The sequence below is a fragment of the Nocardioides sambongensis genome, assembly GCF_006494815.1.
GTDB classification, from domain to species: Bacteria; Actinomycetota; Actinomycetes; order Propionibacteriales; family Nocardioidaceae; genus Nocardioides; species Nocardioides sambongensis.
Genome location: NZ_CP041091.1, coordinates 568,857 through 625,201, shown reverse-complemented (window position 1 = coordinate 625,201; position 56,345 = coordinate 568,857). Strand labels below are relative to the sequence as shown.

General features: G+C 71.8%; 55 protein-coding genes and 2 pseudogenes (2 of these 57 cut by a window edge). 18 read left to right on the top strand and 39 right to left on the bottom strand.

Annotation, left to right across the window (positions count from 1 at the left end; translation table 11 throughout):
* The 5 genes from FIV43_RS02870 to FIV43_RS02850 all read right to left on the bottom strand — a co-directional run.
* A protein-coding gene (locus tag FIV43_RS02870; protein ID WP_141012912.1) for an aldose epimerase family protein crosses the window boundary here: on the bottom strand, nucleotides 1–440 show its start. Its footprint begins 604 nt before the window's first position; only the first 440 of its 1,044 coding nucleotides appear in the window; its start codon is at nucleotides 438–440; the stop codon falls past the left edge of the window.
* Nucleotides 441–496: 56 nt separating this feature from the next.
* Nucleotides 497–1,453 carry a tyrosine recombinase XerC gene (locus FIV43_RS02865; RefSeq protein WP_407938867.1) on the bottom strand — a complete coding sequence of 319 codons (957 nt, stop codon included), beginning with the start codon at nucleotides 1,451–1,453 and terminating at the stop codon, nucleotides 497–499.
* 70 nt (nucleotides 1,454–1,523) lie between these two features.
* Nucleotides 1,524–2,873, bottom strand: a complete 1,350-nt coding sequence (locus tag FIV43_RS02860; protein ID WP_141012910.1) for a cryptochrome/photolyase family protein — start codon at nucleotides 2,871–2,873, stop codon at nucleotides 1,524–1,526.
* A 38-nt stretch (nucleotides 2,874–2,911) separates the two neighbouring features.
* Entirely contained in the window at nucleotides 2,912–3,964 is a 1,053-nt protein-coding gene (locus tag FIV43_RS23050; protein WP_269204058.1) for a collagen-like domain-containing protein, read from the bottom strand.
* Nucleotides 3,965–4,054: 90 nt separating this feature from the next.
* Nucleotides 4,055–4,654, bottom strand: a complete 600-nt coding sequence (locus FIV43_RS02850; protein ID WP_141012909.1) for a tetratricopeptide repeat protein — start codon at nucleotides 4,652–4,654, stop codon at nucleotides 4,055–4,057.
* 40 nt (nucleotides 4,655–4,694) lie between these two features.
* Between FIV43_RS02850 and FIV43_RS23665 the strand changes: the two are divergent.
* A pseudogene (locus FIV43_RS23665) lies at nucleotides 4,695–4,967 on the top strand (glycosyltransferase); the annotation flags it as partial.
* A 683-nt stretch (nucleotides 4,968–5,650) separates the two neighbouring features.
* Nucleotides 5,651–5,815 carry a hypothetical protein gene (locus FIV43_RS21875; RefSeq protein ID WP_231123650.1) on the top strand — a complete coding sequence of 55 codons (165 nt, stop codon included), beginning with the start codon at nucleotides 5,651–5,653 and terminating at the stop codon, nucleotides 5,813–5,815.
* Nucleotides 5,816–5,853: 38 nt separating this feature from the next.
* On the opposite strand, the gene FIV43_RS02840 is transcribed toward FIV43_RS21875, so the two are convergent.
* The 9 genes from FIV43_RS02840 to rplS all read right to left on the bottom strand — a co-directional run bounded on the left by FIV43_RS02840 (nucleotide 5,854) and on the right by rplS (nucleotide 14,020).
* Complete coding sequence (locus FIV43_RS02840) at nucleotides 5,854–6,981, bottom strand: DNA-processing protein DprA (protein ID WP_231123919.1); 1,128 nt, start codon at nucleotides 6,979–6,981, stop codon at nucleotides 5,854–5,856.
* Between the two features lie 16 nt (nucleotides 6,982–6,997).
* A complete protein-coding gene (locus tag FIV43_RS02835) occupies nucleotides 6,998–8,629 on the bottom strand; it encodes a YifB family Mg chelatase-like AAA ATPase (protein WP_141012907.1) in 1,632 nt (543 codons plus the stop codon).
* Nucleotides 8,629–8,994 carry a YraN family protein gene (locus tag FIV43_RS02830; protein ID WP_141012906.1) on the bottom strand — a complete coding sequence of 122 codons (366 nt, stop codon included), beginning with the start codon at nucleotides 8,992–8,994 and terminating at the stop codon, nucleotides 8,629–8,631. The genes FIV43_RS02835 and FIV43_RS02830 overlap by 1 nt, the downstream gene beginning before the upstream one ends.
* Before the next feature lie 118 nt (nucleotides 8,995–9,112).
* Nucleotides 9,113–11,047 carry a pilus assembly protein TadG-related protein gene (locus FIV43_RS02825; RefSeq protein ID WP_141012905.1) on the bottom strand — a complete coding sequence of 645 codons (1,935 nt, stop codon included), beginning with the start codon at nucleotides 11,045–11,047 and terminating at the stop codon, nucleotides 9,113–9,115.
* Nucleotides 11,048–11,512 (bottom strand): TadE/TadG family type IV pilus assembly protein, encoded by a 465-nt coding sequence (locus FIV43_RS02820; protein ID WP_141012904.1) that lies wholly within the window; start codon nucleotides 11,510–11,512, stop codon nucleotides 11,048–11,050.
* 113 nt (nucleotides 11,513–11,625) lie between these two features.
* Nucleotides 11,626–11,934 carry a DUF2469 domain-containing protein gene (locus tag FIV43_RS02815; RefSeq protein WP_141012903.1) on the bottom strand — a complete coding sequence of 103 codons (309 nt, stop codon included), beginning with the start codon at nucleotides 11,932–11,934 and terminating at the stop codon, nucleotides 11,626–11,628.
* Entirely contained in the window at nucleotides 11,924–12,643 is a 720-nt protein-coding gene (locus FIV43_RS02810; protein ID WP_141012902.1) for a ribonuclease HII, read from the bottom strand. Before FIV43_RS02810 ends, FIV43_RS02815 begins: the two co-directional genes overlap by 11 nt.
* Nucleotides 12,644–12,664: 21 nt before the next feature.
* Nucleotides 12,665–13,528, bottom strand: coding sequence for a signal peptidase I (gene lepB / locus FIV43_RS02805; protein WP_231123649.1), 864 nt, complete (start codon nucleotides 13,526–13,528; stop codon nucleotides 12,665–12,667).
* Nucleotides 13,529–13,648: 120 nt separating this feature from the next.
* Nucleotides 13,649–14,020, bottom strand: a complete 372-nt coding sequence (gene rplS / locus FIV43_RS02800) for a 50S ribosomal protein L19 (protein ID WP_141012901.1) — start codon at nucleotides 14,018–14,020, stop codon at nucleotides 13,649–13,651.
* Between the two features lie 183 nt (nucleotides 14,021–14,203).
* On the opposite strand from rplS, the gene FIV43_RS02795 reads away from it, so the two are divergent.
* Complete coding sequence (locus FIV43_RS02795; protein WP_141012900.1) at nucleotides 14,204–15,481, top strand: Fic family protein; 1,278 nt, start codon at nucleotides 14,204–14,206, stop codon at nucleotides 15,479–15,481.
* A 108-nt stretch (nucleotides 15,482–15,589) separates the two neighbouring features.
* Here FIV43_RS02795 and FIV43_RS02790 read toward each other — a convergent pair whose 3' ends face one another.
* Nucleotides 15,590–16,795, bottom strand: coding sequence for an ammonium transporter (locus FIV43_RS02790; protein ID WP_231123648.1), 1,206 nt, complete (start codon nucleotides 16,793–16,795; stop codon nucleotides 15,590–15,592).
* A gap of 320 nt (nucleotides 16,796–17,115) precedes the next feature.
* Between FIV43_RS02790 and FIV43_RS02785 the strand changes: the two genes are divergently transcribed.
* Nucleotides 17,116–19,182: an alpha-L-rhamnosidase-related protein gene (locus FIV43_RS02785; RefSeq protein WP_141012898.1), complete on the top strand. Its 2,067-nt coding sequence runs from the start codon at nucleotides 17,116–17,118 to the stop codon at nucleotides 19,180–19,182.
* Nucleotides 19,183–19,235: 53 nt separating this feature from the next.
* On the opposite strand, the gene trmD is transcribed toward FIV43_RS02785, so the two are convergent.
* The 9 genes from trmD to FIV43_RS02740 all read right to left on the bottom strand — a co-directional run bounded on the left by trmD (nucleotide 19,236) and on the right by FIV43_RS02740 (nucleotide 27,932).
* On the bottom strand, nucleotides 19,236–20,372 hold the full coding sequence (trmD, locus tag FIV43_RS02780) for a tRNA (guanosine(37)-N1)-methyltransferase TrmD (RefSeq protein WP_196780950.1): 1,137 nt from the start codon (nucleotides 20,370–20,372) through the stop codon (nucleotides 19,236–19,238).
* Nucleotides 20,369–20,941, bottom strand: coding sequence for a ribosome maturation factor RimM (rimM, locus tag FIV43_RS02775; RefSeq protein WP_141012897.1), 573 nt, complete (start codon nucleotides 20,939–20,941; stop codon nucleotides 20,369–20,371). Before rimM ends, trmD begins: the two co-directional genes overlap by 4 nt.
* 85 nt (nucleotides 20,942–21,026) lie before the next feature.
* Nucleotides 21,027–21,266, bottom strand: a complete 240-nt coding sequence (locus FIV43_RS02770; RefSeq protein WP_141012896.1) for an RNA-binding protein — start codon at nucleotides 21,264–21,266, stop codon at nucleotides 21,027–21,029.
* Between the two features lie 4 nt (nucleotides 21,267–21,270).
* Nucleotides 21,271–21,768, bottom strand: a complete 498-nt coding sequence (rpsP, locus tag FIV43_RS02765) for a 30S ribosomal protein S16 (protein WP_141012895.1) — start codon at nucleotides 21,766–21,768, stop codon at nucleotides 21,271–21,273.
* Between the two features lie 199 nt (nucleotides 21,769–21,967).
* A complete protein-coding gene (locus FIV43_RS02760; RefSeq protein WP_141012894.1) occupies nucleotides 21,968–23,047 on the bottom strand; it encodes an amidohydrolase family protein in 1,080 nt (359 codons plus the stop codon).
* A gap of 122 nt (nucleotides 23,048–23,169) precedes the next feature.
* Entirely contained in the window at nucleotides 23,170–23,535 is a 366-nt protein-coding gene (locus FIV43_RS02755; protein ID WP_141012893.1) for a PIN domain-containing protein, read from the bottom strand.
* Nucleotides 23,536–23,548: 13 nt separating this feature from the next.
* Nucleotides 23,549–25,132 (bottom strand): signal recognition particle protein, encoded by a 1,584-nt coding sequence (ffh, locus tag FIV43_RS02750; RefSeq protein WP_141012892.1) that lies wholly within the window; start codon nucleotides 25,130–25,132, stop codon nucleotides 23,549–23,551.
* A 127-nt stretch (nucleotides 25,133–25,259) separates the two neighbouring features.
* A complete protein-coding gene (locus FIV43_RS02745; RefSeq protein ID WP_141012891.1) occupies nucleotides 25,260–27,479 on the bottom strand; it encodes a [protein-PII] uridylyltransferase in 2,220 nt (739 codons plus the stop codon).
* Nucleotides 27,480–27,593: 114 nt separating this feature from the next.
* Entirely contained in the window at nucleotides 27,594–27,932 is a 339-nt protein-coding gene (locus FIV43_RS02740) for a P-II family nitrogen regulator (RefSeq protein WP_141012890.1), read from the bottom strand.
* Between the two features lie 502 nt (nucleotides 27,933–28,434).
* On the opposite strand from FIV43_RS02740, the gene FIV43_RS02735 reads away from it, so the two are divergent.
* Entirely contained in the window at nucleotides 28,435–29,013 is a 579-nt protein-coding gene (locus FIV43_RS02735) for a sulfotransferase (protein ID WP_141012889.1), read from the top strand.
* A gap of 166 nt (nucleotides 29,014–29,179) precedes the next feature.
* Nucleotides 29,180–29,752 carry a sulfotransferase family protein gene (locus tag FIV43_RS02730; protein ID WP_141012888.1) on the top strand — a complete coding sequence of 191 codons (573 nt, stop codon included), beginning with the start codon at nucleotides 29,180–29,182 and terminating at the stop codon, nucleotides 29,750–29,752.
* A gap of 25 nt (nucleotides 29,753–29,777) precedes the next feature.
* Here FIV43_RS02730 and ftsY read toward each other — a convergent pair whose 3' ends face one another.
* Entirely contained in the window at nucleotides 29,778–30,926 is a 1,149-nt protein-coding gene (ftsY, locus tag FIV43_RS02725) for a signal recognition particle-docking protein FtsY (protein WP_141012887.1), read from the bottom strand.
* Between the two features lie 125 nt (nucleotides 30,927–31,051).
* Between ftsY and FIV43_RS02720 the strand changes: the two genes are divergently transcribed.
* Complete coding sequence (locus FIV43_RS02720; protein WP_141012886.1) at nucleotides 31,052–31,681, top strand: sulfotransferase family protein; 630 nt, start codon at nucleotides 31,052–31,054, stop codon at nucleotides 31,679–31,681.
* A 31-nt stretch (nucleotides 31,682–31,712) separates the two neighbouring features.
* On the opposite strand, the gene FIV43_RS02715 is transcribed toward FIV43_RS02720, so the two are convergent.
* The 5 genes from FIV43_RS02715 to FIV43_RS20775 form a co-directional block, all read right to left on the bottom strand.
* Nucleotides 31,713–32,750, bottom strand: coding sequence for a glycosyltransferase (locus FIV43_RS02715; protein WP_141012885.1), 1,038 nt, complete (start codon nucleotides 32,748–32,750; stop codon nucleotides 31,713–31,715).
* On the bottom strand, nucleotides 32,747–33,877 hold the full coding sequence (locus FIV43_RS20780) for a glycosyltransferase family protein (protein ID WP_181407659.1): 1,131 nt from the start codon (nucleotides 33,875–33,877) through the stop codon (nucleotides 32,747–32,749). Before FIV43_RS20780 ends, FIV43_RS02715 begins: the two co-directional genes overlap by 4 nt.
* Nucleotides 33,877–34,677, bottom strand: a complete 801-nt coding sequence (locus FIV43_RS02705) for a hypothetical protein (protein WP_141012884.1) — start codon at nucleotides 34,675–34,677, stop codon at nucleotides 33,877–33,879. The genes FIV43_RS20780 and FIV43_RS02705 overlap by 1 nt, the downstream gene beginning before the upstream one ends.
* Nucleotides 34,678–34,759: 82 nt before the next feature.
* Nucleotides 34,760–35,068 carry a hypothetical protein gene (locus FIV43_RS02700; RefSeq protein WP_141012883.1) on the bottom strand — a complete coding sequence of 103 codons (309 nt, stop codon included), beginning with the start codon at nucleotides 35,066–35,068 and terminating at the stop codon, nucleotides 34,760–34,762.
* The gene (locus FIV43_RS20775; protein WP_181407658.1) at nucleotides 35,068–35,841 is read right to left on the bottom strand and encodes a sulfotransferase; all 774 of its coding nucleotides are present in this window, start codon (nucleotides 35,839–35,841) and stop codon (nucleotides 35,068–35,070) included. Before FIV43_RS20775 ends, FIV43_RS02700 begins: the two co-directional genes overlap by 1 nt.
* A gap of 16 nt (nucleotides 35,842–35,857) precedes the next feature.
* Between FIV43_RS20775 and FIV43_RS02690 the strand changes: the two genes are divergently transcribed.
* Nucleotides 35,858–38,611: a stealth conserved region 3 domain-containing protein gene (locus FIV43_RS02690; protein WP_141012882.1), complete on the top strand. Its 2,754-nt coding sequence runs from the start codon at nucleotides 35,858–35,860 to the stop codon at nucleotides 38,609–38,611.
* A gap of 7 nt (nucleotides 38,612–38,618) precedes the next feature.
* Here the strand turns inward: FIV43_RS02690 and FIV43_RS02685 are convergent, their stop codons facing one another.
* Nucleotides 38,619–39,668 (bottom strand): sulfotransferase family protein, encoded by a 1,050-nt coding sequence (locus tag FIV43_RS02685; protein WP_141012881.1) that lies wholly within the window; start codon nucleotides 39,666–39,668, stop codon nucleotides 38,619–38,621.
* A gap of 351 nt (nucleotides 39,669–40,019) precedes the next feature.
* Between FIV43_RS02685 and FIV43_RS02680 the strand changes: the two genes are divergently transcribed.
* The 9 genes and pseudogenes from FIV43_RS02680 to FIV43_RS02650 all read left to right on the top strand — a co-directional run bounded on the left by FIV43_RS02680 (nucleotide 40,020) and on the right by FIV43_RS02650 (nucleotide 48,145).
* Nucleotides 40,020–40,457, top strand: coding sequence for a class I SAM-dependent methyltransferase (locus FIV43_RS02680; RefSeq protein WP_231123647.1), 438 nt, complete (start codon nucleotides 40,020–40,022; stop codon nucleotides 40,455–40,457).
* An 8-nt stretch (nucleotides 40,458–40,465) separates the two neighbouring features.
* A complete protein-coding gene (locus tag FIV43_RS02675; protein WP_141012879.1) occupies nucleotides 40,466–40,675 on the top strand; it encodes a hypothetical protein in 210 nt (69 codons plus the stop codon).
* 81 nt (nucleotides 40,676–40,756) lie between these two features.
* Entirely contained in the window at nucleotides 40,757–42,046 is a 1,290-nt protein-coding gene (locus FIV43_RS02670; protein WP_141012878.1) for a nucleotide sugar dehydrogenase, read from the top strand.
* Nucleotides 41,937–42,539, top strand: a pseudogene (locus FIV43_RS23660) (hypothetical protein); the annotation flags it as partial. The gene FIV43_RS02670 and the pseudogene FIV43_RS23660, both read left to right, overlap by 110 nt.
* A 41-nt stretch (nucleotides 42,540–42,580) precedes the next feature.
* Nucleotides 42,581–42,940, top strand: a complete 360-nt coding sequence (locus FIV43_RS21865) for a hypothetical protein (protein WP_231123645.1) — start codon at nucleotides 42,581–42,583, stop codon at nucleotides 42,938–42,940.
* Nucleotides 42,941–42,960: 20 nt separating this feature from the next.
* Entirely contained in the window at nucleotides 42,961–43,911 is a 951-nt protein-coding gene (locus FIV43_RS20770; protein WP_231123644.1) for a GT-D fold domain-containing protein, read from the top strand.
* Nucleotides 43,908–45,263 (top strand): hypothetical protein, encoded by a 1,356-nt coding sequence (locus FIV43_RS02660; RefSeq protein WP_141012876.1) that lies wholly within the window; start codon nucleotides 43,908–43,910, stop codon nucleotides 45,261–45,263. Before FIV43_RS20770 ends, FIV43_RS02660 begins: the two co-directional genes overlap by 4 nt.
* Nucleotides 45,260–47,287, top strand: coding sequence for a glycosyltransferase family protein (locus FIV43_RS02655; protein WP_181407655.1), 2,028 nt, complete (start codon nucleotides 45,260–45,262; stop codon nucleotides 47,285–47,287). The genes FIV43_RS02660 and FIV43_RS02655 overlap by 4 nt, the downstream gene beginning before the upstream one ends.
* Before the next feature lie 114 nt (nucleotides 47,288–47,401).
* Complete coding sequence (locus FIV43_RS02650; RefSeq protein ID WP_141012874.1) at nucleotides 47,402–48,145, top strand: class I SAM-dependent methyltransferase; 744 nt, start codon at nucleotides 47,402–47,404, stop codon at nucleotides 48,143–48,145.
* Here the strand turns inward: FIV43_RS02650 and FIV43_RS02645 are convergent.
* Entirely contained in the window at nucleotides 48,136–48,324 is a 189-nt protein-coding gene (locus FIV43_RS02645; RefSeq protein ID WP_141012873.1) for a hypothetical protein, read from the bottom strand. The genes FIV43_RS02650 and FIV43_RS02645 overlap by 10 nt on opposite strands.
* Nucleotides 48,325–48,437: 113 nt before the next feature.
* Here FIV43_RS02645 and FIV43_RS02640 point away from each other — a divergent pair, with 113 nt between their 5' ends.
* Nucleotides 48,438–49,496: a hypothetical protein gene (locus FIV43_RS02640; RefSeq protein ID WP_141012872.1), complete on the top strand. Its 1,059-nt coding sequence runs from the start codon at nucleotides 48,438–48,440 to the stop codon at nucleotides 49,494–49,496.
* Between the two features lie 10 nt (nucleotides 49,497–49,506).
* Here FIV43_RS02640 and FIV43_RS02635 read toward each other — a convergent pair whose 3' ends face one another.
* The 7 genes from FIV43_RS02635 to FIV43_RS02605 all read right to left on the bottom strand — a co-directional run.
* The gene (locus FIV43_RS02635; protein ID WP_141012871.1) at nucleotides 49,507–49,956 is read right to left on the bottom strand and encodes an acyl-CoA thioesterase; all 450 of its coding nucleotides are present in this window, start codon (nucleotides 49,954–49,956) and stop codon (nucleotides 49,507–49,509) included.
* The gene (gene smc / locus FIV43_RS02630; protein ID WP_141012870.1) at nucleotides 49,956–53,564 is read right to left on the bottom strand and encodes a chromosome segregation protein SMC; all 3,609 of its coding nucleotides are present in this window, start codon (nucleotides 53,562–53,564) and stop codon (nucleotides 49,956–49,958) included. The genes FIV43_RS02635 and smc overlap by 1 nt, the downstream gene beginning before the upstream one ends.
* Before the next feature lie 185 nt (nucleotides 53,565–53,749).
* Complete coding sequence (locus FIV43_RS02625) at nucleotides 53,750–53,947, bottom strand: hypothetical protein (RefSeq protein WP_141012869.1); 198 nt, start codon at nucleotides 53,945–53,947, stop codon at nucleotides 53,750–53,752.
* 79 nt (nucleotides 53,948–54,026) lie between these two features.
* Nucleotides 54,027–54,896 carry a bifunctional DNA-formamidopyrimidine glycosylase/DNA-(apurinic or apyrimidinic site) lyase gene (mutM, locus tag FIV43_RS02620; RefSeq protein ID WP_141012868.1) on the bottom strand — a complete coding sequence of 290 codons (870 nt, stop codon included), beginning with the start codon at nucleotides 54,894–54,896 and terminating at the stop codon, nucleotides 54,027–54,029.
* A gap of 13 nt (nucleotides 54,897–54,909) precedes the next feature.
* A complete protein-coding gene (gene rnc / locus FIV43_RS02615; protein ID WP_231123643.1) occupies nucleotides 54,910–55,602 on the bottom strand; it encodes a ribonuclease III in 693 nt (230 codons plus the stop codon).
* 38 nt (nucleotides 55,603–55,640) lie between these two features.
* Nucleotides 55,641–55,826: a 50S ribosomal protein L32 gene (gene rpmF / locus FIV43_RS02610; protein WP_141012867.1), complete on the bottom strand. Its 186-nt coding sequence runs from the start codon at nucleotides 55,824–55,826 to the stop codon at nucleotides 55,641–55,643.
* Between the two features lie 13 nt (nucleotides 55,827–55,839).
* Nucleotides 55,840–56,345, bottom strand: the 3' portion of a protein-coding gene (locus FIV43_RS02605; RefSeq protein ID WP_231123642.1) for a YceD family protein. It continues 97 nt past the right edge of the window; 506 of the gene's 603 nt are visible here — the last part of the coding sequence; the start codon falls outside the window, past its right edge — the gene reads right to left on this strand; it ends in the stop codon at nucleotides 55,840–55,842.

The window sequence follows — 56,345 nt, the reverse complement described above, 5'->3', positions numbered from 1 at the left end:
ACGGACAGCTCGCCCGGGTAGCCGGAGTCTCCGTCGGGACTGGTGAGCTCGAAGGTGACGGCGTCGGCGGCCCTGTCCACGACGGCCCACCGTCGCTGGTGGAAGCCGTCGGGTCCGCCGTGGAGGTGGTGGCCGCGGTCGTTGAGCGGCAGACGCAGCTCCGATCCCCCGACCACCGCATGCCCGTGCGCGATCCGGTTGGCGTACCGGCCGACGATGCTGCCGACGTAGGCGGTGCCGGACCGTGCCGCGGCGGCGCCGCGGAGTCCGAGGGCCACGTCGCGCCGGACCCCGTCGCCGCCGGTGACCACCATCCGCTGCACGGTCGCCCCGACCTCGAGCAGATGCACCTCCGGCCCGTTCCCACCGCCGATGACCACGTCCGCGGTGCCGTGGTCCGCGGTGGTCAGGGGTCGGCCGGCGCCGCTTCTGTCAGCCATGGCGCCACCCTAGTGGCGCCCGGACGGTGGCGTCGGCGGCTCGTCGCCGACGCCGCTCACGCCCGCGGGTGCGCCTGGCGGTACGCCCGCCGCAGCCGGTCCGTCGTGACATGCGTGTAGCGCTGGGTGGTGGCGAGCGAGGCGTGACCGAGCAGCTCCTGGACCGAGCGCAGGTCGGCCCCGCCCTCGAGCAGGTGCGTGGCGGCCGTGTGGCGGAGGCCGTGCGGGCCGAGGTCCGGCGCGCCCGGGACGTCCTCGAGCCGTCGGTGCACCATCGTGCGCACTGCACGCTGGTCGACCCGCGCTCCGCGGGCTCCGAGGAAGAGGGCGGGGCCGGAGCCCTCCCTGGCCAGGGCCGGGCGCCCGCGGACCAGCCAGTCGTCGACGGCACGACCCGCCGGCACCCCGAAGGGCACGCTGCGCTCCTTGCGGCCCTTGCCCAGCACGCGCACCACGTTGCGGTCCCGATCGAGGTCGTCCACGTCGAGGCCGACCAGCTCCCCCACCCGCATGCCGGTCGCGTAGAGGAGCTCGACGATCGCGACGTCGCGCAGCCCCACCGGGGTGCCGTCGTCCGCCCGTTCCGCTGCCGCGTCCACCAGACGGCGCGCCTCGTCGGCCCGCAGCACCGCCGGCAGGGTGCGGTGCGGCTTCGGCGATCCGAGGGAGGAGCCGACGTCACTGGGCGCGCGGCCGGTGCGCGCGAGCCATCCGGTGAAGACCCGAGCCGCGGTCGCCCGCCGGGCGACCGTCGTGCGGGAGAGCCCGGCGGCTTGCTGGCGGGCGAGCCAGCTGCGCAGCAGCCGCAGGTCCAGGTCCTCCGGCCGGTGCACCCGGGCGCGGTCGGCGTGCTCGAGCAGGGCCGCGACGTCCTTGGTGTAGGCGGTGACCGTGTGCGGTGCGAGATCCCGTTCGGAGACCAGGTGCCGCTCGTAGTCGCCGAGCAGGCGCGCCCAGGACTCCGACAGCCCGGAGGGGGCGTCGGTCCCGGCGTCGTCCGGCACCTCGCTCACCCCGTGATCGTAGGCGGCCCGAGCCCGGATCGGGGCGCGCACCGGCCGAGAACCGGCGGCGCCGTCAGGCTCAGGCCCTGGCCCGGTCGTACCGCGCCAGCGCCTCGCGGCGCTCGTCCGCATGGTCGACGATCGGCTCGGGATAGCCGTGGTCATACCCCTCGGCGTGCTTCCACGGCTCGTGCGCCGCCGCGCCGGCCAGGTGCTCCAGCTCGGGCACCCAGCGCCGGACGTAGTCGCCGGACGGGTCGAACCGGATCCCCTGGGTGACCGGGTTGAACACCCGGAAGTACGGTGCCGCGTCGGTGCCGGTCCCGGCGACCCACTGCCAGCCGTGGTTGTTGGAGGCGAGGTCGCCGTCGGTCAGGTGGTCGAGGAAGTGCCGGGCACCGACCGGCCACCACACGTGCAGGTCCTTGGTCAGGAAGCTGGCGGTGATCATCCGCACCCGGTTGTGCATCCACCCCTGATGGGCCAGCTGGCGCATCCCGGCGTCGACGATCGGGAAGCCGGTCTCGCCGCGGCGCCAGGCCTCCACCGGGTCGCCGGGCTCGTCGTAGTCGAGGTCGAGCGGTCGCAGGTCGCGCCAGGCGGAGTCCGGGTGGTGCAGCAGCACGTCGGCGTAGAACTCCCGCCACGCGAGCTCGGTCTCATAGCTGTGCCGCCCCTCACCACGGTGGCTGCGCACCTGGTGCAGCAGCTGCCGGGGATGGACCACCCCGAACCGGAGATAGGGCGACATCCGGGACGTGCGGTCGGCCGCGGGCAGGTCGCGGGCCTGCGCGTAGTCGGCCAGGTCGTCGGCGACGAACGCGCGCCAGCGCTCGACTGCGGCGTCCTCGCCCACCGCAGGCAGGTCGGGCCCGTCCCCATCGGCAGCTGCAGCCAGGCGGGCACGCGCGTCCGCGTCGTCGAGGTCGGACCCGGCCCAGGCGACGTCGGGCGCCTGCTGCGGCGGCTCCACCGGGACGTCGCGCCAGGCCCGCGAGAACGGGGTGAACACCCGGTAGGGCTCCCCCGCCTTGTTGCGCACCCGGCCCGGGTCCACCGCGTACGGCGTGCCCGTCGGCACCAGGCTGACCTCACCGAGGGCCTCGGCGACCCTCCGGTCCCGCCGCATCCCGTACGGCGTGCACTCGCCGGACACGTGCACCTCGGCGGCCCCCACGGCGCCGGCGACCGCGGGGACCTCGCGCGCCGGGTCGCCGTACCGGAGGACCAGGCGGCCGCCCATGGACTCGTCCAAGGCCTCCAGGCAGGCGGCCAGCCACGCGCGGCGGGCGGGGCCGGCACCCTCCCACAGCGCCGGGTCCAGCACGAACAAGCCGACGACCCGGTCGGCCGCGTCCGCCGCCGCGTGCAGCGCGGGGTGGTCGCGGAGCCGAAGGTCGCGGCGGAACCAGAGGACCGTGGAGCTCACCCGGCCACCCTACGGACGACCGTGCGGAGCGGGGAGCCTCAGCCGGTGGGGGCGCAGATGACGTAGACGGTGGCCGATGCGTTCGGGTTGCTGGTCCACCACCAGGACGTCCAGGAGGTGGGTTCGGTGGTGTCGGGGGCTCCGGCCGCGTCACTCGGGTAGGAGTCGTACCACCACACGTCGGCGCCCTCCGGGTGGGCGCCGTTCTGGCCGCCTCCGATCGCGACCTCCCCGGGAGCGCAGGAGGCCGTGATCCGGTCGCCCTGCGTCTGATGGGTCAGACCGGAGTCGGTCGCCGTGCGGTAGGCGATGCCCGTGAACCCGCCCGCCGGTCCTGCCGGACCGGTGGCCCCGGTGGCGCCGGTCGGCCCCGCCGGACCGGTCGCGCCGACGGGACCGGCCGGGCCCTGCGGGCCTGCCGGACCGGTCGCCCCCACGGGGCCGGCCGCACCCGTGGCGCCGGCCGCGCCGACGGAGCCGGTCGCCCCGGTCGCGCCCGCCGCGCCCGTGGGACCGGTCGCTCCGGTGGCTCCGATCGGCCCCTGGGTGCCCTGCGGCCCCTGCGGCCCCATCACACCCGCGGCACCGGTCGCCCCCGTCGCACCCGTCGCTCCGGTCGCCCCGGCAACCCCCTGCTCGCCCTGCACACCCTGCGGGCCCTGCGCGCCGATCGGCCCGGTCGCCCCCGTGGCTCCCGTCGCACCGGTCGCGCCGGTCGCCCCCACCGGCCCAGCGGCACCGACAGGTCCCTGCGGACCGGCCGCGCCGGTCTCCCCCGTCGCACCCGTCGCTCCGGTCGCACCTGTCGCGCCCTGCGGTCCGGTCGTGAACCAAGCGATCCTGCGCTCCCCGCGCCGGCAGCGCAGCAGCGGGTCGTCGGTGCCTTGCCGGCGCTCGGTGAGGAAGCGCAGCGCCTTGGTCTTCCGGTCGTAGCACGCGACGATCCGGTCCTTCACCTCCGGCGGGCCGGCCTGGGCGGGCGCGGTCGGCAGGATGCCGAGCGTACCGATGACAGCGGTCGCAGCGAGTCCGAGCACGGCGGTGCGTCGAGGCGAGCCGGTGGCGCGACCTGGGGTCGAAGTCTGGTTCACGCGCGAACGCTAGCGGCGATCGACCGCCCGCGTGTCTCATTCCAGCCCGGTCGGGCCTTTGTCCCGGATTGCGCCCCGCGGTGGCGGTGCTCAGCTCTCTGCGGGCTCGTAGTCCGGGATGGCGACCTCCGCCATCTCCGGATCGAGCTGAACGCCGCGCTCCAGGTAGCGTTGCGCCTCGTCGGCACGGCCCAGGTGGTCGAGCGCGAAGCCCAACCGCATGTAGGCGGGCGCGTACGCGGGCTGTGCGTCGATCGTCTCCCGGTACAGCTCGACGGCGCCTTCGAGGTCATCGCCCTCGAGCAGGATCGCCTTGTTGTAGAGCGCCGGGCCGTAGTCACCGTCGCTGTCCAGCGCTGCGTCGTAGTGGGTGATCGCGCTGTCCAGGCTGCCGGACTGCTGAGCGATCAGCCCGAGGTTGTAGTGCGCGACCGCGTTACCGGCGTCGAGCTCGAGGACACTGTCGAAGGTGCTGGTCGCAGCGTCCAGATCGCCGGTGGCCAGCTCCGACGCGCCGCGGTCGACCAGCGCCTGGACGGCGGCCTGCGTCGCCTTCGGGTCGACCTCGTCACCGGAGTCCCCCGAGCATCCCGCACCGAGCCCGACGATCGAGCAGAGAAGAAGAGCGCTCGTCACGCGCGCCGCAGCATGCCGGACCCGGCCGCCGCTGGCACTTGCAGGCCAGGTCATGCGCGCACTCTAGCCACGCACCGCCTCCCGCCGCTGGAATATGGCCGAGCCGGGGCAGCCGTGCCGCTACGGTCGGCCCATGCGCGGTGGGGTCGGTCTGCACATGATCGTGAAGGACGAAGCGCCGGTGATCGAGCGTTGCCTGCGCAGCGTGCTCCCCGTGATCGACTGGTGGGTCATCTGCGACACCGGATCGACCGACGGGACCCAGACGATCATCGAGACCGTGACCGCTGGCACGCCCGGCCGTCTGCTGCAGCGTCCCTGGGTCTCCTTCGGTCACAACCGCCACGAGGCCCTGGAGGCGGCGCGCTCACTGGCCGGTGCGACACCCGCCTACACGCTGTGGCTGGACGCGGACGAGGTCCTGGAGGACCCTCCCGACTCGTGGCCAGCACCGGACCTGGACGGCTACCTGCTCGAGGTGCGGCGCACCGGGGTCCGCTACGAGCGGGTCGGCCTGGTCCGCCTGGACCGGCCGTGGCGTTGGACCGGCGTGGTCCACGAGCACCTCGAGCTGCCCGGCGGGACCACCGGCCGTCTCGACCGCCCCTGGGTGCGATCCGAGCGCGAGGGCGCCCGCGCGCGGGACCCGGAGACGTTCCGCCGCGATGCCGAGGCGATCGCCGCCGCCCTCGCCGGTGATGCCGCCAATCCTCGGCTGGAGTTCTATCTCGCCCAGTCCTGGTATGACGCGGGCGAGTGGCGGCGGGCGCTCGCCGCCTACCGCACACGGGCCGACAACCCAGGTGGGTGGGGCGCGGAGGCGTGGTTCGCGAGCTCGCGGATCCCGCACTGCCTGGAGCGGCTCGGGGCACCCACCGACGAGGTCGTCGCGGCTCACCTCGCGGCGTACCAGCGTGACCCTGGTCGTGCGGAGCCCCTGGTCGAGGCGTCGCGGCTGGAACGCGAGCGGGGCATCACGCCGTCGCAGCGCTCTACGCGGAGGCCGCGACACGGATCCCCGAGCCGGGCCCGGATGCGCTCTTCGTCGACGTGGCGACCTACCGCTGGCGGGCACACGACGAGCTCGCCGTGGCCTGCTATTGGAGTGGTCGCCGGGCGGAGGGTCTGCGCGCGGCACGGCGGGCGGTGGCGGCGAACCCCGAGGACGAGCGGCTGCGCGCGAACCTGGACTGGTTCCTCGCGTCCCAGGACTGACCCACCGCCCCGCTGGGCCGGGTGCGGCTCGGGGCGCTTCACCGAGCGGCCTCCCCCAGTCGCCAGCCGAGCCTGGTCTGCTCGACGAAGCCCTCCTCCGCGAGGCGGTGGAGCGTCCGGTAGACCTCGGTGACCGCGAGTCCGGCGACGAGCGCGATCGAGTCGGGCCCCGCCGGTGATCCGACCGGGACCGCGTCCAGGACCTGCTGGTCGCGGACGCGAAGCCGATCGCGGGCGCGGACCGGGCCTCGCGGCTCGTCGAGGAGGTGCTCACCGGCAGCCCCGATCAGCTCCAGCACGTCGTAGCCGGAGGTGACCAGGGCGGTGCCGCCGCTGCGGATCTGGTGGTGGACCCCCTCGGAGGTCGCCTGGGTGACCGGTCCGGGCACCCCCATTGCGACACGGTGCAGGCGCTGGGCCCAATTGAGTGTGTTGAGCGAGCCGGAGCGCGCGGCCGCCTCGACCACCACCGTGCCGGTGGTGAGCGCGGCGATCAGGCGGTTGCGGGCCAGGAACCGCACCCGGTGCGGGGCAGCCCCCGGCGGCGCCTCGGAGAGGACGAGGTGCTCCTCGGCGAGGTGCTCGAGCAACGGGCGGTGGCCGGCCGGATAGGCGCGGTCCACGCCGCAGGCGAGCACGGCGACCGTCGGTGCGCCGGCGTTGAGCGACCCTCGATGGGCGGCGTAGTCGATACCCGCGGCCGCCCCGGAGGCCACGGAACGGCCCTGGAGCCCGAGGACGCCGGCCAGGTCGGCGGCCACCTGGGTGCCATAGCTGCTGGCCGAGCGTGATCCGACGATGGCGACGCCCGTGGCGAAGTCGTCCAGGCGCCGCGGTCCCCGCGCCCAGAGCCCGATCGGTGTGCCGCCACGGTCGTTGAGCGCCCCGGCCGCCGCGAGGTCGTCGAGCCCGCGCGGCCACTCGTCGTCCTCGGGGTGACGAACCGGATGCCGCGGCGCGCGGCACGGTCGAGCTCGGAGGACGGGTCGACGTCGCGAAGTCGAGCGGCGACGACGCTCAGCAGGTCGCTGTGGTCGGGGTTCTCGGTGAGCGTGTGGACCACCTGGGCCGCTCCGAGCTCGGTGACCAGGCCGTTGAAGACCAGGTCGCCGGGCTCGGCGGCGAGGCTCAGCGCCACCCGCGCGAGCCGGTCGTTCGACGCAGATCCGGCCGGCATCGTCGTCATCGGCCGGCCACCTCCGGCGCGGCCCCAGGCTCGATGGGCCGCAACACGTCGTCGGCGGCGAGCGGGTCGCCGCACCGCAGCCGGAGGGCGGTGTCGACCTCGGAGAGCCCCGGTCGCACCTCCTCTCCTCGTCGGACCGCACGCAGGTCGGCGATCGACCAGGCGAGCCGCTGCACCCGCACCGCGCCACGGGCGCTCAGCCGTCCCTCGAAGGTGATCCGGTCCAACCGTCGACGTGCCTCGTCGGCGACCGGGAAGGCGTCCTTCAGTCGCGGCGCCGGGATCTGGCTGTTGAGCCGCCAACTGCACGCGGCGAACCGCTCCCGCTGACGCTCTCGTGCCGCGGCGACCCGCTCCCTGACCACCGAGGACGGCTCGGCCGGACGGAACGGATCGACGCTGGCCGGGGTCACCGGCACCACGTGGCGGGTGATGTCGATCCGGTCCGCGATCGGCCCGGAGACCTTGCGGCGGTAGTCACGACGCACCCGCTCCGGGCAGGTGCATCGGTTGCCGGCCGGCCCGGGCGCGTAGTCCCCGCACGGGCACGGGTTGGCGGCGAGGACCAGCATCCCGCGAGCGGGGAGCGTGACCGATTCCTCGCGTCGCGCGACGGTGATCTCCCCGCTCTCCAGCGGCTGGCGCAGCGCCTCGATGACGTCGCTGCGGAAGAGGACGAACTCGTCGAGGAACAGCACTCCGGCGTGGGCACGCGAGATCTCCCCCGGACGGACGGTGCCCGCGCCGCCGCCGATCAGGCTGGTCTTGCTGGCGTCGTGGTGGGGCGCAGCGAAGGGGGGCCGGCGGATCAGGCCGCGTCCGGGGTCGAGGACGCCCGCCAGCGAGTGGATCGCGGTGAGCTCCAGCGACTCCTCGGGCGTCAGGTCCGGGAGCATCGTGGGCAGCCGCTCGGCGAGGCTGGTCTTGCCACACCCCTTCGGTCCGGACAGCAGCAGCGCGTGGCCACCGACCGCGGCGACCTCGAGCGCGAACTTCTCGTCCTCCATCCCGTGCAGGTCGCCCAGGTCGAGCTCCTCCAGGCGCTCCTCCCCGCGCCAGGCCAGCACCGAGCTGCCGGACGCGGCGGCCACCGGCGACGCATACGGAGGCGCAGTCCCCTCGAGGAGCGCCACGACCTGGGAGAGCGAGCGGGCGCCGATGACCTGCAGGTCCGGAACCATCGCCGCCTCCTCCATCTGCGGCTCCGGTACGACGACCCGGCGGATCCCGCGTGCGGCGGCCGCAAGTGTCATCGGCAGCACGCCGACGGCCGGCCGCAGCCCGCCGGAGAGGGTGAGCTCCCCGATGAACGCGGTCCCGACGAGCTGCCGCGCATCCACGGCGTCGCAGGCGGCGAGCAGGGCGGCCGCGATGGCCAGGTCGAAGTGGGTGCCCGACTTCGGGAGGTCGGCGGGCGAGAGCAGGATCGTGGTGCGTTTGGTGGCCGGCCAGGGCAGGCCGCTGTTGAGGTTCGCCATCCGCACCCGCTCCTGTCCTTCCCGCAGCGCGGCGTCCGCCCGGCCGACCACGGTGACCCCGGCCTGTCCCGACGAGACATCGACCTGCACGTCGATGAGGTGGCCCAGCGCTCCGTTGAGCGCCACTGAGTGCGCGGTCGCGAAGGCCATCAGCACAGCCCCGCGACGTGGTCGACCACCGCCGGGCCCCGGCGCGGTCGCAACACCGCGACGAGATCGATCCGGACGTCGGCCGGTCGCACCCCGCGCGCTCGGACCCACCGCTGTCCCAGCCGTTGCAGGCGGTCGAGCTTGGCATCGGTGATCGCCTCGTGCGGGGTGCCTGCGGAGAGGCTGGTGCGGGTCTTGACCTCGCAGATGACCAAGGTGTCGCCCTCGCGCAGCACCAGGTCGATCTCGCCCTCCTCGCAGCGCCAGTTGCGGTCCAGGACCGTCATCCCCTGCTCGGTCAGGTGCCGTGCCGCCACGCTCTCGCCGTAGGCCCCGAGCGCCTGCCGGGTCTGTGCTGTCGTCATGGCGTCGATCGTCGTGGGGCGACGCGGCGCCCGGGAGCGCGCGCCGGGCACGCTGTGGAGACGGCGCCGCCGTCCACCGGGCCCCGGCACTGGTTGGGCCGGCCTGTGACGGACGGGGTCAGCGCACCAGCTGCGGCTCGCTGTCGCAGTCGGGCCGGGCGACGCTGTAGAGGTCGGCGCCCGCACCGGAGAGGCCGACCAGCGGTAGCAGGCCCGCCAGCAGCTGGTTCGCCGCGCTCACGACCCCGGTGTTGACGACACCGACCGTCTGCTCCAGCGCTGCGCGCAACGGCGGGCCGACCACCGGGATCTCGGCCAGGTCGCTGACCGAGAACCGGCCCAGCTCGGTGGTCTGCGGCTCCCAGTCCGACTCCTCGTCGTCCCGACGCTCATATCTCGCCTCGACGCGCACACTGCCGCGCACCGCGCCGTCGGCGGGCAAGGTGACGTCCCCGAGTGCGACCGGCCCGCCGCCCTCCGGCACCGTCACCTCGGTCCCGCCCGCGCGGACGTTGCGCGGGACGCTCAGCGCCGCGGTGCCGGGCTGTCCGGTGCCCGCGGCGTTCGCCGTGAGGTCGACGGTCATCCGAGCGCGAACGGCCAGGCTGAAGTCGCGGTAGCGCGGGAAGGGGCCCTGGAGGATGAGGTCGAGGATGTCGTTGACGAATCCGAGGACGCCGTTGCCGGCCGCGGCGTCGACCGTCACGTTCCCCCGCACCCTGACCGGGGCCGAGAGGTTCAGCCCCATCAGCCCGGAGCCGACCGAGACCGTGTAGTCGTCGGGGGCCTCCGCCGTACCCAGGCCGCAGCGGTCGATCGACTCGAGCTCCGCGATGGCGTTGCCGACACCGCCGGCGAGGCTCACCCCGCCCACGCGGAGGAACAGGGCGCCGGAGCTGATCGGGCCGGCGCTGGCGTCGATCACCGGGATCTCCTGCTCGGGCACCTGGAGATCCAGCGCGACCTGAGACTGGCGGGCGGACGCCTCCTCACTGCCGGGCGGGCCGCAGGCGAAGCGGGGGCCCTGGATCGCGTTCGCCCTCAGGGTGGCGGTCTCGTCGCCGACCCGCACCTCCACCGTCGTGGCGAGCGCGTCGTTCCCGTCGGCGACGACCAGCGCCGACCCGACGAGCTCGAGCACGTTGAGCTCGGCGGCGAGCGCGCTGAAGTCGCCGGCGTCGAGGCTCAGCACGTCGTTCAGATCGACCCGACCCTCCAGGTCCAGCCCTGAGGAGGCCGCGAGCATCCCCTCGAGGACGGAGATCGCGGCCGCCGCCGAGTCGTCGGAGCTGCGGGACAGAGCGCTCACCGTGGCCCGCAGCAGGGCACCGACCCGGACACCGGACGGGGAGAACAGCGCGGAGGGCGATCCGATCTCCGGCGTCACGGCGAGGTCGGCCAGACTCACCTCGGCCAGGGCCAGACGCTGGTAGTCGGCGATGGAGAGGGCGGCGTCGAGTCCGAGCAGCTCGGCGAGCGGCCCGACCATCGAGTCGCCGAGGTCCAGGGCTGCGGCGAACGAGCCGAGCTCGAAGCAGGCGCTGGGCTGCGGTCGGTGCCCGACGGCGGAGGCCGAGGCGCTGCCGGCGTCGCTCCCGGTGAACGCGCCGAAGGCGAAGGCGGTCTCGGAGGCCACGTCGACGGCGACCGCGTCGGGACGGGCGTCGTTGTCCTGGACCCGGATCCACCGGCCGTTCGCACCGACCTCCACGAACTCCCAGCAGTAGCCCCAGCTGGCGGCACCCAACCCACCGCACGTCGCCAGGTCGTCGGCCTCCAGCGAGCGGCCGAGCAGGTCGTCGTTGCGGGCGATCGTCTGCTGCAGCGCCGCGTCGAACTCACCGGTCTCGTAGTCGGCGACCCGGCGGCCGTCGAGGAGCAGGGCCAGGTCGAGCGCGGCCACGTCGGCGATCGCCTGCAGATCGCTGCGCAGCACCCGCTGCTGGCCGAGGTCCACGGCGAACGCCGCCGACACCATGAGCACCAGCGCCATCAACACCGAGACCAGGATCGCGGTGGCGCCCCGCTCGTCGCGCCGGTCATGGCGGCGCACTCAGCTCACCCGCGCCACGGCCTCGTAGGACAACGTCTCCGGGAGGACCGCCCCGAAGCCGGGGATCAGGGCGTCGTAGGCGATGACCACCTCCACGTACGCGCAGTCCGGGGTGCCGCCCGGGTCGTCGGGATCCGGGTCGGCGCCGGAGGTGCAGCGCTCGATCTCGAAGGAGCACTCCGCCGAGCACGTCTCGCCGTGCGCGCCCAGGGCGTCGGCGACGGCAGCCTTCGCGGCGGCCCGCTTCGTCTCGGTGCTGCCGGGCGTGACGGCGGCGGCCCGGGCGCCCTCGGCGGCGGCCTGGCTGACGCCCTGCCGGACGCTCAGCATGTCGCCGAAGTTGATGATCCCGAAGACCAGCACCAGCAGCACCGGCAGGACCAGCGCGAACTCGACGGCCGCGGCACCCCGTGGGGTCCGGCCCGGCGCACGCCGGCGTGCGGGGTCCCGCACCGGTGCCGCCATCGCTTCCCCACTCCGTCTCGGACGCGTGCCCCATGACCTGCGTCTGCGGGAATGGTATCGCCGGGCGGACGCCGCGGCGATCCTCGTTGCGGTGGCACCGCAACAGCCAGTGATCAGGGCTTGGGCGGCTCGAAGTCGGAGTTCGCCAGCTCCTCGACGTTCACGTCCTTGAAGGTCAGCACCTTGACGCTCTTGGCGAAGCGGGCCGGTCGGTACATGTCCCACACCCAGGCGTCGGTGATCGAGACCTCGAAGAAGACGTCACCACTCTCCGAGCGGGCCTTCACGTCGACGGAGTTACACAGGTAGAAGCGTCGGTCGGTCTCCACGACGTACTTGAAGATGCCGACGACATCGCGGTACTCGCGGTAGAGGTTGAGCTCCTGCTCGGTCTCGTACTTCTCGAGATCCTCAGCGCTCATCCGCACTCCTCCCCACGACGACTGGCTGGCCCTCGGCCGATCCTAGCCCCGGCTCCAGACCCGGCAGCCGCCAGGAGGTCCGGTGGTACGGCGTAGGCCCGTGCTCGGCCAGGGCGGCCAGGTGCTCGGGTGCCGAGTAGCCCTTGTTGGCGGCCCACCCGTAGGCCGGGTGCTCGGCGGCCAGCTCGGTCATGATCGCGTCCCGCTCGGTCTTGGCCAGGATGCTCGCCGCCGCGACCGCCGCGCAGCGCAGGTCCGCCTTGATCATGGTGACCACCGGCGGAGAGACCTCCAGCAGGCCGGCGGGCGCGAGCAGGGCATCCTGCTCGGGCGGCGAGAGGTAGTCGTGGTTGCCGTCCAGCAGCACGGTCGAGGGCGGTTCGGGAAGCGCGGCGATCGCGCGATGACCGGCCAGGCGCATCGCGGTGATGATGCCGAACTCGTCGATCTCCGCAGGGCTCGCGTGGCCCACGCCGTACGGCGCCCACCGCCGGATCCGCGGAGCGAGCCGTGACCGTGCCTCGGCGGAGAGGAGCTTGGAGTCGCGCACCCCCTGGGGTGCGCTGCGGGTGGCCTCGGTGACCTGGACCACCGCCACCGTGACCGGCCCGCACAGCGCGCCGCGGCCGACCTCGTCGGCTCCCGCGAGCGAGACCAGACCGTCGCGCAGCAACCGCCGCGCGATCCGCAGGGTCGGCGCCTTGCTCACCACCGGATCACCGCCTCCGACTCACTCGTCCGTGGCCGGTGGGTCGTCCGGGACGTTCGCGAACGCGTCCGGGCGGCTCACCCAGGTCCACCGGTCGCGGGGCCAGACCAGCGCGAACATCTTGCCGACCACCAGGTCGGTGTCGACCCACGGGCTCTCCGTGCACGGGTCCTGGTCGGGCGCGCAGATGTGGACCCGCGAGTCGGCGGAATGGGCCCGGTTGTCGCCCATCACGAAGAGCTTGTCCTCCGGGACCGGTCCGATCGACCAGTTGCACGGCTTCACACCGGCCTGGCCGCGCTCGGCGACGCAGGAGCCGGTCTCCTCGGCCAGGTACTCCGACTCGTCGACCGCGACGCCGTTGACCTTGATCCGTCCCTGCTTGTCGCAGCAGGTGATGACGTCGCCCTCGGTGCCGATCACCCGCTTCACCAGGTGTCCACCGGTCGGGTAGAGGCCGATCTTCGACAGCACGTTGGCGAAGCCGGTCGGGCCCTCGGACTCGCTGGGCGAGAGCCAGCCGCCCGGGTCCTCGAAGACCACGACGTCGCCGCGCTGCGGCGTACCACCGAACCAGTAGGAGACCTTCTGCACCAGGATCCGGTCGTTCTCGACCAGACCCGGCTCCATCGACTCCGAGGGGATGTAGAACGCCTGCACGAACAGCGCCTTGATGATGATCGCCATGCCGAGGGCCACGCCGAGCAGCACGACGCTCTCCAGCCAGATCGGCAGCGGCTTGCGCTTCCTGCCCGCCGGCTCGGCGTCGGTGCCGTCCCCAGCGCCCACGGCACCGTCGGGACCGGCCTGCTCGGGCCGCGCCCCGGTGCCCTCCTCGTCCGCCGTCGTGGACTCCTCAGGCGTGTCGTGGGCATCACTGGTCACGGTGGTCGAGTCTAGGCAGACGAGCTCGGCCGCGAGACATCGGTGGCACGGGTTCGGAGCAGCGAAATGCACGGCGCCCCCGACCCGGGACGGGTCGGGGGCGCAGCGGAGCGGGAGGTGTCAGACCTCGCGGCGCTCCTTGATCTTGGCGGCCTTGCCGCGCAGGTCGCGCAGGTAGTACAGCTTCGAGCGGCGGACGTCACCGCGGGTGACGACCTCGATCGACTCGAAGATGGGCGAGTGGAGCGGGAAGGTCCGCTCGACACCGACGCCGAAGGAGACCTTGCGGACGGTGAAGGTGCGGCCGACGCCACTGCCGTGGACGCGGATCACCACACCCTGGAAGACCTGGACGCGGGACCGGGTGCCCTCGACGACCTTGACGTGCACCTTGATGGTGTCACCGGCGCGGAAGTCCGGAACGTCGGTGCGCTTGCTGGCGTTGCCCAGCTCGGCGACGGCGCTGCGGCCGGCCACGGACGTGTTGCTCATGGTTGCTCCTCGCGAGTGCCACAGGTCAGCCGCGGTCGATGGGTCTCGATCGGATGACGCGCGCGTGACGACGATTCCCCTGTGGCAGAAGCGTCCGCGGCGCCGACGGATCATCCTCCCACGAGCGTGCCGGGTGGCGAAATCCAGGCAGGACCACGGCCGGCGGCTGCAAGGATGCCACCCATGACCTCCACCGCGCTCGTCCGCGACTGGTCTCCGCACACGTTCGAGACCCGGCCGTGGCGGCAGCGCACGGTGCGCGGGCCCCGGGCCGACCGCCTGGTCCGGGAGATCACGGTGGCGCTGCCGCCGATGATCGCGGACCTCGACTTCCGGATGGACCGTCCCCTGGCGGCGATGACCTCGGCGAGCGCGGGCGACCTCGGACACCTCGACCTCGTGCACGGCCGGACCCTGCGCGAGCTCAACCACCTGCAGCTGCGCACCGAGTCGGTGGACTCCTCCAAGATCGAGAACGTCGACGCCTCGCTGGCCGACTACGGCCGGGCGCTGCTCGGGGTGGGGGCGAACGCCTCCGCGACGTCGATGGCGTCGGCGACGGCCGCCCTGACCCGGATGATCACCGACGCCGACCGGACCCGGAGGATCAGGAGCGAGGCGGTGCTCCAGGCGCACCACGACCTGATGGCCCGCAACCCCGACGAGGCCCACCGCGCCGGTCAGTACCGGACCACGCAGAACTGGGTCGGCGGCAGCGACTACTCCCCCCGCGGCGCGCTGCACGTGCCGCCGCCGCCGGAGACCGTGCCCGACTACCTGGCCGACCTCTTCACCTTCGCCGACCGCGACGACATCGCACCCCTGGCGCAGGCGGCGATCGTGCACGCGCAGTTCGAGTCGATCCACCCGTTCATCGACGGCAACGGGCGGATCGGACGCACCCTGATCCACGCGGTGCTGCGCCGCCGCCGCGTCACCAAGCACCTCACCGTCCCGATCGCCTCGGCCCTGGTCGCGCACCGCGACCGTTACTTCGCCGCCCTCAACGACTACCGCGCCGGGACGGCGCACACGATCGTGGCGATGATGGCGAGCGCGGCGAGCATCGCCACGTCGGAGTCCTGGCGTGCCGCGACCCGGATCCAGGAGATCCGCGACGGGTGGCAGGAGCGCACCGGGATCACCAGCCCCGGCACCGCGCCGTACCGGCTGCTGGACGTGCTCACCGAGGAGCCGATCGTCAACGTCGCGCTGGTCGGAGAACGGCTGCGTGTGGACGACGCGGAGGCGGAGGCACTCATCGGCCGGCTCGTCGACCTGGGCGTGCTGCGCAAGGCACCGAGGTCGCGCCGGGCCCCGGTGTGGCTGGCCGGTGACGTGCTCGACGAGGTGCACGACCTGAGCATGCGGATCCGCGCCTCCTCGGAGCGGATGCGGACCCGGGCCACCCCGGGCACGGCGACCGGCCGGCAGCGGGGCCGGGCGTCGGGTAGGGGCTGACCTCCCGGGTCCCGCGACCTCCCGGTTTCCGGTGGCCGTCGGCCTGCCCCGGTACGCCGAGAGGCCCGCCCCGGCGTACCGGGACGGGCCTCTGCGAGCAGGGTGGGCTCAGTCGAGCGCGTAGCCCTCGCCGTGCAGCGCCAGGTCGAGGCCGGCGACCTCGTCCTCCTCCTTGGCCCGGAAGCCGATCGTCTTCTCGATCGCCAGGGCGAAGATGAAGGTGACGATGAACGAGAACGCGATCACGGTGATCGAGGAGAAGAGCTGGGCCAGGAACAGCTTGACCTCACCGCCGAAGAACAGGCTGCCGCCGGTGAGCGCCTCGGCGCCGAAGATGCCGACCCAGAGGCAACCGATGAAACCGGCGACGAGGTGGATGCCCACCACGTCCAGGGTGTCGTCGAAGCCGAGCTTGAACTTCAGGTCGACCGCGAAGGCGCAGACCGCACCGGCGAAGAGGCCGAGGATCATCGCCCAGACCGGGGTGATGAAGGCGCACGCCGGGGTGATCGCCACCAGGCCGGTGACGATGCCGGAGGCCGCGCCGACCGCGGTCGCCTTGCCCTCCTTGAAGTTCTCCACGACGATCCAGCCGAGCAGTGCGGCGGCCGGAGCGACCAGGGTGTTGAAGAAGATCAGCGAGGTCTGGCCCTCGTCGGCGCCGTACACGCCGGTGTTGAAGCCGTACCAGCCGAACCACAGGATCGCCGCGCCGATGAGGACCAGCGGAACGTTGTGCGGGACGGCCTCCTCCTTGGAGAAGCCGGTCTTGCGCTGACCGAGAACCAGCGCGAGAGCGAGAGCGGCCGCACCGGCGGACTGGTGGATCACGGTGCCGCCGGCCCAGTCGAGGGCGCCCTGGCCGAGACCCCAGACGTCGTTGGCCAGCCAGCCGTAGAAGTTGCCGTCGGCGTCGAAGCCCCAGATCCAGCGGAAGGTCGGGAACACCACGAAGACGGTGAAGAGCGTCGCGAAGAGCATCCAGGGCCAGAACCGGGCCCGGTCGGCGACCGCACCGGAGACCAGCGCGACGGTGATGATGCAGAACGCGACCAGGAAGGCGTGGCCGCCGAACGCGTTGCCCGCGTCACCGCCGCCGACACCCGTCATCAGGTCGGTCATGCCGAAGTCCTCGAACGGGTTGCCGAAGAACTTGCTGCCGCCGTCGGTGCCCTGGCCGGCGATGCCGGTGCCACCGACCAGCACGTACAGCAGCGTGACGACCGCGATGGAGCCGAAGCTCAGCATCATCATCGACACGACGGACTTCTGCTTCACCAGCCCGCCGTAGAAGAACGCCAGTCCTGGCGTCATGAACAGGACTAGGGCAGCACAGATCAGCTGCCACGAAAGATCGACAGACATGCAGGTCCTCACAGGATTCTCGGGATCAGGAGGCGACAGCCTCGTCGCCGCGCATCCCAGATCCTGACCACCGCTCGTTTCGACGGATCCCCGCAGGTGTTTCGCAGAAGTTACAGGTTGTTCGGGCCCGTGTCCGACGAGTAAACCAGCGCCCCCGCGGGCCGGATGCGGCGAACGTGGCCACATCCGGCCAAACCCTTCTCTGTGACGCGGGCCACTGTTAGCGTCCACCCCGATTGAAACGCTTCAACACCATCTCGGAGGAATTCATGCGCAGTCGGCACCTCTCCCGCGCCGCGATCGCGGGGTCGCTCACCGCCCTCGCCCTGCCCGCCCTCGCGGTGAGCATCGGCACCAACCCGGCCGCGCAGGCGCGCCCGGTCACGGTCACCGCCGCTCCCGTCCCACCCGCGCCGTGGGAGGACTACATCCTGGCCCCGTCCTCACGCACCCTGCGCCCCGAGGGCGTGCACGCATCCTCCGGCTCCGTCGACGACCCGCAGGGCGCGTACGGCGACGGCGCCATGGTGCTCGAGGAGGACGGCCAGGTGACGCTGGACTTCGGCCTGAACGTCGGCGGCACCCTCAGCCTCACCTTCGGGGACGTCTCCGGCGAGGCGCCCCGCGTCGGCGTCGCCTTCTCCGAGACCGCGAAGTACGTCGGCAAGGAGTCGGAGGCCTCCACCGGCGGGCCGCGCGGCCGGGACGGCACCATCTGGGTGGACGCCGTCGCCGGCGAGACCTGGACCGCGCCACCCGAGCTGCTGCGGGGCGCCTTCCGCTACGTGACCCTCTTCGTCCAGGGCGACTACTCGGTCGCGGTCGACGACGTGGTGCTCGACTTCACCGCGTCCCCGCTGATGGAGGACCCGAGCGACTACCCGAACTACTTCTACTCCTCCTCGAACCTGCTCAACCGGCTCTGGTACTCGGGCGCCTACACGACCCAGCTCACCACGATCGAGCCGACCACCGGCCGGAGCTGGCCGGCCCCGGACGCGTTGTGGGACAACAGCGCGACCAGCGGTGTCGGCGCATCCATCCTGGTCGACGGCGCGAAGCGGGACCGCACGGTCTGGCCCGGCGACCTGGGCATCTCGCAGGGCACCGCGTTCGTGTCGACCGGCGACACGGTCTCGGTGCGCAACTCGATCATGACCGCCTACGAGCACCAGAAGGAGACCGGCGAGCTCCCCTACGCCGCTCCGGAGCTCAGCTTCTACCGGTCCGACACCTACCACATGTGGACCCTGCTCGCGACGGCCGAGAACTTCGAGAACACCGCCGACCGCCGGTGGCTGACCGACGTCTGGCCCCACTACCTCGCCGGCCTCGCCTACATCCGCGCCAAGGCCGTCGACCGCGACCTGCTCTTCATCGACGAGACCAACGACACCACCCACGAGTCGCGGATCCCCGACGGGGAGGAGGCCATGGCGAACGTCCTCTACTGGCGCCTGCTCACCACGGGTGCCGACCTCTCCGCCGAGCTCGGCCAGCGGCACCGCGCCGCCGGCATGCGGGCCGAGGCGCGCCGGGTCGCGGCGGCGATCGACACCCACCTGTGGGACGACGAGGCCGGCGCGCTCCAGTGGTACCCGGACCGGGCGGACGTCCACCCGCAGGGCGCCAACTCGCTCGCCGTCTGGTGGGGGCTGCTCGACGAGAAGCGTGCCGACCGGGCGATGGCCTCGCTGCGGGACACCAACTGGGTCCAGCGCGGCGCCCGCACCCCCGAGCGCGACGACGACCTCCAGCTCCTCTTCGGCTCCTTCGAGCTGCAGGCGCAGCTGGCCGCTGGTGACCCCGAGGCGCAGGAGGCGGCGGTCGACCTGATGCGACGGCAGTGGGGCTGGATGCTGCGCAGCGCCCAGGGTCCGCAGAGCACGATGTGGGAGTCGCTGCGGGAGTCCGGCGAGATCGTCAGCTCCTACCAGTCCTACGCACACGGGTGGTCCACCGGCCCGACCCGGGCGCTGACCGAGCAGGTGCTCGGCATCCAGCAGCGCGACGGCGGCGCGCGGTGGGAGATCGATCCGCACACCGCGGGCCTGCGCAGCGCCCAGGGCCGACTGGTCACCGCACGGGGGCCGATCGACGCCCGGTGGACCGACGGCACCGCCGGGCTCCGGGTCACCTTCACCACGCCACGACGGACGCAGGGGTTCATCGGCCTGCCCGTCGCCCGCAAGCGGGTCACCGTCACGCTGGACGGCCGGGTGGTGTGGCGCAACGGCAAGCGCGTCAAGCGAGCCGGGCACCCGGTCCGCTGGAGCGGCGAGCGACTCGAGATCACCAGGGTCGCGGGAGGCTCCCACACCGTCGTGGTGCGCTGAGGACGACCCTCACCGGCGGCGCCGCCGAGCGACGGCTCAGCGGCGCCGCTTGGTCAGCACCACCGCGCCGTCGGGCGCCGGCAGGTCCCGGCGCAGCCGATAGCCCGCCTTGCGATACATCCGCTGGTTCCGCTCGCTCCCCGCGCCGGTGAACAGCACGTACGACGTCGCTGCCGCCGGCGCCACCGCCTCGATGTGGGCGAGCAGCCGACGTCCGAGACCCTCCCCTGCAGGTCCGGCGCCACCGCCAACCGACCGATGTCCCAGGCGTCGCCCTCCAGGCGGGCGCGCACCGCACCGACGAGCCGCCCGGCGCGGCGCACCAGGTAGGTGTCCCAGGTGGTCAGCCACTCCCGGACGTCGTCCAGCGACTCGTGCAGTGCCGGGACGCGCACGTCGGGGTTCGCCATCTGCTCGGCCACCCAGCAGGCGCGCTGGAGGGTCAGCAGCTCCCCGGCATCGGCCGGCGTGGCGCGCACCACCGGGGTGCCGTCGTCGAGCACCGAGGGGTGCAGCAGGTCCGGCCGGCGCTGCGCCGTACGACGCCGCGACTGCTCGGCTCGCCAGCCGGCGATCCGCCCGTGATCGCCGGAGAGCAGGACGTCGGGCACCTCGCGGCCCTGCCAGCTGCGCGGCTTGGTGAAGACCGGGTACTCCAGCAGACCGGTCCCGGCATGGGACTCCTCGACCAGCGACTCGGCGTTGCCCATGAAGCCCGGCAGCAGCCGCACCACGGCCTCGGTGATCGCGAGCGCGGCCACCTCCCCGCCGTTGAGCACGTAGTCGCCGAGGCTGATCTCGCGCACCTCGGCGATCTCGCCGGCCCGGTCGATCACCCGCTGGTCGATGCCCTCGTAGCGGCCGCAGGCGAAGACCAATCGGGGCCGGGTGGCCAGGTCCTCGGCGACGCGCTGGTCGAACCGCTCTCCGGACGGCGTGGTGAACACGATGGTGTCCTCCGGCCGCACCTCCAGGGTCGTGAAGGCCTCCCCGAACGGCTCCGGCTTCATCACCATCCCGGCGCCGCCGCCGTAGGGCGTGTCGTCCACGGTCCGGTGTCGGTCGTGGGCCCACTGCCGGAGGTCGTGGACGTGGAGCTCGAGCAGGCCCGCGTCGATCGCCTTGCCCGGCAGGGAGAGCCGCAGGGGGGCCAGGTAGTCGGGGAAGATGGTCAGGTAGTCGAGCCTCATCCGCGTCCCTCGGAGTGGTCCGGCTCGTCGCCGTCGGGGGCGGGGCGGACCAGCCCGGGGCGGTCAGCGATCACGATCCGCCCTGCGGCGACGTCGACCTCGGGCACGAGCGCACCGACGAACGGGACCAGCGCCTCGCGCCCGTCGGTGGTGCGCAGCCGCAGCAGGTCCTGCGCGCCGTGGGTCACCCCGGTCACCTCGCCGAGCGGCGTGCCGTCCAGGTCCTCCGCGGCCAGGCCGATGAGCTGGTGGTCGTAGAACTCGTCCGGGTCCTGCGGGCTCTCGTCGGCGGCGATGGTGGCGTGCAGCACCAGCCCGCGCGCGGCCTCGGCCTCGGTGCGGTCGGACACCTCGGCGAACTTCACCAGCAGCACCGACTGGTGCCAGCGGGTCCGCTCGACGGTCAAGGCGGGGCGCGGGTAGGCGGCCCCGCGCTGTGCCTGCACCCGCAGCTCGGCCCCGTCCACGAAGCGTCGGTCCGGCTCGTCGGAGCGCAGGTCGATGGTGACCTCGCCCCTGATGCCGTGCGGCTTGCCGATGCGTCCGACGACGACCTCGATGCTGTCCACGCCCGAAGATTACGGCCATCGGCGCCCGGAAACGGCAACGGGCGCCTCCCCCGTCAGGGGAGGCGCCCGTCGTACGACGCTGAGGTCAGCGGCGGTCGGTGTCGACGAAGTCGATCCGTGCGCCGCGGTTGCCGGACAGCGCGGAGATCACGGTGCGGAACGCGGTCGCCGTGCGGCCGCCCCGTCCGATCACCTTGCCGAGGTCGTCGGGGTGGACCCGGACCTCGAGCACCGATCCGCGCCGCAGCTGCTTGTCGCGCACCACGACCTCGTCCGGGTGATCGACGATCCCGCGGACGAGGTGGTCCAGTGCGTCGGCGAGCATCGGCTCAGGCCTCGCTGGTCTCGGTGGACTCAGCGGTCGGGGCCGCGGGCTCCTCGGCCTTCTCCTCGGCGGCCGGCTCCTCGGCGGGGGTCTCCGCCTTCGTCTCCGCCTTCTTCTCGGCCTTCTTCGGAGCGGTCACCGCGGCGCCCTTGGGCTCGTTGGCGGCCTCCTTGAGGGCCTCGTTGAAGATCTCGAGCTTGTCGCGCTTGGGCTCCTTCACCTTGAGGGTGCCCTCGGCGCCGTCGATGCCCTTGAACTTCTGCCAGTCACCGGTGATCTCGAGGATCCGGGCGACGGCCTCGGAGGGCTGCGCGCCCACGCCGAGCCAGTACTGCGCCCGGTCGGAGACGACGTCGATGTACGACGGGTCCTCCTTGGGGTGGTACTTGCCGATCTCCTCGATCACCTTGCCGTCGCGCTTCTTGCGGGAGTCGACGACGACGATGCGGTACTGCGGCACCCGGACCTTGCCGAGGCGCTTCAAACGGATCTTGACGGCCACGTTTGTGGTGTCTCCTTGGGAATTCGTGGTGGGTGATCCGTCACGACCAGGTGGGGAACACCGGCGTTCCGGATCCATGGGCGCCGTGTCGTGCGGTTGAGAGGGTTCCGACGACACAGAACTCAGCGAGTGATTCTGCCAGAGCCCCGCAGCCGGCACCAATCGCGGCCGGCCCGCCCGACGACGGTGGGTTCAGCGCTCAGGAGACGACCACGCCGCGGAGCACCACCCGGGCCGGGGCGGCCAGGACGGAGAGGTCGTCGACCGGGTTGCGGTCGTAGACGACGAAGTCGGCCGGGTCGCCCTCGTCGAGACCGCCGTTCCAGCCGAGCCACGCCCGCCCGCGCCAGGACGCCGCCGCCAGCACGTCGTACGCCGGTAGGCCCAGGTCGACCATCGCCTGGATCTCCTCGTGCAGCACGCCGTGCCGGGCCGAACCGCCTCCGTCGCTGCCGACGTAGAGCGCGACCCCCGCCTCGTGCGCCGCGAGCAGCACCTCCCGCCGCCGGGCGTGCAGGGTCTCCATCGTGGTGGCGTAGCCGGGGAACTTGGCCCGGCCGGCGTCGGCGAACCCGGGGAACTTGTCCGTCTGCAGCACCGTCGGCACCAGGGCCACTCCCCCGGCCGCCATCTGGTCGAGGTGATGCTCGCCGAGGCCCGTGCCGTGCTCGATGCAGTCGATGCCGGCGTCGAGCAGCGGCGACAGCGAGTCGTTGCCGAAGCAGTGCGCAGTGACCTTCGCGCCGTGCGCGTGAGCGGTGGCGATCGCCTCCGCGACGGCGTCGGCCGGGAACGACGGCGCCAGGTCGTCCTCCTCGCGTGAGATCCAGTCACCGACCAGCTTCACCCAGCCGTCGCCGGCGTCGGCCTGCGCGGCGACGGCACCGGCGAGCTCGGCCGGCTCCACCTCATCGGCGTAGTTGCGGATGTAGCGCTTGGTGCGTGCGATGTGGCGCCCGCAGCGGATCAGGCGCGGCAGGTCCTCCCGTTGCTGCACCCACCGGGTGTCGGCGGGCGAGCCGCAGTCACGGGTCAGCAGGACCCCGTTGGCCCGGTCTGCGAGGGTCTGCTCCTCGATCCGCTCGTCACTGACCGCGCCTCCGTCCTCGAGCCCGAGGTGGTTGTGGGCGTCGACCAACCCCGGAACGATCCAGCCCTCGGCCGCGGTCTCCGCCCCGGAGGGCCGCTGGTAGGTGACCGTGCCGTCGACCACCCAGAGCTCACGGGTCTCGCCATCGGGCAGGACGGGACCACGGAAGCGAAGCGGCGGTGGAGGCATGTCGAGGACGCTACCAACGTCGGCGTGGGGGTCTGCGGGCGTCTGCTGCCTGCGCAACCACACGCTGCTGTCAGGCACCGGTTGCCTGAGGACCCACACGAGGACCGCTGCCCGGTCGGTGGTCAGAGTCGGTCGAGCAGCCAGGTGGGGCCGATCGCGGTGGCGCCGACCCCGTGCACGCGCGCATCCAGCGCTCGGTCGGCGGTGACCACGACCACCCGTTGCCCCTTCTCGGCGGCCTTGCGCGCCTCCGCGACGATCGTCGCGTCGCCGTCCTTCGGGGCGTGCACGGTGCGCACGTGGGCGTCGCGGCCGGCCCGCACGCCCCCCTTGGCCTGCCCCTCGAGGACCAGCACGATCACGTCGTAGTCGATGTCGGCGACCAGGAGCTCCTCGTGCAGCCGGCGTGCCGCGCCGGCCCGGTCCTTCCACCACCCGTCGGCGCGGGCGCCGACGACGTTGGCGGCGTCGACGACGAGCACGCTCACCGCAGCCGCCCGCTCACTTGAGGAACTTCGAGAAGTCCTTGGGCAGGTCGAGGTCGGCGGCGGCCTTCTCGTAGTCGACGTCGGCGCCGATCCCGAAGGGGTTGGACCCGGCCTGCGCGGCCTTGTCCTTCGCCGCGGTCTCCTGCTTCGCGGCCTTGGCGGGGTTGCCCGAGCGGCGCTTGCCCCCCTTGCCCTTGGACTTCTGCTTCTGCTTGGCGCTGACCCGCTTGCCGCCACCGGGGCCACCCACGCCGGGCATCCCCGGCATGCCGGGCATCCCGGGGAACCCGCCGCCCTTGGCCATCTGCGACATCATCTTGCGGGCCTCGAAGAACCGGTCGACGAGGCTGTTGACGTCCGACACGTTGCGGCCGCATCCCTTGGCGATGCGGGCGCGGCGCGAGCCGTCGATGATCTTCGGGTTGGCCCGCTCGGCCGGCGTCATCGAGCGGATGATCGCCTCGATCCGGTCGATCTCGCGGTCGTCGAAGTTCTCGAGCTGGTCGCGGACCTGCCCCATCCCGGGCAGCATCTGCAGGATCTTCGACATCGAGCCGAGCTTGCGGACCTGCTGCATCTGCTCGAGGAAGTCGTCGAGGGTGAAGTCGCCGCCCTGGCCGCTCAGCTTCTGCGCGGCCTTGAGCGCCTGCTCCTGGTCGAAGGCCTTCTCGGCCTGCTCGATCAGGGTCATCATGTCGCCCATGTCCAGGATGCGCGAGGCCATCCTGTCGGGGTGGAAGACGTCGAAGTCGGTCATCTTCTCGCCGCTGGAGGCGAACATGACCGGCTTGCCGGTGACCTGGCGGATGGAGAGGGCGGCACCACCGCGGGCGTCACCGTCGAGCTTGGTGAGCACCACGCCGTCGTACCCGACGCCGTCGAGGAACGCCTGGGCGGTGACCAGCGCGTCCTGGCCGATCATCGCGTCGACGACGAAGAGGACCTCGTCGGGGTTCACCGCGTCGCGGATGGCCGCGGCCTGCCCCATCATCTCGGCGTCGACGCCGAGGCGGCCCGCAGTGTCGACGATGACCACGTCGTGCAGCGTGCGCCTGGCCTCGCCGACGGCGGAACGCGCCACGCCGACCGGGTCCCCGACGCCGTTGCCGGGCTCGGGGGCGAAGACCGGAACGCCGACCCGCTCACCGTTGACCTGCAGCTGGTTCACCGCGTTGGGGCGCTGCAGGTCGCAGGCGACCAGCAGCGGCGACATGTCCTGCTCCTTGAACCAGAGCGCGAGCTTGGCCGCCAGGGTCGTCTTGCCGGCGCCCTGCAGACCGGCGAGCATGATCACGGTGGGACCGGACTTGGCGTAGCGCAGCCGCCGGGTCTCGCCGCCGAGGATGGTGACGAGCTCGTCGTTGACGATCTTGACGATCTGCTGAGCCGGGTTCAGCGCACCGCTGACCTCTTCGCCACGGGCGCGCTCCTTGACCGCCGCCACGAACTCCTTGACCACCGGCAGGGCGACATCGGCCTCGAGGAGCGCGATCCGGATCTCCCGGGCGGTGGCGTCGATGTCGGCATCGGAGAGGCGACCCTTGCCGCGCAGGTTCTTGAACGTCGCGGAGAGGCGGTCGGACAGTGTGGCGAACAAAGGGATCCTCTGGGCGGGTACGACGGACACGGCTGGTCTGCGAGGCAGACCAGCCAACTCTAACGGCGTGGACCCGCGAACCCACGCTCGCCGCCGGGGTCGGACCGACTCCGGGGGCGCCGGGGCATCACTCGTCGGGGCTGACCCGGTCCCGGATCGCGTGCGCCGCGTCGGCGGCACGGGTCTCCGACAGGGCGCCGGCGTGGGCCTCCTGGACGTAGAAGACGTCGACCGCCTGCGGGCCCAGCGTGGACACGTGCGCGGAGCGGACCGAGATGTCCAGGTCGGCGAGCGCACCGCAGACCAGGTGCAGGACGCCGAGCCGGTCCCCGGCCCGCACCTCGATCACCGTGGAGTGGTCGCTGGCCTCCGGTCGGATCACCACGGTCGGTGCCAGCTCGCCCTCCGCGACCGGCCGCGGCGCCAGCCGCAGCGCCGGGTCGACCCGGCCGGCCGCGATGTTGCCGATCTGGTCGCGCAGCGCGCGCGGGTCCAGCGCCTGCTCGGCGACGTCCCACACCGAGACCGCGACGTCGCCCTGCGACCAGGCGCGCGCGGCGTGCACCGGCACCCGCCGTAGCGCGAAGGCGGCAGCGACCTCGGCGAGCAGGCCGACCCGGTCCTCGGCGACCACCCAGACCCGGGAGCCGTCCGGCACCGGCTGGACCCGGACCGACACCTCCGCGTCGGCGAGCTCCGGCAGCTCGATGCCGTCCGCGCCGATCGGTGGCGGCACCGCGCCGCTGGTCAGCGCGGCCGCGGCGCGCCGGGACAGGTCGTGCACCAGCCCGGCGCGCCACGAGGTCCAGGCCTTCGCGGAGGTCGCCTTCGCGTCCGCCTCGGTGAGCGCGGTCAGCAGGGCCAGCGCCTCCGGGGTGCCGATGTGCTCGGTGATCGCCTCCACGGTCGCCGGGTCGTCGGGGTCACGGGTGGTGGCGACCGACGCCAGCAACAGGTGGTGGCGCACCAGCAGCTCGATCAGGTCGACCGACTCCTGCTCGAAGCCCATCCGGGTGGCGACGTCGTGCGCGATCGGTGCGCCGGCCAGGCTGTGCTCGGTCAGGCCGCCCTTGCCGATGTCGTGGAGCAGCGCCGCCACCGCCAGCACGTCGGGGCGCGACACTCCGCGGATCAGGGCGGAGGCCTCGATGCAGGTCTCGACCACGTGACGGTCGACGGTGAACCGGTGGATCACGGAGGCGTGCGGCAGCAGCCGGATCCGCTCCCACTCCGGCAGCACCAGCTCGAGCGCGCCGGTCTCCTCCAGCGTCTCCCAGACCGGGAGCAGCCCGGGGCCGGCCGCCAGCAGCCGGACGAACTGGTGTCGCGCCTCGGCCGGCCACGGGTCCGGCAGCGGCGCGCCGTCGCGGACCAGTCGCGCGGCGGTGGGCGGGGCGAGCACGAGGTCGCGGGTGGCCGCCTCGGCGGCGGCGCGCAGCAGGAGCACCGGGTCCTGGTCGGGCCGGGCACCACGATCCAGCACGACCTCTCCCCCGGACCGGGCCACTCCCGGCGCGATCCGTTCGAGCTCGGGACGGCGGGGGCGCGCCGCCGAGGAGCGCCGGAGTGCATCGTCGACCCGGCGCCAGGCCAGCCGGTTCAGGTGCCAGAGCCGGCGCCCGAGCTCGCGGACGTGGCGCTGCGCGGCCCGCTCGCCGTCGAGTCCCAGGCCCTCGGCCAGCGGCTCCCAGTGCTCGGGCGCGATCCGGTCGGTCGCGCGACCGGCGGCGGCGTGCAGCAGGTCCCGTACGTCGAGCAGCTGGCGGCGACACCGCTCCAGGTCGGCCGCGGGCACGTCGACGAGCCAGGTCGCGGTCAGCGCCTTGAGCACGACCGCGTCCCGCAGCCCACCGGCGCCCTCCTTGATGTCGGGCACCGCGGCGTGGGCGACCTCGCCGACCAGCCGGTGCCGGGCGGTGACCATGGCCCGCAGCTCCGGCAGCCGCTCCCGCGCGTCACGCCGCCACTGGGCGAGCACGGTGGTGCGCAGCCGCAGCGTCACGTTCGGGTCGCCGGCGACGTGGCGCACGTCGAGCAGGCCGGCAGCCACCCGGATGTCCTCCGCGGCCGCGGCCAGCATCTCCTCCAGCGTCCGCACCGAGTGGTCCAGGCGGGCGCCGGAGTCCCAGATCGGGTACCAGACCTGCTCGGCCAGCGGGCCGGTGTCGACGCCGTCGTCGCTGACCAGGACCACGTCCAGGTCGGAGTAGGGAGCCAGGTCGCCGCGTCCGTAGCCGCCGACGGCCACCATCGCCACGCCGCTGTCGGGGCCGTTCGCCGCGGCGAACGCCTTGGCGCACAGCGCGTCGGCGTCCTCGGTCCTGGTGGCGCGGTCTGCTGCCGTCATGCGTCCTCCGGCTCGCCTACGCCGACGGCCCGACCGCGGGGCGATCGGGCCGTCTCGGCGCAGCTGTGGGTGGTGGTTTGGCTCAGCGTTTCGGGTGCTCAGCGTGCCGGATGCTCAGAGCGCCTCGGCGTCCTTGTCGCCGGTGCGGACCCGGATCACGGTCTCGATCGGGCTGACCCACACCTTGCCGTCGCCGATGCGGCCGGTCTGTGCCGTCTTGGTGATGATGCCGACGATGTCCTCGGCGTCGCCGTCGTCGACCACGATCTCGATCCGGATCTTCGGGACCAGCGCGATGTCGTACTCGGCGCCGCGATAGACCTCGGTGTGGCCCTTCTGCCGCCCGTAGCCGCTGACCTCGCTGACCGTCATGCCGGTGACACCGAAGGTCTCCAGGGCTTCCCGGACGTCCTCCCACTTGTGCGGCTTGATGACTGCGGTGACCAGCTTCATGCGCTTACCTCCGTTGCAGTGGATCCCGGGCTGCGTGCTCGGCGAACCGAGCATCCCCGCCGGTCCTGAGATCGTAGGCCTTCCTCGGCACCGGATGCGGCAGGTAGTTCCGGGCACCCGGTTGACCGACACCTTGCTGCGGCGACGTTTCGCGACCCGTGATGCCGTGTTTCGCGGAGGTAACGAGTTACCCACGGCCAGTGGCGCTCGCCACGCGACGCGTCACCGGGTCTCCACACGTTGACGCGCACTGCGGTGTGGCATGCGGGCCCGGCTACGCTCTCGCCGTGGATTACTTCATCGTGATCGGCGCTCAGAAGGCCGGCACTTCGTGGCTTCACCAACAACTCCGCCGCCACCCCGAGGTCCACCTCCCGGGATGGAAGGAGGTCCACTACTTCGACATCGCCTGCCCCCGCCCGCCGCCGGCAACTTCGCGCAGTGGTACATCAACAGGACGCGGGAGGCGGTGGCGTCGCGGCGATGGCGGGCGGCCGATCGCATGCTAGAGATCCTCCAACTGCCCTTCGCAGATGAGGACGGCTCCGCCTACCGCTCGTTCTTGGAGCGCGGGGCCGCCGAGGGAGTGTGTGTTGTCGGTGAGATGACGCCCGCCTACGCCGCGCTCGACGAGGACGGTTTCCGGATGGTTGAGCACGTACTGGACGGTCCACGGATCGTGTTCGTGATGCGTGACCCGCTGACGCGCTGGTGGTCCAGCGTCCGTATGCGGGAGGAGAAGAATCCTCAGGAGGTGTTCTCCGCCCCGATCCACTCGGCCGCGCACTGGCGCCGCTGTGACTACGCCGGAACCATCCAGCGCTTGGATACCGTCTTCCCTCCCGAGCGGGTGCACTACGTCTTCTACGAGCATCTTTTTACCCCCGAGGCCCTCGGTGGGATCGCACAGTTCCTCGGCGTCGCGGAGACCTGGCCTTGGAGCTTGGAGGAGCGCGTCCGCGAGGGACGGCCGGCACCGCTGCCCGAGCCATCAGCCGAACTGCTCACACAGCTGGAGCCGGTCTACAAGTTCGTCCGGGAGCGGTTCGGCGACCGGGTGCCCGCGACCTGGCGGCACTGACGCCACTTCCGGGGCTGGGTGCGATACTTCGGCCTCCGTCCGCAGCAGAGGAGATCTTCCGTCCATGTCAGGCCAATCGACGTCGGTTTCATCGCCTCCGACAAGCCCACCGGCGATCCGGCTCCACGGTCGCCCGCTCGTCGATGGCCAGCGCACGTACGTGGTGATGGGCATGCCGCGCGGCGGTACGTCACTGGTGGGAGGACTGGTCCGGCTGTGCGGCCTCCCGTTCGGGGAGGGAATGATCGGCAACCACGAGGACCCGGCCTTCAACTTCGACTACATCCGTCGTGCCGGAGGCGATCCGCTCACCGAGATCCGCAGGGCGATCCCCGAGCGCAACGCGGCGTACGACGCTTGGGGGTGGAAGTATCCGCGTGCCACCCGCTATCTCGACGACATCCGCAACGAGCTCCGCAGTCCACACCTGATCGTGGTCCTCCGCGATCCGGTCGCCGCCGCCGGGCGGCACCGTGGCGGCGAGGGCGGCCGGCGCGCGGCCGTGCTCCGCCAGCACGATCTCCAGATGAGGAACCTCGACCTGATCGAGCGATGGCAGGTCCCGACCCTGGCGGTCAGTTACGAGCGCGGGATCAGCCAGCCGGTGCGGCTCGCGCGACAGATCGCACGGTTCCTCGGCTTCCCCGTCCCGGAGCGGTCCCGGGTGCTCGACTTCGTCACCCCCGGCCGCTACCAGATGATCGACGGCGACGCCGGCGGACAAGTCACCGGCGCATAGGTCACCGGCGACGTCCCGGCGGGCCCTACCCGAGCAGGGCGTCGACGAAGGCGCCCGCGTCGAACGGCGCCAGGTCGTCCGCTCCCTCGCCCAGCCCGACCAGCTTGACCGGTACGCCGAGCTGGCGCTGGACCGCCACCACGATGCCGCCCTTCGCGGAGCCGTCGAGCTTGGTGAGTGCGATGCCGGTGACGTCGACGACCTCGGAGAACACCTTGGCCTGGACGAGGCCGTTCTGACCAGTGGTCGCGTCGAGGACCAAGAGCACCTCGGTCACCGGGGCCTGCTTCTCGATGACGCGCTTGACCTTGCCCAGCTCGTCCATCAGGCCCTGCTTGTTCTGCAGCCGTCCCGCCGTGTCGACCACGACCGTGTCGACGCCTTCGTCGACGCCGCGCTTCACCGCCTCGAACGCGACGCTGGCGGGATCACCGCCCTCCGGCCCACGGACCACCTCGACGCCGACCCGCTCCCCCCAGGTCGCCAACTGCTCGGTGGCGGCGGCGCGGAAGGTGTCTGCGGCCGCCAGCAGGGTGGTGCGCTCCTCGGCGACCAGGATCCGCGAGAGCTTGCCGACCGTGGTGGTCTTACCGGTGCCGTTCACGCCGACCACCAGCACCACGCCCGGCTTGCCGTCCGCGCCGCTCACGTCGAGCGAACGGTCCAGCGTCGGATCGACCAGCGTGATCAGCTCCTCACGGAGGATCTCCCGGGCCGACGCCCCGTCGGCGCCGCCCTCCACCCGCATCCGGGTGCGCAACCGGTCCACCAGCTCCTGGGTCGGTCCGACACCGATGTCGGCACCGATCAACAGATCCTCGATCGCCTCCCAAGTGTCCTCGTCGAGGTTGTCGCGGCTCAGCAGACCGAGCAGACCACGCCCCAGGGCGCCCGACCCGGCGAGGCGCTGGCGGAGCCGGACCAGACGCGAGGCCGGCTTCTCGGGCTTCTCGAGCGTGGGCGTGGCGGGCTCGGCCGGCGCCACGGGCTCCTCGACGAGTTCCTCGGGCGCGACCTCCGTCTCGGGTGGTGCGGCGGTCGTGGCCTCCTCGGGTGCCAGCACTCCTGTGTCGCCCGCGGGAGGCGTCGAGCGACGACGCCCTCCGGCGAGGAAGCCGATGAGGACCAGGACGCCCAGCACGGCGATCCCGATGACGAGGTAGAGCCACTCCATGGGGTCATCCAATCAGCCGACACCCCGCGCTCGTTCGGCGCGTCCCTGGCACGCCGAACCACGTCGGCGCCCACCTGCTGCGGTAGTTTCGCATCCCCGTCATCTGCAGAGGAGACCGTCGGACCATGGCAGGTCAGCCGAGAACCGCGAGCCCACCGGCGATCCGGCTCTACGACGAACCGCTCCTCGAGGAGCCGCGCACCTACGTCGTGATAGGCACACCACGCGGCGGTACGTCCCTGATCGGTGGACTGGTCCGACTGTGCGGGCTGCCGTTCGGCGAGGGCCTGCTCGACAACCACGAGGACCCGGCGTTCAACTTCGAGGCCATTCAACGCAGCGGGCAGGACCCGGCCACCACGCTGCGCCAGACGGTTCGCCAACGCAACGCCGCCCACCCGGTGTGGGGATGGAAGTATCCACGGGCCAGCCGCTACCTGGATGCGATCCGTTCCGACCTTCGCAACCCGCACCTCCTGGTCGTGCTGCGCGACCCGGTCGCTGCAGCCGGACGCCACCGAGGGGCCGACGGTGGGCGTCGCAGTGCGATCCACCTGCAGCACGAGCGGCAGGTCGTCAACGTCGAACTGATGGAACGCTGGCAGGTTCCCACCCTGGCGATCAGCTACGAACGCGGCGTGGACCAACCGGTTCGGCTGACCCGGCAGATCGCCCGCTTCCTCGGCACGCCCGCACCCGACAAGGTGCGGGTCCGGGAGTTCGTCCGTCCCGGTACCTACCAGAAGATCAAGTGAACGCGCCGCGCTGACGAACCGCCTCGACGCCTCAGCGCTCCCCCGTGCCTTCGAACGCGGCGATCCGGCTCCACAGCGAGTCGAGGAACGCCCCGAACCCGGCCTGCTCACGCTCGAGACCGAAGTTCCCCGTGACCGCGTAGCCCGCTGAACGCAGACTGTCGATCCTCTCCTCGGAGGCCTCGGCCAGTGCGGCCAGGGCGCCTCGATAGTCGTCGACCGCGCCGAAGCCGACCATCAGGCAGTTCTCATCCGGCCGGCAGTAGTCCATGTTCCCGCCGGCGTCCGGCGTGACGACCAGGCTTCCGGCGGCCATCGCCTCCAGACCGGGGAGGTAGGTCCCCTCCTCGCGGTTCGGCGTCGACAAGAAGACGTCGGACCACCCGTAGTGCTGGCTCAGCTCGGTCCAGTCGACGGTGTGCCGGATCGCCCGGAACTCGAACCGCTCATCACCCTCGAGGACGCGGGCGACCGCGTCGCCCACCTCGTTCTTCCACGTCGTGTAGAGGACGCGCAGCGGACGCCCGCGCACGCCCCCCACGCGGTGTCGGCCGAACGGCGCCAGGTCGTGACCGAGGGTGTTCTCCCACAGCAGCGCACGCGGGTCCACCCAGGGACGGATCCGCTCTCCGATCACCGGACTGGTCACGATGCGCGACGCCGGTCGGGTCAGCAACCGCAACGCATAGCCGGAGAGCCAGAACGGGTTCGTGTGGCGCACGTTCTGGACGAGGTGGATCATCCGCTCGGGCGATGCGCCCTCCGGCAGCGCCGGCCGCACCATGTCGTAGTCACGCGGGTGCGCGAACAGGACCAGGGAGTCGGGTCCCATCTCCGGTCGACGCCCCCGGGAGAAGGTGACCCCGTCGTCGCGGCACAGAGCTCCGATCCGTTCGATCGCGAGCACTCCCTCGCCGGGACGATGGGCAAGCGGCGAGATGATCTCCACCGCGTAGCCGAGCGCACGGGCGTGGAGCCCGTAGTCCAGGGTCTTCACCACGCCGCCATACGGGTGGTAGGTGTGCGTCCAGATGTACAGCTTCCGCTCACCGGTGGGTGCGATGGTCACAGGAGCTCCTCGAGCAGCTGCTGGAGCGGCGCAGCGGCGACCGCGGGCGCGAACACCTCGTGCGAGACCCGCACCGCCCCGTCCCGCGCCGACTTCAGTGCCGCCTCGTCCTCCCCGATCCCGCGGAGCACGTCGGTCATCTCCGCGGCGTCGTCGCCCTGAACCAGCCAGCCGGCGCCGTACTGCCGGATGATCGGACTCACCTCGGTGAACGGCGGATGCAGGACGGGAAGCCCGCCGGCGAGAGCGACGACCGACCTCGTCACCATCGCCAGCTCCCGTTCCGGATTGCGCGCGAAGATGTCGAGGCTGAGATCGAATCCGGACATCAGCGCACGGAAGTCGCCGAAGCGCAGGCTCTGGTGGCTGGTCACGGCAGGATGCTCGAAGAGCCGACTCAGTTCCTGAGGCGTCTCCTCGCGAGTGACGCGCTGGCCCCAGTGCCGCGCGACCAGCAGGTCCAGCGTCAAGATGCCCTCGTCCAGCAGCGGCAGCACTGCGGAGGTCCACGCTCCGGGCCGCGACCACGGCTGGAGGTATCCGGTGGCGATGGCGCGGAGCGGACCATCACGCCGCGGAGCGGGTGGCATCGGTGGAACGCCGGGGTTGACGACGGCGAGCGGGAGGTCGGGGACCCCGCTGCGTTCCATCCACTCACGGACGTACGGCAGCTTCTTCGCGCCGTTGGATACGACCGCGTCGCTGCGCGCCAGCGCCGCCGACTTGCGCACTCGCAGCTGCCACAGAGCTTCCTCGAGATCGTCGCGTGCGACGTTCTCCGACATCTCCAGCACCTTGGGAGCGAAGAAGTCGTAGATGAGCCGGCACCGTCCGAGGTCACCGAGCGCCGGCGCATGGTTGGAGTTGCAGATCACCAGTGCGTCGATGGACTGCGCGCGCACGTACTCCGCGATCCGCGTCGGGCGTAGCGCGATGGCACCTGAGGGGGTCGGCGGCGGCAGGGCGCGACCCCAGACCGATCCGGCCAGGCCGGGCTCGATGATCACCACGACCTCGCAGCCGAGCTCACGCAGTCCCTCCGCCATTCCCCACGCACGCAGGCCAGGTGCGGCGACCGGCATGCCCATGCCGGGAACGACGTCGTTGGCGAGGATCGCGACCCGCATCACAGCCGACCTCCCTGCAAGGAGGTGGCGCTCAGCACGACGGCCCGTGAGAGGAGGTCACCCGGCCAACGGACAGAGCGCAGCTCATCGACGTGCAGCATGCCACCGAACGCGGCGTTGAGCTCGTCGACCAGCGTCGAGATCCGAGGGTTCGCCCCGCCGTCCGGAGCGTCGACCACGTGGGCGACCACGATGAACGTGCCACCGGGGTGCAGCAGATCCCGCGCGCGGGCGAACTCGGCCATCCGGCCCGCCCGGTCCTGACCGCCGTCAGGCAGCCGTGCGACCACCACGTGTGGGCTGGGGCCATCGGTCGGCGGGTCACCGACGGCGAAGGTGGCCCGTGCGCAGCGCAGGGCCGTCGTGACCGGACCCGCCAGGTCAGCCGCGCCGCCGAGGAACCCGACCAGCGGCCGGGATTCCATCGTCGCGATGGCATCACCGACCTCCTGCTGCACGACCTCCGCCACGTCGTAGAGCCGCGCCTTCCCACGATGGCGCTGATCCGATCCTGAGCCCGACCCGCTGGCCCACACAGCCTCGGCCAGGTCGTAGCCCTGCGTGAGCTCGGCACGAACCTCGAGACGCTCATCGATCAGACGATCGAACGGCGTCAGGTGGATCAGGAGCGGATGGTGAAGGGCCCCGATGACCTCGGTCGCCACCAAGTCGTGCGGCAGCGTGACGGTCAGCGGAAGGGCTCTGAATCGCTCCCGGTTGAGCTCACCCCACGGGAAGCTGAGAGCGTCCTCCACGACGACCTCGCGCGCATCTGCGAGCGCACGACCGAGCTCGCTCAACGACGTGTTCCAGCCGTCGCGACCGCGACCTCCGTCCGGCCCTTTGCGGCCGGTCCACAACAGGATCCGGTCTGGCCCACCATCAGCCATCAGGCTCGCCCAGGTACTTGTCGCGGAGGGTGCGGAAGCCGCCGTACCTCCGCAGCAGCGGACCAGCCGGGGAGCGGTCCAGCCGGCCCAGCAGCCACATCAGGTCCGTGCGCGCCTCGTCGAGTGCGGCCGACGGAGCCTGCTTCTCTCGGAGCCGCTCGAGCGTGCGCTGCGCGGCGGTCCGCGCCTCGTCTGCCGCGGCGAGTCGCGCACGCAGGTGCGCGACCTCGTACCGCAGGAGCTCGTTCTCCATCTGCAGGTCGCCCACCGCGGTCGCCTCGGCGCGAATAAGTGGCTCCATCACACGGCCTCCTCGGTGTCGGTCAACGATTCCAATGTCTCCCACGTCTCCCGGACGCGGTCGGCGACATCATCGGAGATGGTGCGCAGCGGCGCCGAGCGGCGCCCGGTCACGGCAGGGTCGAAGACCTCGGCAGCGGATACGTCGGCCAGGCTGAGCCCCAGCCGCTCGTTCACCCGCCGCACCACGGGGTATCCGTCGACGACCTGCTGGTGGTTGATGACGAGGCAGTCATCGCGGTGGGTCCGCACGAAGTTCACCAGTCCACGGTTGTAGGTGTCCCACAGACGCAGCCCGTGGTCGGGCTCGCTGAAGAACCGTCGGTGATCGGCCTCATTTCCCCGACCGTGCAGCAGGTCGTCGGCCTGGCGGGTCTCCAGGGACCGCACGCACTCGGCCGGATCGCGGTAGACGACGAGGAACTTCGCGTCGGGCAGCAGATAGTTCCAGGCGCCGAGGAACAGGCACACCCGCGGGTCCTTGAACCCCCACGTCGAATAGGCCAGCTCGCGCTTACGGATCAGGGCGACCATCGCCCGCCAGTGATCAGGACCGATGAAATGTGGGAACGCCGCGTCCCACTGCCAGTCCGAGCCGTGACGCTCCAGGATCGCCCGATGCAGTCGAAGGAACTCGGTGTCCTCGAAGTGGCCGTAGGGATTCGAGGGACGGCTGCCGAGAAGCTCGTCGCCGACGAAGAGCCCGGCCTCAACCAGCAACTGCGTCACCAACGACGTTCCACTGCGGTGGAACCCAGCCACGATCAGCTGCATCTGTCCTCTCCGTCCGATGTGTCCGGCTCCTCCGGCGCTTCGCCGGAGACTACCCGAGCACCGTGCTGGTACCGCGCACACCTCGAACGGCCTGTCGCTGGGCGCCGGGCGTGGGACAGGTGACCGATCCCGGCCTCCGGGGCGGGCGCGGGCTAGGCTGGCGCCGGATCGTCGGATCTCGGTCGACGGCGGGAGGGAGTGGTCCGTGCGGGGGATCGACTGGGGGCGTTCCCGGACGCGCCGCAACCGCGTCACGGTCGCTCTTCTGGTGCCGCCCGTCGGGCCCGCCAGCGACCTGATGCGCACCACCGTGCTGCGCGCCAACGCCCTGATCCAGGACCACGAGGTCGAAGTCGTCGGCGTCGGCCGAGCCGTGCCACGGCCGGCGGACCTCGAGCCCGACATCGATTTCCGCACGCTGGAGGGCGCTGCGACCGACGCCGGGCTCGCTGCCCTCTCCGCGGACATCCTGGTCACCTCGACCGCCGGGCTGCTCGCGAAGGCCTCGCTGCTCTGCCGACGCGACGCTGCGCTGATCCACCTGGAGACGACCGTTCTCGGCGAGACCGAGGCGGAGACCCTCGCGGCCTTCGCCTCCCGGGCGGACGCCATCGTGACGCCGACCGCATCGGGGCAGGACCGACTGCGCGACCTGCTCGGGCCGGTCGCGAGCCGAGTCCGGCTCCTGCCCTCCCCCGCGCCTTCGGCGCCGCGCTCAGCGCTCGAGCGGCCGGTGGTCCTCGCGGTGGGGCGAGCGGACGGCACTCGCCAGCACGACCACGCGGTCCGCGCATTCGGTCGCGTGGCCGACCAGTTGCCGGGGTGGCGGCTCCGCCTCATCGGCTCCGGCCCGGGGCGGGGCCGTCTCCAGGCGATCGCCGATCGCGAACGGTTCGGCGACCGGATCGAACTGGCCGATACCGTCCGCATGGACGCGGAGCTGAGCGCGGCATCGATCGGTCTGCTCACCTCCCGCAGCGAGGGCGACCAACTGGCCCTGCTGCACGCGATGTCGGCCGGACTGCCAGTCATCGCCTACGACTGCCCGACGGTGCCCTCCGAGGTCCTCACCCACGGGGTCGATGGCTATCTGACCCCTCAGGGCGATGAGGCGGCGGTGGCCGAGCGCCTACTCCTCCTCGCGCGCGACGCAGACCTTCGTGCCAGGGTCGGCGAGGCGGCGCTCGCCACAACCCGACGTTTCGCGCCGGCGTCCTTCGAAGCGGGATGGCGGGAGATCGTGAGCGAAGCGAGGGCGTCGCGCCGCTTGTCGCCCGCGGTTGCCACGAAGGAGCCGGGCCCGATGCTCGACATCAGGCCACCGACGGTCACACCGCAGCAGTTCCGTGCGGACCTGCTGAGCGTTGTGGTCCGCGAGTTCGCCGTCATCGACGGATGGTTCGTCCTGCCAGGGCGCGACGGGCAACCGCCGACCGTCGTCGTCCCCGACGACCAGCGCGCGAGCGCCATCGAGGCGCTCGGCCGGGCGGGACTGCCCGACACGGTCAGCCTCGCGATCACCGAGAGCGACGGATGGCAGGTGGGACGCGGAGCGGTTGCGGCGATGTGCCGGTCACTTCCCCGGATGATGGTTCGCGGACTCAGCCTCGAGCCGTGGCCCGACGTCGAAGGTGCACGATCGCACCTGTGCGACGGATCCGGTCTCCGCGCCGAGTTCTGGCTGCGCGACCACGACGGGGTGCTCCATGCCCCGGGACCCAACCCGTTCGTCCGTCGGGTGCGGCCCGATCACGTCGGCACGATCTCCGTCGAGGGCGTAACGGCTCCGGGCCTCTCAGTCCTGGCAGGCCCGTACTACGACGAGTGCCGGTTCCCGATCGACGCCGTGTTCACCTGGGTGGACGACGGCGACCCCGACTGGCACTCGGCGAAGTCGCGCGCGCTGTCAGCGGCCCCGCAAGGCGCCGGAAACGACGCTTCCTCCGGCGACGCACGCTTCCGCAATCGCGACGAGCTCCGCTACTCGTTGCGCAGTCTCCACACCTTCGCGCCGTGGATCCGGACGATCCACCTGGTCACCGCCGGCCAGCGTCCCTCCTGGCTGGTCGATCATCCGCAGGTCCGGCTGGTCGACCATTCCGAGATACTCCCTGCCGACGCGCTCCCCACGTTCAACTCACACGCGATCGAGACGGCGCTGCATCGCATTGAGGGATTGAGTGAGCACTTCCTCTACTTCAACGACGACTTCTTCCTCGGCCGGCCACTCACGCCGGAGGCGTTCTTCACCGCCGGCGGGCTCCCGAAGGTGTTCACGGCTCCGGGTCCGATCGGCGTTCCCGGGAGCGACGATCCGCCGTTCGAGGGCGCCGCAGCCCTCAACCGGGCCCTCCTGCACGAGCGGTTCGGCGCAACCATCACCCAGCACCTGCTCCACATCCCCTACCCGCTGACGCGCAGCCTGTTGGGCGAGGCGGTCCACACCTTCCCCACCCAGGTCGAGCGGACCGCCCGCGCCCGGTTCCGCTCCAGCACGGACGTGTCGCTCGTGTCGTCGTTGGCTCCCCATTTCGGGATGCTGGCCGGCACCGCCGTCGAGTCCCTGCTGCCGACACGCTTCGTGGACGCGAGCCGGCCCAACCTGCCCGGCGTGCTGAGCGATCTCCTCGATCGCGAGCTCCACACCTTCTGCATCGGCGACCACCACGCGTACGCGCTCCCCCACGACGAGGTGGACCGACTGCTGGCCGGGTTCTTCGACCAGTACTTCCCCGTGCGAGCGCCGTGGGAGCGCGAACCGACGAGCTGAGCCTCGTTCAGCGCCGGGGCCGGAACCGCGCCAGCCAGGCGCGTGCCCGCTGGGAGGGACGTGCCGCGAGGCGGGCGTTCTCGCACTCCAGACGCTGTACCTGCTGGCGGAGGCGGCGTACCTGCTGGCGCCGCTCAGCCGCGTCCACGGTGCGCTGGTCCATGGTCAGGTCGCTGGCCAGGCCGTAGAGAGCGTCGTAGCGCTGGTGGAGGTCGTCGAGGAGATCCAGGACCACCCCGTCCTCGGGGTCCGCGACGAGGCCCTCGGCGGCCGACCAGAGCTCCTCGGCCAGATCGCGCACCACGGAGTGCACGGACATCTCGTCCCAGCTCACCTTGCTGCGGTGCAGAGAGGAATCGATGAAGTCGTCGATCGCATGGGGGGCGTCGGTGACGTCCCTCGTCACGCCCAGTCCCAGTGAGCGGTCGGCGTGGCGCAGGGCGGTGCGCCAGTCGGACATGAGGTCGACGTAGCTGACGAACGCTCGGCGGTCCCCACGGGTCGCCCGCTCCGTCACCAGCAAGGCATGGCACCAGGAGGCGACGTTCGCGGTCTCCCGCGCCCGACGGAGCTCGGCGCTCTGCCCGACCAGGTAGTGCGTCTCCCGCGAGCGGGCCACCTCCGCCGGGTGACGCAGCATCGTCAGGAACGCGATGTCCAGGCCGGCGGCTGCGGCCGAGTCACGCCAGAGACGATGGAACCAGAAGGTCCGCGGGTCCTTCACGACGAGATCCTGTGCGGCGGTCGACGACGTGAGCCACTCGGTGAGCCGGACGACGGCGGTCTCGGCTGCGGCATGTTCCTGCGCCAGTTCCAGTGCCCGCGGCCGTACGTCGTTGGTGCGCACGCCCGCGCCGGTGAGCAGAGCCTCGTGGAAGTCGACCACCCACTGGGGCTCGTAGAAGCCGCGGGGGTTGCTGTCGTCGGCAGGCACCTCGGGTTGCGGGACGGACATCCCCAGCCTGGCCAGGGCCCCCGCGACCGTGCTCGTGCCGCTCCGGCCCGCCCCGACGACGAGCAGCAGCTGGGGGCGCGTGGGCTCGACCTCGTTTGTCACGCCCGTCATTCTCGCCGAGCCGGCGCCGTGCGCGCGCGGTGCCCCGGTCACCGGCGCGCCGGGCGTCCGCCCGGAGCTAGCCTGATCGCGAGACCATGTCCGACCGCTTCGCGTGGTGGCGCTGACTCCGAAAGGATGAACCGCTGTGGATCAGCACGAGATCGATGACCTGTTCGCCGCGCACTGGCGACCAGGATGGGGTTCGGTGGCGGCCGACGAGGTGCCCCACTTCGAGGAGATGATCCGGCGTCACCGTCCGTCGAGTTTCCTCGAAGTGGGCACCGCCTCCGGTCTGTCCGGCGGGATTCCTGCCGCCTCCTCGAGGAGAACGGTGGCGAGTCCTTCACGACGTTGGACCACGACAACACCTTCTTCGGCGACCCGACCGAGGCGAACGGCTTCTTAATCGAGCAGATCTACCCCGTGGGCGCCGTACGGGTGGACCAGCGTCCCTTCACCACCACCCTGGATCTACCCGAGCTCGGCGAGCACTTCGACATGGCATTCGTCGACGCCAACCACCAACATCCCTTCCCGACACTGGACACCCTGCTCATCCGCCCGTTCCTCCAGGGCTCGAGCATCGTCCTGCACCACGACCTGAAGCTGTACAAGAACCAGGAGATCCCTTCGGCATCGGACCGAAGTACCTGTTCGACCAGCTCCCTGACACGCATCGAGGCCTGTTCGATGGCAACCAGGAGAACCTCTTCTGGCTCGATCTCAGCCTCGCCCTCGAGGAGTTCGAGAGGTCCGCCACGGACGCGCTCCTCCTCCCCTGGTCGCTGAGGACCCGAATGCCGGCCCGCCTCGTGGACAGGGTCACCGACCTGCTCGGCACCCACTACGCGCCGGCCGTCGCCGAAGCCTTCGCGACCGGCGCCGCGCGCTACAACCGGCCTCTGCGCGCCCGCGAGATGAAGGCGACTCCGCGCGAGGGCGAAGGACCAGCGCCACCGGCCGCCGGCGAGACCCGCTCCGTGCTCGAGCGTCTTCTGCGGCGCTGACCCCAGCATCCGGGTGACTCGACCGGTGGGTGGGGGCGCAGTAGGTGGTAGAACTGCGGCCATGCCTGGAGTGGTGCGCTGATGGATCCGGTTGCCCGTTTCCGCGACGAGGCCTGGACCGCGGGGGTGATCGGACTCGGGTACGTCGGTCTCCCGCTGGCGGTCGCCGCGGCGGACGCCGGGCTCGACGTCATCGGCTTCGACATCTCTGACGCGCGCGTACGAGCCCTGGAGGGCGGCCACTCGCACGTCGGCGACGTCAGTGACGCCGAGTTGGCAACCGCGGTCTCCCGCGGGGTCAGGTTCACCACCGACGCGTCCGAGCTGAGCAAGGCCGACGCGATCTTCATCGCTGTGCCGAGTCCACTGGGACGCAACCGCCAGCCCGATACCTCCTTCATCGAGTCCGCCGCAAAGACCCTCGCCGAGGTCGCCCGGCCCGGCCAGCTGATCTCGCTGGAGTCCACCACCTATCCCGGCACCACCGAGGAGATCATCGTGCCTGCCCTCGAGGCAGCCGGTCTGGTGCTGGACCGCGACGTGTTCGTCTGCTTCTCGCCCGAGCGGGTCGACCCGGGCAACACCCTGCGGACAGCCGACATCGCGAAGGTCGTCGGCGGGGTCACGCCCCTGTCCGGCGAGGTGGCGGCGGCGGCGTACGGCAGGCTCGTCGTCTCGGTCCACCAGGTCTCGACCGCCCGCGCGGCCGAGCTGACGAAGCTCCTCGAGAACACCTACCGTGCGGTCAACATCGCGCTCGCCAACGAGCTGGCACAGATCTCGCACGCCTTCGACGTCGACGTCTGGGAGGTGGTCGACGCGGCCGCGACCAAGCCGTTCGGGTTCCAGGCCTTCTATCCAGGCCCGGGCGTCGGCGGACATTGCATTCCCCTCGACCCTCAGTACCTGGCCTGGCGGGCCCGCGAGAAGCAGGTGACCACTCGCTTCATCGACGTGGCCGAGGACATCAACGTGCACATGCCGGACTGGGTGGTCGAACGGATCCGGGATGTCCTGAACGAACGCGGTCTAGCGGTGAACGGCACGTCCATCCTGCTGGTCGGCATGGCCTACAAACGCAACATCTCCGACGACCGCGAGTCCCCCAGCGTCGATGTCATGCACCGCCTGGGGAGACTGGGCGGGCGCCTCGGGCTCCTCGACCCTCTGGTCGACCCCGACACGCTCGCGCGCCATGGCCACGAGGTGGTCACCGAGGTCACTCCGTCGACCTGGGACCTGGCCGTGGTGCTGACCGACCATGACGGGCTCGACTACACGGCCCTGGCCGCCCAGGTCCCCGTCGTGTTCGACACGCGCGGCGTGTACCGACGGCGCGGGGTGGAGGCCGCGAATGTCGTCCTCCTATGATCCGGCCATGACCCAGCAGCCTCGGACCTCGCAGGGTCGGCCGGAAGCCCCGTGGATCTTCGTCGGGGGCACGGGAAGGTCAGGGACCACGGTCACGGCCGCCGCGTTGGCGAAGACCCAGGCACTGACACAGTCGCCGACCGAGCTGCGTTTCCACATCGACCGGGACGGACTGCTCGACCTCGCCAGCGGCGACACCACGCTCCAACGCTTCCGGGAGAAGATGCTCGGACGCTGGTACGTGCACCGCAGTGGTCTGGGTGGCATCCGTGGCGTGAGCAACTACATCGAGCGCGACCGCCTGGTCCAGATCCTGGACGGTCCGCTCCCGCACGACCAAGGCCCGAGATCGGTCGCCGCCGTGTTGTGGACGGAGCTCGTGGGCGCCATGTTCGGCCCTGGTCGCTTCGTCGAGATGACGCCGGGCAACATGGCGCGCGCCGACGATCTCAGCCGCCTGCTCGACCACCGCGCCGTGATGATCAACGTCGTGCGGGACGGACGTGACGTCGCCATGTCGCTGACCCGAATGGGGTGGGGCCCGACGACCCGATCGCCGGACTCCACTGGTGGGCCCATCGCGTCCGCCTGGCCGACAAAGCCCGCCGACTGTGCGCCTCGCCCTTCCTCTCCGTTCGACTGGAGGACCTCGCCACCCAAGGTGAGCAGTCCCACTGGGCGGCCGCGCTCGCTGACCATGTCGGAGTCCCGGTCGAGGAGATGGAAGCAGCGATGGCGACCTTCAGCCCCGACGTGGTCAAGTCGGGCGGATGGCGTGAATCGATCCGGGCCCGGCGTCAGGCCCGGATCGATGCTACGTACCGCGACCTGTGGATCGAGCTGCGCGACGAAGGAGTCGAGGGTCTACCGGCGGCACCGGACCAGGCCGGCTGATGCCACATTACGGCGGAGAGGTGCCGTTCCCGCTGTTCGATCACGCGGATGCGATCGAACGCATCAAGGCAGCTGTCGCGGCGCGCGAGCCGTTCAGCATGATCCGGGTCGGCGACGGCGAAGCGGTCACACTCTCGATCGACGACTCCGCATGGCTCCAGGACCTCGACTACTTGAGTAGTCACTGGGGGGCCGAACGGGTGACGCTCGCGGCAGTGAAAGAAGTGCAGCTGGATCTTCGTGAGGCCCTGCGAAACGCCGACCTGATCGGTCTGCGCGACGACGTCGTCAACGCGACGATGCCGATCGAATTGCTCGATCGGCCCAGCGCGGAGACCGCGGCGTACGTGCGCAACGAGTTTCCTTTGCGCAGCAACGAACGTCAGGTCCTGAGTGACATCGGGGGCCGGCGGCTCGCGATGGTCAACGCACGGATGCGTGAGCGGGAGTGGGCGCCGCACCAGCAGTTCTGCAGCGCGTGGATCCATTGGGAGCTGCTGGCCTCCGGCGCACTCGACGAGATCCTGGATGCCGCACCCGCCGTCGCCCTGCTGACCTCCAAACCCGAGTTGGGGGCTGTGGTCCGTGAGCGCTTCGGTGTGAGGGTGTCGGTGATACCCGTTCCCGACAAGTACGTGGAGGTCCCGATGTCGGCAGCGCACGTGCCTGATCGCTACCGGGTGATCCAGCGCGAGCTCGACCTCGAGCCCGGCACGCTGGCCCTGGTCGGAGCCGGCATCCCCGGCAAGGCGTACTGCCACTGGCTCAAGGACCGGGGATGCGTCGCGCTCGACATCGGATCTGTGACGGACGCGTGGGTCGGCAAGCCGTCACGCCCGCTCGTGCTGGCCTCCCGTTTCGGTGTGCCCGGCGGCAACTCCGTGCCCGACGAGCTGCGCCTCGGTCCCGGCACGCCCCCGACCGCACGAAGACTGACTCCCCGTTGGAAGCCCGAGCGAGCGCGCCCATGACGCCCCCCATCCTGGTCCTGGGCTCTCCCCGCTCGGGAGCCGCTGCGGTGGCCGGCCTGCTCGTCCGCGCCGGAGGGGCGCGCACGGCGGAGTTGCTGCCGCCCTCGGAGACGCAACCGATGGGCGCCTTCGAGACCTACGGCATCAGCCAGGCTCACCGCGACCTGCTCGCGCAGATGGATCGCGATGTGACCTGCCCACCGAGCGCGTTCGAGCCGGACCGGCTCGACCTCTCGTCCCTGGCCGAGCAGCTGCGACTACACCAGGACATCGACCAGCCCTGGTTGGTGAAGGACCCTAACCTCACCTTTCTGCTTCCGGCATGGCGAGCACTCGGGGTGGAACGCGTGCGCCTGGTGGCCGTCGTCCGGCAACCGGCCGACGTCATCAGGTCGCTGGTCCAGCACGACGGCCTCACCCAGCTGGCGGCGGAGGCCCTCGTCGAGGCACACCTGAACCGCCTCGCCGCCCTCGCCATCGACGCGCCGATGGCCGTTGTCGAGTTCGGAGCGGATGCCGACACCGTGCTGGGGCAGGTGCGAGCCGTCGCGGAAGCACTGGAGCTGCGGTGGAACACCTCCGGCGAGAGCGTCTACGACCCCGGCCTGGTCAAGCAGCGGTCAGCGCTTCGCGATCCCACGCCCGCCTTCACGCGTCTGGTCGAGGCGGCGAGCCCTCCGGGCCGCCTCTCGGAGGTCGACCTCGCCACGCTCCCTGCTGCCCCACCACACCCCTGGCCCCTACCGACGCATGCCGGACCACAGCACGTCCGGCGGCGGCGCAAGCTGTGGCGACTGGCGGAGTTCTCGCCGACCGATCACGCCCACGTCGTGGAGGTCGACGTCTCCGATGTCGACCAGACCGCGATCCCGGGACCGCCCGGCATCGAGGTGCAGCGCATCGTCGCCACCGACCCGAGCCACCTCGGCCGTGCGTTGGGCACAGCTACCGCCTCCCCCGACGGGCTGATCGTCACGGCGATGACCGATGGTCTCCCCTCCTCCGACGTCGAGCTCCTGCTCCGGACCGCGCACGCCCACACGGCACCGTACGCAGAGCTCGTGCTCGACCTCCCTGAGCCGGCGGAGGCGCTCAGCCACGTGGTGCCGGCGCCGACCGGTGGACCGACTCGGGTCGATGTCGAGGAGGCGGCAGAAAGGACCGGCTGGCGCGTCCGACGCTCCGCGAGGATCTCGCCCGGCTGGATCGGCTTGGTGCTGGACAAGACCCCGGAGTCGAGCGCTGCTTCGCGCGGAGCCCTTGACGAGGAGGTCGAGACGCTGAGGGACCGCGTCGCGGCGCTGGAAGAGGTCGTCAACCGGCCGGTCAGACGCTGGCGATGGCGCCGATGACCGCGCGGACTCCGTTGGTCACGATCGTCGCAGTCCTCGAGCGTGGATTCTCCGAGCGCTTGGTGGACACCCTGGACCGAACCATCGACGGCGAGCGGCACGAGCTCGTCGTGGTCGCGAACGGGGTGGCGCCTGCCGTCGTGCCCGATCTGACCTCGTGGCCGGGGGCACTCCAGCTGATCGTCAATGACCAGCGCGTTCGCCTCGGCCCGGCCACCTGCCAGGCCATCCGGGCGTCGACAGGTGAGTTCATCGTGCTCGCGCACGACGACCTCGAGGTGCTGGAACCGCGGTGGCTCGACCAGCTCGTGGAGGGATTCACCGACGGTGTGGTCGCCACCGGTCCGGCCGCGGGAGCCGCCTACTTCGAGCCGAGCAACGGCGGAGCGCGACCGGTCCCCGCCCCTGCGCGATCGGGCGAGGCGCCGGTGATCACGGGGTGCCTGGCGATACGACGATCCGACCTCCTCGCCACGCTTCCCGGCGATCTGGCCCCGGCGGCGACCGAGTGGGATCACTGCCTGCGCCTGGGAGCGTACGGCCGACTCGCCGTCATCGACCGACCGCTGGTGCGGCTCCATGGCGACGGCTTCCGTGAGGTCTCCCGCCGAGATGGGCGCACCCAACGCAACGCCGACCTCCGATCCTTCAACCGGATCTGGGGCCCGAGCCTCCTGCGACGCCTGCGCGAGGAGGTCAGCGACGACACGCAGACGTTCTTCCGCGCGCCCGGTTCGCTCATGCTCAAGCTCGTCACCGGCTCGCCGGCTCAGGGGGAACCCGTGAGCGCCGCACTCACCGAGCAGGCGCAGGCCGCAGGGTGGAGCACGACGACAGGAAGACCACCTTCGGCTGACCTGGCCATCGCGCTGGGTCCGCCTAAGGACGTGCAGTGGCTGGCGGGGCAGGGACTCTCGGTGGCGGCCGTGGTCGACGACGTGGCCGGTTGGACCAGTAGCGGCGCTCTCGATGCCGCGCACGTAGTACTCGCCGGCGACGACCGCACGGCGGCCCGCCTCGAGGCCGCCTGGGGCAGCGGGAACGTCACCGTCGAGCCGCGGTTGCGGCAGCCCGGCCCGGGGCTGCTGCGCGTCCTGCGTGATGCCGCGCGACCGCGGCCCGACACCCTCCGGATCGGCGTCAGCACCTGCGCGCCGGACTGGCCCACCGCCCGGTTCTGGGGGGACACTCATCTCGCCCGCGGCCTGGGGCGGGCGTTGCGGCGCTGTGGCCACGAGGCAGTCGAGCTGACCGTCGACGACTGGGAGCGTCAAGCCGCCGCCGCGTGTGACGTCGTCGTCCATCTGCGTGGCCTGCGTCGCCGTCCGGCTGCCACCGGACAGTGGAACGTGCTCTGGGTGATCAGCCACCCGGACCGCATCGAACCCGGCGAGTGCGACGAGTACGACCTGGTGGCCTCGGCGAGCGCACAGCATGCCGAGCAGCTCTCCCAGCAGCTCCGCCGCGAGGTCTATTACCTGCCGCAGGCCACGGATGCCGACACGTTCCGCATCGGTCCCACCTCCGCTGCCTACGATGGAGCGGTGCTCTACGTTGGCAACGCCCGATGGCCACACCGACGGGCGCCCCGCTGGCTGCTGCGCACCGGGTGCGACTTCGACCTCTACGGCAAGAACTGGGAGGACTTCCCCGAGGCACGCTTCGTCCGCGACGAGTACATCGCCAATCGCGACCTCCCGGCCGCGTACCGCTCGGCGGCGCTCGTCGTCGCCGATCACCACGGCTCCATGCGGACCAACGGATTCGTCGCCAACCGGCTCTTCGACGTGCTCGCGTCCGGGGGCGTGGTGCTCTCTGACAACGTCCCCGGGTTGTCCCTGCTCTTCGACGATCTGGTCCCGACGTACCAGAACCCCGACGAGCTGCGTGGCCAGGTCCACCGACTGGTCGCCGAGCCCACCCGACGTCGTGAGCTCGCGGCGTCCGGTCGCGACCTGGTCCTGAGAGAGCACACACTCGACCACCGAGCCTTCAGGCTGCTCGAGCTGCTCGACTCGCTCTGAGCACCGTCCGTCCACGCAGCCTCGGGATGCCTCCGATGCCCGAGTCGGCCCGCAACGCTGGGAGAACCATCGTCTAGAGTGCCCGTGACCGCCACCCAGGGAGGACCTTCTCGGATGCTCACACGGATCGCCGCCAGCCTGCGGAACCGATTTGGCAACAGCGTTCCTTCCCGGCAGCCGATCCCCCTTCCTCCGGGAGAGCTGCGCATGGGTGGTCGCCACTTCAAGGACGACGAGGCGTTCGTGCGGTCGGCGACCGAGGATGTCCGCCGCCTCAATGAGTTCGGGCTGCAGAAGGACTCTCGTCTGCTGGACTGGGGCTGCGGGGCGGGTCGTCTCGCCGTCGGCGTACGCGAGCGTTGGGGACGCATCGGGCTGTACCACGGGGTCGACGTCCAGAAGCGACTGATCGACTGGGCCGAGGAGAACCTCACCGCACCGGGCTTCACCTTCAGCTTCGTCGACATCGCCAACGCCCGCTACAACAAGCGGGGTGCGCAGGACCACTCGATCCCCGGCGCAACCGGCGACTACGACGCGTTCTACGCCTACTCCGTCTTCAGCCACATGCTGAGCGCCGAAGCCCGTCCCTACCTGGCCGAGATCCGGCGGTTACTCTCCGACAACGGGTTCGCGTTCTTCACCGCGTTCGTCGAGGACAGTGTGGTCGACGAGGCGGAGAACCCGGAAGGCTACGGCCCCATGGAGTGGCGTGGCCCCCTGCACTGCGTGCGATTCGAACGCAGCTTCTTCGACACGATGGTCACCGAGGCCGGCCTGACGATCGACCGATTCGAGCACGGCAACGAGACGGACGGACAGTCCATGTACGTCGTCCGGCCGGCCGGTCAGCGCTGACGGAGCAGCTCGACCTCGTCCTCGTCGAGGGTCGGGGCACCGCTGGCGGCCCGGCCCATGGCGTCGCCCAGCCACGGCACGCCCGGCACCTTCTCCCCGCGGTGGGGATAGGCGACGTAGAGGACGACACCTCCGGCGACGAGCAGGCAGACCAGCATCGCGAGCGTCAGGTACAGCACGCAGTTCCTTCCGAGTGATCCCCCGGGCGCGAACGGGCCCCCGCGGTCGAGGTGAACGGTACCGGCGCTCCGGTGACGGGGCTGCATCGGTGGCGCCACGATACGGTGGCCCGGTGGAGCTGGCGCCCTTCGACCTCACCGTGCACATCGGCAGTGGGAAGACCGGCACGACCTCGCTGCAGGCCTTCCTCGCGGACAACCGGGAGGAGCTGGTCCGCCGGGGCTGGCTCTACCCGCGGACGCCCGGCCCGGCCCGGCACGTGCAGTTCGGCATGTTGATGATGCCCGACAACGAGCTGACGCAGTACCGCGCCTGGAAGCGCAGCGGGGAGACCGACCCGGAGGCCTTCCGCCGGCGCGTCCGGCGCCGGCTCCTCTCCGAGATCGGCGAGGCGGCCGTCGACAACGTGCTGATCTCCGATGAGGGGATGTTCAGCTCATCCCCCCGCCGGATCGCGCAGGTCCGCCGGTTCGCCGACAACCGTGCCCGGTCGCTGCGGCTCGTCGCCTACGTCCGCCGCCAGGAGGACCACCTGCTGAGCCGCTACCAGCAGGTCGTGAAGATGGGCAACACCGCCCGGTTGACCGAGTGGTACGCCGCCAACGGGGGCCGGATGTACGACTACCACGCGGTGCTGCGGCGCTGGCGCGACGGCGCCCGCGCCGACGCGCTGGTGGTGCGCCCGTTCGAGCGTGCGAAGTTCCACCAGGGGTCGCTCTACCAGGACTTCGTCGACGCGGCCGGGATGGGGATCCGGGCCGACCAGCTCGTCGCGCCCAGCGACCGCAACGAGAGCCTGTGCGCGGAGGCCGTCGAGCTGCTGCGGCTGATCAACCTCTTCCGGATCGAGGAGCAGGGCGCGGAGCCGTGGCAGATCACCAACGCGCCCCTGGTCCGGACGCTCGCGATGGAGTCCGGCCCGACGCTCAGCCTCCCCCGGTCCGACCTCGACGCCTTCATGGCGCGGTGGGAGGAGCCCAACCGTCGCGTCGCCGAGGAGTTCCTCGAGGAGGAGGACCGCCCGCTGTTCTCCTCACCGAGCAGGAAGGAGCGGGTGGACGTCCAGCGCCTGGACCCCGCCCGCCTCGACTACTACCTGCCGTTGCTGGGCCTCCCCGAGGCGGAGTGGGCCGGCATCCGCCGGGTCGCCGAGCGCGAGGCCGCGGCCTGACTCCCGGGGGTCAGCGCAGCAGCGGCGTCACCGCGTCCCGTACGACGTCCGGCAGCGGCGTGACCGGGCGGGCCGGGTCGGTGTTGTCGACGTACACGTGCACGAAGCGGCCCTCGGCCCGAGCCAGCGCGCCGTCGTCCTCGGGGTCGCCCTGGAACAGGCCGACCCGGTAGATCACCGAGGAGGTGCCGACCTTGTCGACCACCAGCCCGAGGTCGATCGGGTGCGGGTAGCCCGCCTCGGCGAAGTACCGGCAGGAGACCTCGGCGACCACGCCGATCGCGGGCAGGGTGCGGATGTCCGTCCCGGTCGCCTCGGCCAGGTGCGCATTGACCGCGGTGTCGATGAGGTCGAAGTAGCGGGCGTTGTTGAGGTGGCCGTAGACGTCGTCGTCGGACCACCGCGTGGTCGCCTGCCGCCAGGTGACGTAGTCGGCACGGGTGGGTCGTTCGACGGGCATCAGACGGATTGCTCCTCGCGCAGGCGTTGGCTGATCACGGCGGAGACGCCGTCCCCGCGCATGGTCACACCGTAGAGCGCGTCGCCCACCTCCATGGTCCGCTTCTGATGGGTGATCACCAGCAGCTGCGAGTTCTCCCGCAGCTCCTCGTAGATCTCCAGCAGCCGGCCGAGGTTGGTGTCGTCCAGCGCGGCCTCCACCTCGTCGAGGATGTAGAAGGGCGAGGGCCGGGCCTTGAACAGCGCCACCAGGAACGCCACGGCGACCAGGGAACGCTCGCCGCCCGAGAGCAGTGAGAGCCGCTTGACCTTCTTGCCCGGGGGCCGCGCCTCGACCTCGACGCCGGTGGCCAGCATGTCGCTGGGGTCGGTGAGCACGAGCCGGCCCTCGCCGCCGGGGAAGAGCCGCGCGAACGTCTGGTCGAACGCGGCGGAGACGTCGGCGTAGGCCTCGGTGAAGACCTGCTCGACCCGGGCGTCGACGTCCTTGACGATGTCGAGCAGGTCCTTGCGGGTGGCGCGCAGATCCTCCAGCTGCTCGGAGAGGAACTGGTGCCGCTCCTCCATCGCGGAGAACTCCTCGAGCGCCAACGGGTTCACCTTCCCCAGTTGGCTGAGGGCGCGCTCGGCGGCGCGCAGGCGCTTGGCCTGCTCCTCGCGCACGTAGGGGACGGTGCGCTGCGGGCGCTCCGCGTCGGCGTCCGGCGCATCCTCGGTCTGCTCGCCGGGCTCGTGCCTGGTCGGGGTGGCCGGGTCGTCGAGCACCGGGACCGGCTGGTCCGGGCCGTAGTCGGCGACCAGGGCGTCGGGCTCCAGGCCGAGGTCCTCGAGCGCCTTGCTCTCCAGCTGCTCGATCCTCATCCGCTGCTGGGCCCGCGCCATCTCGTCGCGGTGCACCGAGCTGACCAGCTCCTGCAGCTCGCGGTCCAGGTCGCGCAGCGCGCCGCGGACCCGGCGTAGGTCGTCCTCACGACCGCGACGGGACTCCTCGACCACGCCGCGCTCCGCGGAGGCCCGTTCGATGGACATCTCCAATCGGGCCAGGATGAAGTCCGCGGCGCGGGCGACTGCCTCACCCGCACGGCCCTCACGCCGCAACCGCTCGCGGCGTTCGGCCGCACGGGCACGCGCCTCACGTTCGGCCGCCGCAGCCCTGCGCATGCCGTCCACCCGTCCGTGCAGGGCGCGACCGCGCTCCTCGGAGGTCCGCAGCGCCAGACGTGCGTCCATCTCGGCCTGACGGGCGGTGCGGGTGGCCTCGACCAGCCGCTCCTGGTCGGTGGTGTCCGGCTCGTCCTCGTCGGTCTCCTCGGCCTTCTCCAGGCGCTGCTCGAGCTCGGCCAGGCCGACCAGTGCCTGCTCGCGTGCGGACTCCGCCTTGGCGATCGCCTCGGTCATCCGCTCCGCCTCGGCGCGCGCCGAGCGGGCCAGCGAACCGTGTTGGCCGAGCTCCTCGGCCACGGCCGCCAGGGTCGCGTCGGACTCGTGCAGCTTGGCGAGCGCGACGTCCACCCGACGCTGCGCCTCCTCGCGCTCGGTCTGCAGCCGGGCGAGGTCGAAGCCGAGACGCTCGCCGGCCGCGGTGGCCTCGGTGAGCGCGGCGGCGGCCTCGTCCACGGCTGCCTGGATCTCGATCAGCGATTGCTTGGCCCCCGACCCTCCGGCCGCGTAGTGGGCGCCGAACAGGTCGCCCTCGCGGCTCACCGCGACCACGTCCGGCAGCTCCCCGACCAGCCCTCGCGCGGCGGCCAGGTCGTCGACCACGACGGTCTTGTGCAACAGCCGGGTCAGGCCGCCCCGCACCGCGTCCGGGCAGTCGACGACGTCCACCGCGTACGTCGTACCGGTGGGCAGTTCGGGCCAGTCCGAGCGGTCGGCGAGGTAGCCGCCGAGCAGCAGGCCGGCCCGCCCGAGGTCCTCGTTCTTCAGGTGGCGGAGCGCACCCACCGCTGCGTCGGCGTCGGCGACGGCCACCGCGTCGGCGGCGGCGCCGAGTGCGGTGGCGACCGCGGCCTCGTAGCCGGAGCGCACGGTGACCAGGGCGGCGACGGAGCCGAGGAGTCCGGAGACCTCGTCGTCGGCGGCGAGCAGGGCGCCGGCGCCGTCGCGCCGGTCCAGTCCCAGCTCGAGGGCCTCCTTGCGGGCGCTCAGGGCGGACTTGTCGCGATCGGCCTGCTGGGCCTCCTCGCGCACCTTGCTCTCGCGCTCGGCGAGGTCGTCCAACGCGGCGACCGCCGCCTCGTGCTCGGCGTCGAGCCCCTCCTCCCCGGCGTCGAGACCGGCGACCCTGGTCTCCAGCGCGGTGAAGTCCCGCTCCGCCCGGTCGGCGCGCGCCGACGCCTCGGTGCGCGCCGTCTCCAGGCGTCCGATCTCGTCGGCGGCCGCACCCGCCCGGGACTTCAGTGCGTTGACCTGGCCGTGCAGCCGGGCCAGGCCCTCGCGTCGGTCGGCGGCCGCGCGCAGCAGCCCGGCCACCCGGCGCTCCTCCGCCGCTGCCGCCTCCTCCGCGGCCCTGCGCGCGGTGACCGCATCCTCCAGTGCCGTTCGCTGGTCGGCGATGGTGGCGGAGAGCTCCGCCTCCTGGGCGGCCAGCCGCTCGGCCTCGGCCTCCATCTGGTCGGGGTCGCGGGAGCGGTCGCCCCCGGCGCTCTCCTCCCCGGCCGCCGTCGCGTTGCGGACCCGCTCGCGGGCCAGGCTCTGGGTGCCGCGGAACCGCTCCCGCAGCGCGGTGAGCGAGCCGAGGGTCTCCTGCGCGGCCGAGAGTGCCGGGAGGTCCTCGCGCAGTGCCGCCTCCAGGGCGGTCTCCTGCTCGCGGCCAGCGGCGATCGCGGTCTCGACCTCCGCCCGCCGGGCGGTCAGCACGCTCTCATCGGCGAGCTCCTGCTCCAGCGCGGTGGTGGCGGCGACCAGGTCGTCGGCGAGCAGCCGGGCGCGGGCGTCGCGCACGTCGGCCTGGACGGTCGCCGCACGACGGGCGACCTCGGCCTGGCGGCCCAGCGGCTTGAGCTGACGGCGGATCTCGGCGAGCAGGTCGTTGAGCCGGTTGAGGTTGCCGTCGGTGGAGTCCAGCTTGCGGAGCGCCTTCTCCTTGCGCTTGCGGTGCTTGAGGACCCCGGCCGCCTCCTCGATGAAGCCGCGCCGGTCCTCGGCGGTGGCGTGCAGGATCGTGTCGAGCTGCCCCTGCCCGACGATCACGTGCATCTCGCGACCGATCCCCGAGTCGCTGAGCAGCTCCTGCACGTCGAGCAGCCGGCACCCGGTGCCGTTGATCGCATACTCCGAGCCACCGGTGCGGAACATCGTCCGACTGATGGTGACCTCGGAGTAGTCGATCGGCAGCGCGCCGTCGGAGTTGTCGATGGTCAGCACCACCTCCGCGCGGCCCAGCGGCGGCCGCCCGGAGGTGCCGGCGAAGATGACGTCCTCCATCTTGCCGCCGCGCAGCGACTTGGCCCCCTGCTCGCCCATCACCCAGGCCAGCGCGTCGACCACGTTGGACTTCCCCGAGCCGTTGGGACCGACGATGCAGGTGATCCCCGGCTCGAGCTGGAGGGTGGTGGCGGACGCGAAGGACTTGAACCCCTTCAGGGTCAGGCTCTTCAGGTACAACGCGTGCTCCCATCTGTCCTCGGCGGTGCCGGTGCTGCGCGACGCGCCACCCGGGGGCGGTCGCCGAGGGGGAAGTCAGCGGTCGTCAGCCTACCTGCCGCCGTCCCCGGGGCGCGGGAACCCGCCGGAGGACCGGTGGACGCACGAAAGCCCTGCCCGCGGATCGCGGACAGGGCGTGGCGACCTCAGGCCGGCTGCATCTCCTGCGCCGGCTCGGTGAGCAGCTCGGCGGCACGCGCCGCCATCAGCCGGTCGTTCTCCTCCGAGAGGCGGAGGACGAGGGACTCCAACTCGGCGACCCGGTTGCGCAGTCGAGCGTTCTCGACGGCGAGACGGGGGTCGCGGAGGTCGCTGTTCAGGTGACCGATCAGCGCCTTGGCCATGTAGAGAACCTTCCGAGTGCGTTAGCGATGATCCACGAACATGGACCGTCTACAAGAGTCCCACCAAGCGGGCCGGGGGTCAAACCCGGCGACGGGGTCGCGGCACCGGCTGGCAGCGGGGGCAGAAGTAGGAGGAGCGGTTCATGAAGGCGACCCGCCGGATCGGGGTCGCGCAGCGGTCGCACGGCTCCCCCTCGCGCCCGTAGGCGTGCAGCGAGCGGTCGAAGTAGCCCGACTCCCCGTTGACGTTGACGTAGAGCGCGTCGAAGGAGGTGCCGCCCTGGGCCAGCGCCTCGTTCATCACCGCGCGCACGTTGCCGAGCAGCTCGACCGCCTGGGACCGGCGCAGCCGGTCCCCCGCCCGCTCACCGTGCACGCCGCTGCGCCACAGTGCCTCGTCGGCGTAGATGTTGCCCACGCCCGAGATCAGGCTCTGGTCGAGGAGCAGACGCTTCACCGCACTGCTCCGCGACCGCAGTCGCCGCACGAACCCCTCGTCGTCGAAGTCCGGGTCGAGGGGGTCCCTGGCGATGTGCACGATCTCGGGCGGCAGCTCGGCGCCGCCGGCGGAGACGGAGAGGCCGCCGAACATCCGCTGGTCGACGAAGCGCAGCTCCGGCGCCGGCGCGCCGTCGGGGCCGCGCAGCGCGAACCGCACCCGCAGGTGCCGCTCGGCCGGCGCGTCCGCCGGCTGCACCAGCATCTGGCCGCTCATCCCGAGGTGGGCGAGCAGGGCGTCACCGTCGTCCAGCGGGAGCCAGAGGTACTTCCCACGGCGGCGCGCGGCGAGGATCGAGCGGCCGGTCAGCGCGGCCGCGAAACCGACGGGGCCATCGGGATGACGGCGCACGGGGCGCTCGTGGAGGACGTCGACGCCGGCGATCGTCGTACCGACGACGTGGCGTTCGAGGCCGAGGCGGACGACCTCGACCTCGGGGAGCTCGGGCACGCGGGCCGACCGCTCAGAGCCCGGCGGCGTCGGAGACGCCGAGCGTCGAGGCGATCTCGCCGTACGCCGTCTCGGCGGCGCCCTGCTCGGCCTCCTTCTTCGACCGTCCGGTGCCGTTGCCGTAGCGCCGGTCCCCGACCCGCACCTGCGCGGTGAAGGTCTTCTGGTGGTCCGGGCCGTCGTCCTCGATCACGTACTCCGGGACGCCGAGGCCGTGCTCGGCGGCGAGCTCCTGCAGGGAGGTCTTCCAGTCCAGCCCGGCGCCCATCGCCGAGGCGGCGTCGATCAGCGGGTCGAACAGCCGGTGCACCACGTCGGCGGAGACCGCGATGCCACCGGAGAGGTGGATCGCACCGATCACCGCCTCGACCGTGTCGGAGAGGATCGAGGCCTTGTCCCGACCGCCGGTGGTCTCCTCACCCCGGCCGAGCTTGATGTGCTCCCCGAGCCCGAGGTCGCGGGCGACGACGGCCAGCGCGCGGGCGTTGACCACCGCTGCGCGCAGCTTCGCCAGCCGGCCCTCCGGCAGGTCGGGGTGTTTGCGGTAGAGGGTCTCCGTGACCACCACCCCGAGCACCGCGTCCCCGAGGAACTCGAGGCGCTCGTTGGTGGGCAGACCGCCGTTCTCGTACGCGTACGAGCGGTGGGTCAGGGCGCGGTCGAGCAGCTCGGGGTCCAGCTGGGGATCCCCGAGCGCCCGACGCAAGCCGTCGTAGGAACTGATACCGGCCGCCTGGGAGACGGTCAGAGAACCTGGCGACGGTCGGCGCGGGCGCCGTACTGGCCGCAGGTGCCGCACGCACGGTGCGGGAGGTGCTTGGCGCCGCAAGCCGGGTTGGCACAGGTCACCAGAGCCGGGGCGACGGCCTTCCACTGCGAGCGACGGTGCCGCGTGTTGCTGCGCGACATCTTCCGCTTCGGAACAGCCACTGTCTTCTCCTCGTCAGTCTTCCTCGCCGCCGGGGCCGGCGGAGGGGTCTTCGTTCAGCTGGGCGAGTGCCGCCCACCGCGGGTCCACTGCCGCATCGTGTGCATGGTCCGGATCGTCGGCCAGGCGCGCCCCGCACTCGGTGCACAACCCGGGACAGTCCTCCCGGCACAGCGGCTGGAACGGAAGTGCCAGCACCACCGCATCCCGCAGCACGCGTTCGAGGTCGAGCAGGTCGTCCTCGAGCACGCTGGTGTCATCGTCCTCTTCCTCCCCGCGGCGGAGGTCACGGGAGTCGTCGTAGACGAACAGTTCCTGGAAGTCGACCGTGATCTGGTCACGGATCTCGTCCAGGCACCGCACGCACTCCCCGACCAGCTCGGCCGAGGCCTCACCGGTGACGAGCACGCCCTCCATGACCGCCTCGAGACGCAGGTCGAGCTCGACCGGCGCTCCCTCGGGAACGGCAAGGACTTCGATACCGAGATCTGCCGGGGCCGGAACCGTCCGTGACACCTGAG

Bases quoted from the DNA above. Each gene is read 5' to 3' on its own strand.
- FIV43_RS02670 (WP_141012878.1), top strand. From the start codon at position 40,757: ATGGATCCGGTTGCCCGTTTCCGCGACGAGGCCTGGACCGCGGGGGTG.
- FIV43_RS02790 (WP_231123648.1), bottom strand. From the start codon at position 16,795: ATGACGCCAGGACTGGCGTTCTTCTACGGCGGGCTGGTGAAGCAGAAG.
- FIV43_RS02835 (WP_141012907.1), bottom strand. From the start codon at position 8,629: ATGGCCTTCGCGACCGCGCACTCAGTGGCGCTCAACGGAGCGCTGGGC.
- FIV43_RS02635 (WP_141012871.1), bottom strand. From the start codon at position 49,956: ATGCCCGTCGAACGACCCACCCGTGCCGACTACGTCACCTGGCGGCAG.
- FIV43_RS02745 (WP_141012891.1), bottom strand. From the start codon at position 27,479: ATGACGGCAGCAGACCGCGCCACCAGGACCGAGGACGCCGACGCGCTG.
- FIV43_RS20775 (WP_181407658.1), bottom strand. From the start codon at position 35,841: ATGCAGCTGATCGTGGCTGGGTTCCACCGCAGTGGAACGTCGTTGGTG.
- FIV43_RS02735 (WP_141012889.1), top strand. From the start codon at position 28,435: ATGCTAGAGATCCTCCAACTGCCCTTCGCAGATGAGGACGGCTCCGCC.
- ftsY (WP_141012887.1), bottom strand. From the start codon at position 30,926: ATGGAGTGGCTCTACCTCGTCATCGGGATCGCCGTGCTGGGCGTCCTG.
- FIV43_RS02730 (WP_141012888.1), top strand. From the start codon at position 29,180: ATGGGCATGCCGCGCGGCGGTACGTCACTGGTGGGAGGACTGGTCCGG.
- FIV43_RS02690 (WP_141012882.1), top strand. From the start codon at position 35,858: ATGTGTCCGGCTCCTCCGGCGCTTCGCCGGAGACTACCCGAGCACCGT.
- FIV43_RS02815 (WP_141012903.1), bottom strand. From the start codon at position 11,934: ATGAGCGCTGAGGATCTCGAGAAGTACGAGACCGAGCAGGAGCTCAAC.
- FIV43_RS02820 (WP_141012904.1), bottom strand. From the start codon at position 11,512: ATGGCGGCACCGGTGCGGGACCCCGCACGCCGGCGTGCGCCGGGCCGG.
- FIV43_RS02660 (WP_141012876.1), top strand. From the start codon at position 43,908: ATGACGCCCCCCATCCTGGTCCTGGGCTCTCCCCGCTCGGGAGCCGCT.
- FIV43_RS02650 (WP_141012874.1), top strand. From the start codon at position 47,402: ATGCTCACACGGATCGCCGCCAGCCTGCGGAACCGATTTGGCAACAGC.
- FIV43_RS02830 (WP_141012906.1), bottom strand. From the start codon at position 8,994: ATGACGACAGCACAGACCCGGCAGGCGCTCGGGGCCTACGGCGAGAGC.
- FIV43_RS02850 (WP_141012909.1), bottom strand. From the start codon at position 4,654: ATGACCTGGCCTGCAAGTGCCAGCGGCGGCCGGGTCCGGCATGCTGCG.
- FIV43_RS02655 (WP_181407655.1), top strand. From the start codon at position 45,260: ATGACCGCGCGGACTCCGTTGGTCACGATCGTCGCAGTCCTCGAGCGT.
- FIV43_RS02720 (WP_141012886.1), top strand. From the start codon at position 31,052: ATGGCAGGTCAGCCGAGAACCGCGAGCCCACCGGCGATCCGGCTCTAC.
- FIV43_RS02785 (WP_141012898.1), top strand. From the start codon at position 17,116: ATGCGCAGTCGGCACCTCTCCCGCGCCGCGATCGCGGGGTCGCTCACC.
- FIV43_RS20780 (WP_181407659.1), bottom strand. From the start codon at position 33,877: ATGCGGGTCGCGATCCTCGCCAACGACGTCGTTCCCGGCATGGGCATG.
- FIV43_RS02625 (WP_141012869.1), bottom strand. From the start codon at position 53,947: ATGGCCAAGGCGCTGATCGGTCACCTGAACAGCGACCTCCGCGACCCC.
- FIV43_RS02760 (WP_141012894.1), bottom strand. From the start codon at position 23,047: ATGCCTCCACCGCCGCTTCGCTTCCGTGGTCCCGTCCTGCCCGATGGC.
- FIV43_RS02770 (WP_141012896.1), bottom strand. From the start codon at position 21,266: ATGCTCGCCGACGCACTGGACCACCTCGTCCGCGGGATCGTCGATCAC.
- trmD (WP_196780950.1), bottom strand. From the start codon at position 20,372: ATGAGGCTCGACTACCTGACCATCTTCCCCGACTACCTGGCCCCCCTG.
- FIV43_RS02740 (WP_141012890.1), bottom strand. From the start codon at position 27,932: ATGAAGCTGGTCACCGCAGTCATCAAGCCGCACAAGTGGGAGGACGTC.
- FIV43_RS02675 (WP_141012879.1), top strand. From the start codon at position 40,466: ATGCCGGCCCGCCTCGTGGACAGGGTCACCGACCTGCTCGGCACCCAC.
- rplS (WP_141012901.1), bottom strand. From the start codon at position 14,020: ATGAGCAACACGTCCGTGGCCGGCCGCAGCGCCGTCGCCGAGCTGGGC.
- FIV43_RS02700 (WP_141012883.1), bottom strand. From the start codon at position 35,068: ATGGAGCCACTTATTCGCGCCGAGGCGACCGCGGTGGGCGACCTGCAG.
- FIV43_RS02795 (WP_141012900.1), top strand. From the start codon at position 14,204: ATGACCTCCACCGCGCTCGTCCGCGACTGGTCTCCGCACACGTTCGAG.